Source organism: Dysgonomonas sp. (assembly GCF_035323175.1).
Taxonomy (GTDB): Bacteria; Bacteroidota; Bacteroidia; order Bacteroidales; family Dysgonomonadaceae; genus Dysgonomonas.
On record NZ_DAOKYH010000005.1, the window covers coordinates 173,014 to 226,329 of the forward strand.

Genomic DNA, 53,316 nt, shown 5'->3' on the forward strand with positions numbered 1-53,316 from the left:
GATGTAGGAGCCATTTCGGTAACTACATCGTGATCGGCAAGATAAACCGAATAATAGTACGGTTTAGCTATCTCCGCCTTGTGTGAAAACCAGCTGGCACGTCTTTCCTGGTCAAATACAGGTTTACCTGTTACCGGCATGATAGAAAATTGACCATAATCGTTGATCCATGGACTTGGCTGGTGTGTTTGTTTGAAGCCGCGAATTTTGTCGGCATCGTAGGTATATGCCCAGCCGTCGCCCATCTTACCGGTCTGAGGCATCCAGAAATTCATTCCCCAAGGCATCGCGATAGCCGGATAGGTGTTACCCGTAGATAACGAATACTTCGATTGAGTGCCGACTAAAGGACTAACATAGTCGACCGGCTCATAATTCTGAGATTGAATAGTCCCCAGAAAGCCAATTAATGCTAGGAATAGAATTCCTATTTTCTTTTTTTTCATTGTTGATTGAGGTTTTTAAGTTGCTTTTATGATTTTGTGATATTTAGATGTTTTGTTTTGAAACTTGAACTGCATTGTTTAGATAATAACATTTATACTCACTTAGAGAAGCGAGAGAAACTCATGCTAAAAAGGTTGTTGAAGTATATTAAAAATAAACTTGCAGTTAAAATTTCTATTCTCATCGGGCATTGAAAAATAATCATTTCAAAAATACATTAACAAAGGGAATTAGTACTTAGCTTTAAATTAATATTAACAAAAAAGACTATTCGTTCATGTTAATTAACAACTTCGTTTTATCTATCTTTTCTTTCATCGGTAATTCTGCGTTTATCCAATGGATATCTATTCCTCTTTTCTCCATTCCTCTAAACCATGTCATTTGTCTTTTTGCAAACTGGTGGATGGCAATTTCCAATTGCGAATACATATCTTCGTAGCTCAACTGCCCGAGGACATATAGAGTAACATATTTATATTCCAATCCGTAATAAATTAGGTCGTCAGGTTTTACTCCTTGAGAGAGAATATCTTTTATTTCTTCTATCATTCCATCCTCAAGCCGGGCTTTAAGACGTTTTGATATTTTTTTTCGACGTAATTCACGGTCGATATCTACTCCAATTACTAAACTATTGAGAGGAGGAAATTCATTCTGCTCCAACGGGTGAGTCTTTTTGTACTCTTCTATTTCTATTGCTCTTATTGCCCTTTGAACTGTATCGACATCAGTTTTGTTATGTAACGTTTTATAGCTCTCTAGTATTTGTGTGAGTGCCTGTAAACTATAGTCTGCATATTTTGACCTGAGTTCCTTGTTTTCGGGAACGTTTACCAATGAATATCCTCTAAGTACCGATTCTACATAGAGCCCCGATCCTCCACATAGGATAGGGAGTTTATCCCTATTTTTTATGTCTGTATATACATTGTGAAAATCGTGCTGATATTCGAAGATATTATATTTATCGCCGGCTTCCCGAATATCAATCAGATGATAAGGTATATTTTCTCCGTTTATTACATAATCTGACAGATCTTTTCCTGTTCCAATATCCATCGAGCGGTATACCTGCCGCGAGTCTCCGCTTATGATCTCGGTGTGGAGTGTATGTGCCAGATGGCAGGCAAATGCTGTTTTGCCTGATGCCGTCGGTCCTATAATGGTGATTAGATCATAATTCTTCATAAGTACAAAGTTAGAATGAAATTTATATTTTCACTTATAATAGGATATCTGATTCCTTCTCGTGTCTCAAAAAATGACAAAACTGACAGGCATTTATATTCTGTTTCTCATATAAAAGCTATTTCTATGTAAATAAAAGATAAAAATCCTTATTAAAGTAGGTATTAAGGTTTCTAAACCCGAAAGAAATTTAAGAACTTAGTTATCTTTACACAATTAATTATTTGTACTTCTATAAGATATGAGTGGTAAGTTAAAAAAATCACTTTATATTTGTAGGCTAAAACAAAAAAAGAGACTCTATAAATTAACGAATGAAAGAAGGAAAAAGCTTAGTAAACAATATTGTGGCTGCATGCCAAGAGAAGAAAGCTAAAAATATCGTCATTGTCGATATGACAGAATTACCGGGTACTATTTGTCAATATTTTGTGATTTGCGAAGGAAACACTCCTATACAAGTATCTGCTATATCAGAAGAAATTGTTGATTACCTCAAGAAAAAGAAAAAAGAACGCCCTTTACTGATCGACGGATTACGTGAAAGCCGTTGGGTTGGTATAGATTATGGTACGGTTATTGTTCATGTATTTGTGCCCGAATTGCGTGAGTTTTATAATATCGAACATTTGTGGGCGGATGCAAAACTAGAATCAATCCCTGATATTGATTGAGATAAAGCATATTTAAACAAATCTTATTTACGCTTGTTATAGTTTTGAAAACAAACTAAATCACACATTGTGAGGAAAAAATATGGATAATTATAATAAAGGAGAGAATAGCCCCAAAAAACCAAATCTGAAAGGACCTAAAATTCCATTCAATCTCTATTGGGTATACCTCATTGTATTTGCTGCCATTATAGGTATGTATTTCTTTTCGGATAACACCGTAACGAAAGAAGTTCCCTGGTCTGACTTTCAGGGGTATGTAAAAAATAATAGTGTCAACAAAATAATAGTAGACAGAAAGAACAGTACCTTAAAAGCTTTTGTAAGACCTGACTCTGTAAAGAGCGTGTTTAAAGGCGAAGCCGACAGGGCAGGTACTAATCCGGCTATTATTGTGCGTATTCCTTCGGCAGACAAGTTTGCAGACTTCTATGAAACAGTGAGAGCCGAATATAAATATGATATTGATGTCAGCTACGAAGATAGTACCAACCCTTTAGAAATCCTTGTCGGGTTTTTGCCTGTGATTCTTATCTTCGGTTTGTTTATCTATATGATGCGTCGTATGTCGGGCGGTGGTTCCGGCGGAGGCGGAGGCGTATTCAGTGTTGGAAAATCGAAAGCTCAATTATATGATAAAGGCTCAGACCTTCGTGTTACGTTCAAAGATGTTGCCGGATTGTCTGAAGCTAAAGAAGAAATAGAGGAAATCGTTGAATTCCTAAAAAATCCTTCCCGCTATACCGAAATTGGTGGTAAAATACCAAAAGGAGCGTTACTTGTTGGCCCTCCCGGAACAGGTAAAACATTGCTTGCAAAAGCTGTTGCCGGCGAAGCGGATGTTCCGTTCTTCTCATTGTCAGGTTCTGATTTTGTGGAAATGTTTGTCGGAGTTGGAGCTTCTCGTGTAAGAGATTTATTTAAGCAGGCAAAAGAAAAATCGCCTTGTATTATATTTATCGATGAAATAGATGCGATTGGACGAGCTCGTGGTCGTAACCTGAATATGGGTTCGAATGATGAGCGTGAGAATACATTAAATCAGTTGTTGACTGAAATGGATGGTTTTGGTACAAACAGTGGCGTTATTATTCTTGCAGCAACAAACCGTGCTGACATTCTGGATAAAGCCTTACTGCGTGCCGGACGTTTCGACCGTCAGATAACAGTTGACTTACCCGATTTGAACGATCGTAAGGAAATATTTAAAGTACATCTCCGCCCTGTTAAGATTGACGACACGGTTGATGTAGAATTCTTGTCAAGACAGACTCCGGGATTTTCCGGTGCTGATATAGCTAACGTTTGTAACGAAGCTGCATTGATCGCTGCCCGTAAAGGCAAGAAGGTTGTGCAGAAGGAAGATTTTACAAATGCTGTAGACCGTATTATTGGTGGGTTGGAGAAAAAGAATAAGGTAACAACCTTAGATGAACGTAAGACAATCGCAATCCATGAGGCCGGACATGCTACACTAAGCTGGTTCTTGCAATATGCAAATCCATTGGTAAAGGTTACTATTGTTCCTCGAGGCAAAGCCTTGGGTGCTGCTTGGTATCTGCCGGAGGAAAGACAAATCACCACTAAAGAGCAAATGTTGGACGAAATGTGTGCTTTGCTTGGAGGTCGTGCTGCCGAAGAGGTCTTTATCGGGCATATATCGTCGGGTGCTGCTAACGACTTGGAGCGTGTAACGAAGCAGGCTTATGCGATGATTTCATATCTTGGTATGAGCGAAAAGATGCCTAATTTAAGTTATTATGACTCGTCGGGTGAGGCTTACGGCTTTACAAAACCATATAGTGAAGAAACGGCTCTGTTGATAGATACAGAAGTTAGGAATATGATCAGTGAGCAATACGAGCGTGCGAAGAAACTGCTCCTTCAACATGCTGACGGACATGGAAAATTAGCAAACTTATTGATTACAGAAGAGGTTATTTTTGCTGATGATCTGAAGAAAGTATTTGGTGAACGTCAATGGGTTTCTCGTTCGGAAGAATTATACAAAGAAGCCGAAGAGTTGCCTGATAATATAGAAATAGAGATAAAGAAGAACGAAGATGTCCCCGGAATTATTTCGGAAGAGGATCAATCGGAATAATTCATTGTCTTAATTTATAAATGTTTACAAGTATATCGATTTAAAATATACTTTAGTAAAAGAAAGGATGTTGGATTTAACAACATCCTTTCTTTTATATTTAGGCCTTAAGTGCATAGCTTCACAACTACAAAAACAGACACGATGCATGCAAAATAAACAACACTTGTTATTGCGAGTGTATTTGCAATAATAAGCCGACGATTACTGATTTATTTACCTGAGAATGACGAATTAGCTGAATATCCTCAGTAATAGGGAAACATGATATTCTTATTTTTACTACTTTTGCCTCAAACTAATAAAACTTTATTATTTTGAGATTACCTAACATTGCCGTTCGTATTATTGCCGGAGCCGTATTTGTAGGGCTGTTACTAGGTGGTATCCTTATAAATGAATATACTTTTTGTATTATATTCTCTCTCATAACTGTATTGTCGTTATATGAGTTTTATGGACTGATCGAAAAAGGAGCAAAAGTTCCCCTCACTCGGGTATGGAATGTGCTTGGAGGTTTTTCCCTTTTTATCGGTAGTTTTTATTATTATACGGTCGATGCTTCTGTTGTAACTTTCGTTCCTTATTGTATCTACATCTTAGTTTTATTTATTGGTGAATTGTATCTTAAGCGTCCCGACCCTATACGCTCTATAGCATATTCTTTGTTGGGGCAATTTTATATAGCCGTGCCTTTTGCGCTCACTAATTATTTGGTTTTTGCTTACACTCCGGGAAGCTATCACTATGTATATGTTTTAGCTTTATTGGTGTTTATTTGGGTAAATGATTCATTTGCTTATCTAACAGGGATGGCTTTTGGTAAACATCGCTTATTTGAACGTATATCTCCTAAAAAATCATGGGAAGGATTTATCGGAGGAGCTGTAGTTTCTATCGGCTCTTCCTTCATTTTTGCTCATTATTATCAAAATCTGTCTACTTTGGGCTGGATAGGATTTGCAGCTATAACAATCATATTCGGAACATGGGGAGACCTTTTCGAATCGCTTATTAAACGCACCTTAGGTCTAAAAGATTCGGGAGGAATGATACCCGGACATGGCGGTATACTCGATCGATTCGATAGTACAATATTGGCTATACCGGCTGTTTTCTTATACCTGATTTTGATTAACTATTCTAAAAGTTGCTTCTAAAAAATATTGATTTCAGATTTTTTGTTGCTAACTTTACTATGCTTTAACTAGTCCTTAAATAAAATGTAATAATATGACAAAGAAAGTATTAGCCATAACTCTAGTTGCTGCGGTCTCAAGTGTTGCGGTATATGCCTATATTCAGAAAAAGAAAAAAGACAGACGTAAAAACCTATCAGTCAACTTTATTTAAAAAGCTCTGGTTTAAGACTTGCTATTATTAGCTAGACAGCTACAATTAAAAGAATTGTAACAGTAGAGGTATTACCTCATACGAGTCCATTATAAAGGCAGCATATCCATGTTTTAAATAAAACCGTGATGATTGATGAACTTTACAATTTCTATTTGGATAAAGATGAGCCTCAAAAAAGCTGCTTGCTGGCATTGCGAAGTATCATACTAACCCAAGACGAGTGTATTTCCGAAACACAGAAGTGGGGAATGCCTTGCTTCTGTTATAAGACAAAAATTCTGTGTTATCTTTGGGTTGATAAAAAGACAGATGAACCATATATCCTCTTCGTTGAAGGAAAATACCTGAACCATCCCCAACTGGAAGCGGGTAGCAGATCTCGGATGAAAATATTCAGAGTTGATCCAAATCAAGATTTACCTCTTGAGGTAATAAAAGAGCTTTTGAATGACGCTTTGGTGCTTTATACAAGTGGTAAGATAAAGTGAAGGGTCAATTCAGCTCGCTTACGTCATTTATTCCGTTGCGGTCAAATAATACCCTGTATTTTTTATAGTATTCATCCTCGTCGGATTTACATTGTATAATAAAGTACAATGAATATACCTTATTCCCTTCTATAGTTTCATATCCTTTCTCTGCATCTGATAAGTAGAGTGGGATAAATGGATTATCCATTTTATGAGTGAAATTTATCAAGTGGAAACGCGTAATATCATTAATTCCCGATAGACGGTATTCTTTGTATTTTTCTATCTCGTCCTTCGATAGGTTTACCCATTTTCGGTATAAAATTATTTTTTCATCATACACCTGGTTCTCAGCTTCTACCAGTGGCGTTCTTGCCCTGATATTTCGTACTTCATCCGGCAACTTATTTTCCTCTATAAAATCGAATGCCTCCTTTATCCAGCCAATCTCTTGCTTACGTATACTCAGCTTTAGTTTAGAATCAAAGTATTTTTTACCCAGCTTAGACGAAAAATAGTAGCGCATCATATCTTTGATCCTATCTTTGAACATATAACTAAAGACAAGGATTACGAAAAGGTCGGTAGTGAAATTTCCAAAACGCAGTGTGGCGAAGAAAGATACCATCGTAGCAAATATCATAGCGATTCCCGCTGCAACACTGTAGTATAGCTGCTGGGCAAAAAGCCCGTCTTTTTTTCTGATAATCTGTAAGAACAGGTCACTTTCAACGAATTTTTTCAGAATATTCCGTTGCGTGATTACCAAACTATTGTGTTTTTCCTGCCCTTTCTCAAGTAGCATAAACCCTCTTTTCTTTTTATGGGCTTTTTCCCTTTCAATTAAGGTGTATAGCTTTTCTTTGATTGTTTCGAATATCGGTTTGCCTTTTAGTATTTTCATAATCTGAAAGGCATATTGCTCTATGATATTACCCAGAAAGTCATCTCCGAATAGGAATAACTCCCGCTGTTGCTTTGTCATCTCGGGATTAGAAAGTTCTTCCCACTTTTCCCTGTATTGTAATGCTATTTCCTTCACGTTGGCAATATAAGCCTCGACATGAGAAACTATTTTTTCGTCTGTTGCTGTACTTCCGATAATCTGTACATGCCGTCTCAATGCACTCTTTACGATGCAGACGAACATCTTTATTTGGTAAGAAAAACTTTCTGTGAGATCTTCATTGTTTGGGTCTACAGTCAGATCATCCAATGCTTTCTGTAAGCGGGGAAGAGGGCCACGTCCTGCCTTTAGTATTTCTTCGAGAGAATAAACGGGGGTAATCAGGCGAAGGTTATTTTTTACATCTCTGTAAAAGTCCTCTTTTTTATATGTAGACCGATTGATGTCAAGGCTGTTAGGGAGGAATATCCACGTATTGATCCTGAACTCATTTATATCCTTTTGATGTTGGTCGGTTATAAAACCAATTTTGAATTCTAAGGCGAAATTATCGTGAACTTTTACTTCTGTATCTATCATATTTTCTCCTCCTGTTACTAAATATAATCCGAATTTAAGAAGAAAAGCTTATAACTACCATTTAGAATAAGGAAGTTTTGTCAGAGAAGAATTATAATAGCGGAGATCGCCTGTCACTTCTTCTCCGAGCCAGTCGGGCTTTTCAAACTGTTCGTTTTCTGAAGAGAGCTCGATCTCGGCCATAACAAGACCTTGGTTTTCACCGTTGAATTCGTCTACTTCGAAGGTATGCTTGTCGCTTTTTATATAATACCGGATTTTATCTATAATTCCTGGTTCACACAATTTTAGTAATTCCCGGGCATCGTTTATCGAAATTTCTTTTTCCCACTCAAAGCGCGTAATACCTGATTCGTTGCTTATCCCTTTGATCGTGATATATGCTTTTTTCCCTTTTATCCGCACCCTTACCGTGCGCTCCTTCACCGAAGAAAGATATCCTTGCACGATTTCTTCATGCGCATAGGCATATTCTTTGTAGTTTCCTTTAACCAGAAACTTACGTTCAATCTCCAAAGCCATATTACTGGATAATTTGTTTTACAGCTCCCAGCTCAGGATAGAAAATCACTTTGATTGGTAATTTATTGTTATCAAACATTTTCGTTGTCAGCACATCCTGAATTCCATATTGAACGATGTCGCATTCTTTTTTTACATAATCCTTGCTGTTGTATGTTATTTGCAAGCTGGCCTTGTTCGGGATATTGTATATGATTCCGGCAGAGAATTTTTTCTCCAATTCTTTTTGTTCTTTAGGTGTCAGTATTTGTTCTTCTCTCGGGTCTTTGTTTCTGAGAGACAAATATACAGGTGCTCCTGCCAAATCGTTGGCATCCACGACTCCTAGCTTAGATGAAAACCTCAAAATGATTCGATTCTCTATGTTTTTCGTATCGGGGATTATCGTAAATTCTTTTGTGCCTGTTTCTTTCGTTTCAGTTCCTGCAAACATTGCGGTGAGTGCCTTTTCTTGTTCATCAAGTTGAGTCATTACCAGTTTGTAAGCATTGCCATCAGGAGGCATATTGTCTGCTTCGCCTGTAATTATATTTGTGCGGCTTTCACGCAATCGGTAGATTTGTTTTGCGATCAGTTCGGCTTGTTTTGCTGTAGAACCTGCACGTAGAATCTCTTCGGACAGGAAGCTGCGTGGGTTTAATGTCGTTTCACTCACTTTAGCCGGAGCTTGTATTGCTTCTTCTTTGGGGAAAGTGTAGTCGTCGTTGATCGCACATATCACGCCATCCTTTGTCAGTGTGACAAAAGGTGCAGTTGTATTCGAACGAAATTCTACCAGATAAGACTTGTCTTTATCTACTATTCCTTTTGTTGTAGCATCTATATTGTCGATAGTATAGGTTACGCTATTTTCGGTTATGGGATTGGTTATGCTCAGGTACCGCTCGGCATATTGATAGAATTCACCGGCTTTTTTCGTGGTCTTTGTATAGTTTACGGTGACTATAACAGAGGTTTTCGGTAATGAGTACGCCACACCATAATCATTTCCTTTCACTGCACTCATTTTAACTGTATTCTGTGCAGGTAATGTGAGAGCTCCTATTGCAAGCAAAAGAAATAAGCTTAGAGACTTCATTCGTTCTTTATTTTATAATATTAGTCTCACAAAGCTAATTATTTTTTATGGATTTCCGACCTACAACTATCTAAACCTTAAAGCTTCTATTGGAGAGTTATGATTAAGGGTAAGCAGGTGGGGGTTACATGCAGTCTGTTTTTATATGAAATTTATTTATCATTTTTTTAATTAAGTAACTGGTGAAAAAATAGAGAGATGCTTTTTTATTGCGAAAAACTCTGTGTTTAAAAAAATAAGAGCAATGCTGCAACAATTCCTTTTTAATTATGAGAAAAAATAAAAGTACGGAGGTATTTGAATTATTATTGAATGCTTAATTCTTAAATTTATCATTTTCTTGAAAAATAATTCTTTTTTTTGTAACACTTCTATTTTCGATCCGTAGATGTTATTAGAAGGGTAACCTAAAACATTAAATGATAAGCTTCGATTCTAATATTATAGATCAGTGTAGAAAGGGTCAACATTTGGCTCAGATGCAGATTTACTCTACTTTTTATAAGAGAGTTTATAATGCATGCTATAGGGTTCTGTATGATAGTCTCGAGGCAGAGGATGCAATGCAAGAGAGCTTTCTGAAAGCATTCTCGAGTTTGGACAACTATAAAAATTCAGTCCCTTTCGAGGCATGGCTTGTAAGGATAGGCATTAATACATCTATTGACAAGCTGAGGAAAAGAAACTTGGAAACTGTCGATTTCAACGAGAATATCAAATATGATATAGTAGACTCGGATGATAGCGAAGAGTGGGAGCAGATATTGGATCGTGTAGAGCAGGTGAAAACTGCAATAACGAAGCTGCCGGAGTCGAGCCGGTTGATTGTAAATCTTTACCTTATAGAGGGGTATGACCACGAAGAGATTAGTGAGATTCTGAATATAGCACCCGGAACGGTGCGCATACAATATATGAGGGCAAAACAAAAATTATTGGAACTCGTCTAAAAAAGGAGGGAAGGTATGAATGACATAAGAAAAAAAATAGACAGAAACAGAGATTTGTTTGACGATCAGGAACCATCATTCGGACACATGGAGCGATTCGAAGCTCTATTGAAAAGTAAGAATGAAGAAAGCTTGAAGAACGAAAAACGAGTGAAACGGGTACGGTTTATAAGTGCCATATCTGTGGCGGCATCCATTGCCATACTAATAGCCGTTGTTGTTAGATTCTCTACACCTGACAATACAGGAGGGAATATTCCTGCACCGGAGGTCATTGGAGCAACAGATGAATTTAAAACAACAAATGATTATTATAATCAGAAAATGGAAGCAAAGATTGCTGATATAATGTGTAAACTCGCATATACAGATACCGAAAATCAGGCGCGACTGACCAAGGATATACAGAAAATAATAGATGGTAATAATAATTTTATCAACGAAATCTCTAAAAATGAAGATAAGGATATGGCTATTCATTTTTTGGTGAAACATTATAGAACGAATATCCATGTACTCGAGAATATAGATCAAAAATTAGGAAAATATACCAAATGCTAATATAATTAAGGGATGAAAAAGTATATATTGTTTATCGGTTTGTGCAGCCTTGCTCTAATTCAATTAGGAGCATCGGAAAAGATAAAGGGTGATCTGCCTCAAGACTCTATTAATGGTAAAGGAAGATTTAATATAGAAATTCCGAACATAGAGATTCCGGATATGGATTTGGACTTCGATGCCCTTAATTTTGATTCTAAGTTTGACTTTAACTTTGATACTACCCAGTGGCTGGCATGGAAGGAAGATTTTGAAAAATCCGGAGTCAAAAACCTCAAGGAATTGGAGAGAAACTTGAAAGTGAATAAAGAAAGATTGTCGGAATTGGGTAAAAATCTGAAGTCCAGATCCAATAATGATAACTTGAAAGTCTTTTCAAATAATCAGAAAGGCAAAACTCCCGATCGAGTTGAGACTAAAACGTACTCTAATATTTCAGAAATCGATATCTCTCATAAATATGGGAATATATTTGTAAGGGAATCCCGATCGAAGAATGTAGAGTTAGAGATTCAATATTTTAACAAACTTAATCAGAGAAATCCTGTTAGAATTTCAGAGGATAAAGGAGTGTTGGCTATAGCTAGTCTTGGTTCCAGTGTAAATCAAATCGACTTAGTGATAAGTATTCCACGCAATGTTAAACTGAATGTAGATCTAAAATATGGCAGATTAAAAATGAATGAGTTTAATGCACCTTTTTCAGCTAATCTGTCTTATAGCACCTTCGATGCAGAAAGCTTTTCGGGAGCCAGACCAACCATTAAGGATAAGTATGGAAAAGTGACGATAAGCAAATTGCAGGATGCCGTTTTGTCGACTTCTTATTCGAAAGTAAAGATAGATAAGGCGAATAGATTAGACTTGTCGGGAGCTTATAGTGACTTTGTATTGAATGATGTGCAAGCTATTTCGGCTCAGTTGTCTTCTACCTCGGGCGATTTTAAAATAGGCTCGTTGGGAGAGATGGATGGTAAGTTTAATTATGCCGACATATCGATTGATAATCTCCGCTCCAGAATGAATGTAATTTGCAACTATTCTGATGTAAAGGTTAATTCAATATCTCCAAATACAAATATCAATGTAAAAGGTAATTACTCTGATGTGGTATTAAGCGTTCCCGATAATGTAGGAGCTTCATTTAATGTTGTACTGGTGCAAGGAGATTTGGCTGTGGCGAAAAAATATACGGTGAAATACACAGAGCAAACCGAAACCTCGACTACAGTTATTAAAAAAGGGCAGATAGGAACTAAAAGACCAACAGCGACCATTACTGTATCGAGCAATTATGCAGATGTAAAAATAAAATAAAACTAAACTAGAAATGAATATTATGAAATTTATCGGTATCTCTATATTAAGTATCATCGTATTGTTTGTCTCGTGCGGATCGTCTAAAACCTCACATGTTGAAAAAATAAATTTGAGTGCTTATAGTGGTATTGAGGTCAGGTCGGGTATTGAGGTTTATTTCTCTTATGGGAAAAGCCATACTGCGCAAATAGATAGCCCCGAGCCCATAGATGTATATGTAGAAAAAGGTATTTTGAAAGTTGATAGAAAAGGTAAAAGCAATAAGAGAGTGAAAGTATATCTTACGGCAAACAATATAGAGTCTATAGCACTTTCGGGAGGATCAAAGTTTTCTACCGACGAACTCAAAAATAATAGGGGAATATCTATAGCAGCATCAGGTGGCTCTAGTTTTGATATAAAGAAACTGGAATCGAGAGAATCTAGTATTGCTGTTTCGGGTGGCTCTCGTTATAATATAGATGAAGTGAGATCAGAAACGTTAAATATTGCCTCCTCCGGTGGAAGTGCTTCCTCTTTGGATATAAAGAGTGCGAGGGCTGTAAGTGTGGCGGTAAGCGGAGGCTCTAATGTTGTCTTGACAGGATCGGTTGAAAGTCTTTCGGTTGTCAGCTCGGGAAATGCCAATGTGGATATTGTAAATCTTAAGTATAAAGATATTCAAACAAACACTTCAGGCAGAGGACGTATTCAAAAAAGATAATCGTAATTTAGTGAATATATAGCGCCGGAAATTAGATTTCCGGCTTTTTTATTTTCATCTCTGGCATTGTTTTTATTTCTTCTGCCACTATTCTTACTATATTGCAATATTTTGTATAATTTTGTAGCCTCTTTAAAAAAATAAAGTATGTCTCAAAAAGTTAGGGTGCGTTTTGCACCGAGCCCGACCGGACCACTTCACATTGGCGGGGTACGTACGGCATTATATAATTATCTCTTTGCAAAAAAAAATAATGGCGATTTTATCCTTCGTATAGAAGATACCGATTCGCAACGTTTTGTGCCGGGTGCAGAAGAATATATCATCGAAGCTCTCACATGGTTGGGCTTAAAGTTTGATGAAGGTACACATATTGGAGGTACTCATGCTCCATATAGGCAATCGGAGAGAAAAGAGATTTATAAAAAATATGTAGATATACTTATCCAAAAAGGAGCAGCTTATATTGCTTTTGATACTCCCGAAGAACTGACGGCTAAGCGTGAAGCTGTGAGTAACTTTCAGTACGATGCTTCTACACGGGGAGAGATGCGAAACTCGTTGACCCTCTCTCAAGAAGAAGTCCAGTCACTCATAGATGCCGGCAATCAGTACGTAGTCCGATTCAAGATTGAAGCAGGGCAGGAAGTATTGGTCAATGACGTTATTCGTGGCGAAGTAAAATATAACTCATCGGTACTCGATGATAAAGTTCTTTATAAATCGGCAGATCATTTGCCTACATATCATTTGGCTAATATCGTAGATGATCACCTGATGGAGATAACACACGTTATCCGTGGCGAAGAATGGTTGCCTTCAGCTCCTTTGCATGTATTATTGTATAAGGCTTTTGGCTGGGAGGATTCTATGCCGCAATTTGCACACCTTCCGCTTTTGCTGAAGCCCGAAGGAAATGGAAAATTGAGCAAGCGTGATGGCGACCGTCTAGGCTTTCCTGTTTTTCCATTAGAATGGAAAGACCCGCAGAGTGGTGAGATTTCGTCAGGCTACCGTGAAAGTGGCTACCTGCCCGAAGCTGTAATCAATTTCCTTGCTCTTCTGGGATGGAATCCGGGTAATGATCAGGAAATAATGTCGATGGAAGAACTTATTCAACTTTTTGCATTGGAGAAATGTAGTAAGAGCGGAGCCAAATTTGATTACGAAAAAGGGAAATGGTTCAACCACCAATACATCCAATTAAGACCAAATAGCGAGATAGCCACAATTTTTTACCCTATATTGCAAGATAAAGGGATCGAATGCCCGTTACAATATATAGAAACAGTTGTCGGTCTGGTAAAAGAACGAGTAAGTTTCGTAAAAGAATTGTGGGATCAGGCTTCTTTCTTCTTTGTGGCTCCAACCGCTTATGATGAGAAGGTTGTGAAAAAACGTTGGAAAGAAGAGTCGCCGTCTCAATTGAGCGAGCTGGCAGAAGTTCTGAAAGGAATTGAAGACTTCTCTTCTCACAATCAGGAAGAAATAGTGAAAGGCTGGATTGAATCGAAAGGCTATCATCTCGGCAATATAATGAATGCATTCCGTCTGGCTGTTGTAGGGGAGTCGAAAGGCCCTCATATGTTTGATATTACGGCAACTATTGGAAAAGAAGAAACAATAGCCCGACTTGAAAAGGCAATCTTAAATATTAAATAACAAGAAGATGCTGTTTTTTTACAATTTTGCTATATATCTATATGCGTTGATTGTCCGTCTTATTTCTCCTTTCCACAAGAAAGCCAGAAAGATGATTGTAGGGCACAAGCAAACTTATCGGATATTGAGGCAGAACATAGATGCAAATGCTGAATATATTTGGTTTCATGCAGCTTCTTTAGGCGAGTTTGAACAAGGTCGTCCGATTATGGAAGAGCTGAAAAGAACACATCCTGAATATAAGATATTGCTTACATTTTTTTCTCCTTCGGGCTACGAAGTAAGGAAAGATTATCCGCTGGCAGATGTAGTTTGCTATTTGCCTTTTGATAAGAAACGGAATGTAAAGCGTTTCTTGAAGATTGTTCAGCCAAAGATGGCGATATTTATAAAATATGAATTCTGGTATAATTTTGTAAATCAGCTTTATAAAAGGAATATTCCGGTGTACATGGTTTCAGCGATCTTTCGTCCCAATCAGATATTCTTCCGTTGGTATGGAAGCGATATGCGCAAGTTGCTGAAAAAATATACATGTATATGCGTGCAGGACGAAAACTCCCGGAAATTGTTATCAAATATAGGTATCACAAATGTTGAAGTTTGTGGCGATACCCGTTTTGATAGAGTATTGGATATTCAAAAACAAGCCAAGCAACTTCCTATAGCCGAGGCTTTCGAGAAGAAAGCTAAGTCTGAGAATGAGAAGATATTTGTTGCCGGAAGTACCTGGCCAAAGGATGAGGATATACTGATCCCATACTTTAATATGACTACAGACCTTAAATTGATAATAGCTCCGCACGAGATTGATGAAGCTCACTTGAAGTACATCGAAAGCAACCTGCAACGTCCTCATATTCGCTATTCGAAGGCAACGCCCGGAATGATGGCAGACTATGACTGTTTGATTATTGACAATTTCGGACTCCTTTCGTCTATATATAGCTACGGACAAGTAGCATACGTAGGAGGAGGGTTTGGTGTTGGTATACATAACATATTAGAAGCTGCGGTTTACGATTTACCTGTAATATTTGGCCCGAATTTTAAAAAGTTTCGTGAAGCTCAGCAAATGATAGAATGTGGAGGAGGTTACTCAATTTCTGATTATCAGGCATTCCGTGGTTTGATGGATGAGTTTCTTCAGTATGAGGGAACACTGAATGCTGCCGGGTTACATGCCGGTAATTATGTACGCTCCAATGCCGGGGTTGTGAAACGTGTAATGGCGGTAATCAATCTTTAGAGGCTTCGATTTTGGCCTGTATCTTTTCTTAGAATAAAAATAATCTTGTAGATTTGTAATTTAAACCATAGTTTTTATGGCAAAAATCGACTATTATATCAGCAAGATAAAGATACCTACATCTGTCTTGTTCATCGCTGCAATCATTATTATTGTATATTTTTTACCGCGCGAGGGTAAATATAAATACAGTTATGAAGATAATCGGCCATGGCAATACGGCTTGCTTACAGCACCCTTTAAGTTTCATATACATAAGTCTGATGCACAGATACAAGAAGAGAAAGATAGCATCATGCAGACTTATCAGCCCTATTATCTGGCAGATGCGACAATCGAGAAAAAAGCAATATCTCAGGTTGTTCAGGATGCCAGGGCAAGAAGTATTCCGGAGGATTATATAACCTATATAAACAGGAAGTTTACAGAAATATACAAAGCCGGAGTGATTTCTGCCGAAGATTATGAGCGTATTCAGCAACTGAATAAAAAGCAATTAATACTTCGCAGCGAAACAGCAAACAAAATTGCTGCAACCAGGCATATTGCATCGTTTTATACACCACGCCAAGCATACGAAAAAATCATTGATGACGCTCCTGCCCATATTGATATAGGACGTCTAAAAACTTTTAATCTCAACAATTATCTGATAGCTAATATTATATATGACGAGAGAATGTCGTTGGGTATCAAAAATGATATGCTGCAACAGGTTTCTTTGTATGACGGAGAAGTACAATATGGCGAAAAGATTATAGATAGGGGGGAGATCGTAGATGCGCGCCTCAAAAATATTCTCGATTCTTACATTAAAGAAGCAGAAGGAAAGGTAGGAACAAAGTCAAAACCGGGATGGCTTATCATGGGAGAGTTGGTTATGATTACCCTCTTTGTAATGGCTCTGATGATTTATCTCCGTTTCTATCGTATTGAGGAGTACAGAAATAAAAAGAATGTCATCTTTATGTTGCTTATGGTTGTTATTTTCCCGGTGATAACGGGAATAATGGGCGACTCGAAGATGTTTACTCTGATGTATGTCATTCCTTTTGCGATACCTACCATTCTCATACGTACATTTATAGACTCGCGTACAGCTATTACCACGCATACTATTACAATACTGATCTGTGCCATTATGTTTCCTCTGGCTCAGATGGCTCAGTTTATCACAGTTCAGATGTTGGTGGGGTATATGTGTATCTTTAGCTTGCGGAATCTTTCTGAACGTTCCCAGCTGGTTGTATGCGCCCTTCTGATACTCGTTACATATATTGTGTCGTTTACGGGCTGGATTTTATGTACTGAAGGAGATATTGCATTGATAAAAGAAAATTCGAGGGTGTATATTTATTTCTGTATCAACTTTGTGTTTGTCACCTTCGCTTATCTGCTGGTTTATGTTTGCGAAAGAGTCTTTGGCTTTATGTCGGAGGTGAGTATGATAGAACTCTCAAATACAAACAGACCTCTTCTACAGCAACTTTCGGAGGTTGCTCCGGGTACATTCCAACATTCTATGCAGGTATCTACATTGGTTGTTGCCGCTGCGCATCGTATCGGGGCTAATGCTACGCTGGTGCGTACAGGAGCTTTGTATCATGATATAGGTAAAATGGTAAATCCGATTTTCTTTACCGAGAATCAGGTTGAAGGGATCGATCCACATGCCGGACTGACAGAAAAAGAGAGTGCCCGCATTATAATAGATCATGTGGCTGAAGGGGTAAGAATAGCTAAAAAGAATAACTTGCCGCAACAGATAATAGATTTCATAGAAACTCACCACGGTAAAGGGAAAGCAAAATACTTCTATAATTCGTATGTAAATAATCATCCAGACGAAATCGTTGATGAGGAAGATTTTACTTATCCGGGACCAAATCCGTTTACACGCGAAACCGCTATTCTTATGATGGCTGATACGGTGGAAGCCGCATCGAGAAGTCTTAAGGAGAATACGAAAGAAGCTATTACCGAATTGGTAAACCGTCTTATAGATTCTCAGCTGAGCGATGGTTTGTTCAAGAATGCCCCGATTACCTTTAAGGATATAGAACAGGTAAAAGAAGTGTTTTGCGACAAGCTGGTCAGCATGCGTCACTTACGTGTTGCTTATCCCGAGCTGAAAAGAGGAGAGAATAAAGTACCTCGAGAAATAGAACAATAATGTGCTCAATTTTAAATAAATTTTTAATCCATTCACTTGTTATGAGAAAATTACTTATTTTGCCTTTATTCCTGCTTATCAATCTGATTGTTTTTGCTCAGGAAGAAAACACAGCGTATCAGTTCACTGTGGTGAAACAAAACCCGATAACATCGATCAAAAATCAAGGGAATAGCGGAACTTGCTGGAGTTTTTCGGGAGTAGCTTTTCTTGAATCTGAGCTTCTTAAAATGAACAAAGGAGATCACGATCTTTCTGAGATGTATATTGTTCGTCGTAATTATGCCGATAAAGCGGATAAGTATGTAAGAGTAGGAGGTAATCTAAACTTTGCACAAGGTGGTGCATTTGCCGATGTTGTAGAAACTTTAGATGAATACGGCGTAGTTCCTAATGAAGTGTATGCCGGTCTTAACTATGGTGAGACTATTCATAATCATGGTGAATTGGAAGCTGCATTGAGTGGCTATGTAAAAGGAATTGCCGACAAGAAATCAAGTCGGATTTCTCCGGTATGGGGTGTTGGTTTCAACAGTGTTTTGGATGCTTATCTGGGTGCTGTGCCAAAAGAATTCCAATACAAAGGCAAAACATATACTCCGCAGTCTTTAGCTCAATCTTTAGGGCTTACAAGCAAGAATTATGTATCTATCACTTCATTCACACATCATCCGTTCTATGCTCCGTTTGCTATAGAAATACCTGACAACTGGCGCTGGGCTCTGTCGTATAATGTACCTATGGATGAAATGATACAAGTAATAGACAATGCAATAAATAACGGTTACACTGTGGCATGGGCTTCGGATGTAAGTGAAATTGGATTTACCCGCAATGGTATCGCTGTTATCCCCGATGATGAGGCTCCTGAAAACATTGGTTCAGATCAGGCTCATTGGTTAGGATTGTCAAAAAGCGAAAAAACTACCCGTTTGAAAGCAAAAGTAGATCAAGGTCCGGTAAAAGAAAAGGTGGTTACACAAGAAATGCGTCAGGCTGCATTTGATAGCCAAGAAACGACCGACGATCATGGTATGCAAATATTCGGGATTGTAAAAGATCAGAATGGTACAAAATATTATCTTGTGAAAAACTCATGGGGTGAAGCAGGTAAATATAAAGGGATATGGTATGCTTCAGAAACATTTGTGAAGTACAAAACAACAAATATAATGGTTAACAAGGCTGCTGTTCCAGCTCCACTTGCGAAAAAATTGAATCTGAACTAATAGATTTTTATTATATAGTATATAGCCGTGGGAGGTTTTCTCCTGCGGCTATTTATTTTTAGGTGGAGTAATTCTAAATTTCTTTTAGTATTTGCTTAATAGCTACAAAGAGAATAATATAAAATTGTCTTATATTGTATTCTCTTTTTTAGTGTGTAGAAAGTGACAGGTACAAAACATATCAAAAAGTGTCACTTTTGTCACCTTTTTATTGTTTATGTGGCGTTATGTGTTTTGTTATCAGGTGTTTGTGTGCATTTTTGTGATTTGTTTTATTGTCACCTTTTGGGTAGGAAAATATAGAGATAAAGGTTAAAATAACGATTTCAGAAAAATATTACATAAAATCTGTAACCACATGAGACTATGTGTAGTCATATATTCGAAAACAGATTATTAACAACAAAAAATAGAAATATCATGGGTGAATTAGTACCAATAATTGCAATTTTATGTGCAGTAGGATTGCCGGTCGTTTTAGGTGGAATGGTTCTTTTAAAACTTTTATCATCGGATAAGAAAGTTCGTATGGAATTGGCGAAACAAGGGATTATACCTCCGCCCGAAGTAAAAACAGCTCCGAACAAATACAGATCTCTTCGCAATGGTTTTCTGTGTGTCGGAATCGCTATCGGGTTGGCTTTAGGGGTTTTCATCGCACCAAGCTTTGCTCTTTCTTTAGATTTTCAATATCTTGTAATAAGCAGTAGCGTGCTGTTGTTCCTTGGTCTTGCTTACGTTGTGTTTTACTTGGTGGTGAAAGACAAAAAAGAATTTGAAGACGCTGAATAAAGATGGATGAAAAGCAACTTATACACAAAGTCCTGAAGGGAGATACGTCTGCCTTCGGGTATTTTGTAGACACATATCAGGATATGGCTATAACTATAGCCTATCGTGTGTGTGGTAACAGGCAGGATGCAGAAGATATTGTGCAGAATGCTTTTGTTAAGGCTTTTCATAATTTGCATACATTTAGGGCTGACAGTAAGTTTTCGACTTGGTTCTACAGAATTGTTTATAATACGGCAATTACAGAAACCCGTAATACGGTTTACAATACAGAGTTTGTTGATTATAAACAGATTGATTTGGATAATTCTTTCTCGGATTGGGATACAATGTCTCAGGTAGAGGATAACGAGAGGAAGGCTATTGTAAATGAGGCTATGGATAAGATGCCTAGAGATGAAGGGCTTTTGCTCACATTATACTATCTGGAAGATAACTCGGTGAAAGAAATAGCACAAATAACCGGGCTGACGGATGTAAATGTGAAAGTGAAGATGCATAGGGCACGAAAGCGTTTCGCAGATATTCTGGAACAGATGATGCGGTACGAAACCTCTTAGAGATATTAAAATATGGAATTGATGAATAATAATAAAAAATATAAATACAACGATATGAATATGCAGGATGATAAAATAAGAGAGCTTCTTTCGGGCACCAGAATGAAAGCAAGCGACAATCTTAAATACAGGATCATGCATCAGATAGAAGCCGAAAGAGCATTAATGCATGAGAAGTCTAAAGTGCAAAGCTCAAGCCCTTTCATAGGGAATATGTTTGCCATTTTCGGTGTGATGTATGCCCTGATTGCGATAGTTGCTTTAGTCGTCTATTTTGCCGCAGGGAAAGATGCTTTGCAGTCTGCCATGTTTTTTGCTCCGATATTGCTAATCGCTTCTGCTTGCGGCATGTTCGGATTTATTTCGGTATATGACGATCGACGCAGGAGTAAGCATAAAGCTGTGAGCTGATAGTAGTGAAGGTGTGAGATATAAAAATGGGCTTAAAGCATTTGCTCTAAGCCCTATATATATTTTAAATGGAGGAAGAATTCGGCGTATACTAATCGTGATTAAAGTTCTATAATTTCTTCTTCCAATATTGTCAACTTCTCAAGGCCATCTTGCGTTACCAAGTATGTGTTTTCAATGCCTACAGCTCCTACTTCAGGGATTACGAATTTAGGTTCGAGGGCAAAAACAATGTTTGGTTCCAGCAATTCTTTCGAACGAGGGGTTAGTACGGGAGGCTCATTGATCTCCAATCCTACACCGTGACCAACAAATTTAGCTTGTTGCTTTGTTCCCATAAAGTAAGGTTCCAGATTGTTCTTAACCACTGCTTCCATCGCAATATTGTATAACTCGGCACAGCTTACGCCGGGTTTGGCGATGTCCATTACCTTATTGCTGATTTCTATAGAGACCTGATGTGCGCGGTAAGCCAAATCGAGAGTCTTACCTACAGAGAACACACGGGTCATGTCTGTCATCCATGGGGTATAGTTTCCGGCCATATCTACCATAATGGTATTCCCTTTCTTTATCTTTTGACCCGACGCACCTAAAGGTAAAATGGGGCTTGTTCCCGCTCCGCCAAGAGCAAAGTCGAAAGGGGATGGGGCTTCTGCATTTTCTCCTGTAAGAAGACTGCCCATGTAGATATCCATGTTTTCGCCGTAGCTGCGGAAAAGTCCTAATGATCCGTGCAGACGCATCAGACGTTCTATTTCTATCTGAAACTCTATGTCCGTCATGCCGTCTTTATAAACAGAAGGTATCATCTTATAAACGGCTTCATGCTTACGGGCGCAAAGTCTTACTTGCTCCAATTCGAATTCGGTTTTTACACTGCGTACTTTACGCATCAGGGTAGATGCATTCGCAGCTTCCTTCAGCCCGAATGTATTGAGTAAACGGCTGCATTCACCGAAGGAAATCACATCTGTTTCAATCAACACGGATTGAGGAATGGAGTGTCCGAGATTTTTTAGCTCATCAGTTATCTGTTCGGGTTTGCGGATATAAATAGTATTATCGAAACTGACATCTTCGGGGCGCTTTACGAAATGTACCGGTTGTCCTTCTATCGGTAAATAGTAGTAACCATTATATACCATTCCGGTCATGTAGAATACATTTACGGCAGTAGTCAATATACAGCCTTCAATATTCATCGACTGCATGGCACTTTGCAAGCGTTGTTGGCGAATCAGTAAGTCTTTCGATAAATGTTCCTTATAGCTCATTTTTATAGTGTTTATATAGTCCTTTTTCTATAATATAGTCATATACGTTTTCGGTAAGAAAAGGACGCATGTTCTTACCAGCCTCTATACCCTCACGTATGAAGGTAGATGATACTTCTATGATTGGCGAGTCTAAGGCTTCTACCTTTTGCTTTAGCCTATCAGGTATTTTTATCCGAAAGCCTAAGCGAGGATATATTTTAAGCTTATAATTTTCCAGAATCTTATCCGTTTCATGCCAGCTTTCGAAAATAGCCCAATTGTCGGCTCCAATAACGAGCGTGAAGTCATGCTCGGGATACTTTACTTTCAAAGCATCCAGCGTATTGATCGTATATGATGGTTTGGGCAGATCGAACTCGAAGTCGCTCGCCTTTATTTTGGGATATCCTTCCAAAGCCAACTTCGTCATTTCTAAGCGTACATATTTATCCGAGAGATCATTCTCCGATTTTAGAGGGTTGAGAGGACTTACCAGCAGCCAGACTTCTTCTATATCGGTATATTCTACAATGTAGTTTGCCAGAATAAGATGCCCTACGTGAATAGGGTTGAATGAGCCGGAGAATATGCCTATCTTCATGTTGCAAGAAATTCTTTTACCACTTGTAATGCTTTTGCCTTTGCCTCTTCCAGATTGTCATTCTTGATAATGACATCAAAGTGAGAAGCGAATGTCATTTCATATTCTGCTTTTGCTACCCGTGCTTCTATTATCTCGGGAGAATCGGTTCCTCTCCTTATCAGTCGGTTGCGTAATTCATTGATGGATGGCGGTTCTACAAATATAGAGAGCGCCTTATCTCCGTAGTATTTTTTTATGTTACATCCTCCTACCACATCGACATCGAAGATTACATTGCCGCCATTATCAAAGATTCTTTGTACTTCGGTTTTTAGCGTTCCATAGAATTTATCTTTGTATACTTCTTCGTATTCAAGGAATTCATTATTCTCAATTTTCTGACGAAACTCTTCGGGTGTATGAAAGTAATATTCTACTCCATGTTTTTCTTCTCCGCGAGGCAAACGGCTTGTGGCCGAGATAGAAAACCGGAGGTTTAAATTTTGCGAAAGCAAGTAGTTTACAATAGTTGATTTGCCTGCACCCGAAGGAGCCGAAAAGATGATTAATTTGCCCATTCTATCGCTTATTCCTTACAATACGTTCAACACCTGCTCTTTTATTTGTTCGAGCTCATCTTTCATTTTCACAACAACCTGCTGCATCTCGGCATGGTTCGATTTTGAGCCCATCGTGTTTACTTCACGTCCTATTTCCTGAGCTATAAAACCAAGCTTTTTACCTTGTCCTGATCCTGATGTCATTGTTTCCAGAAAATATTTAAGGTGGTTGTTCAAACGATTCTTTTCTTCGTTTATATCAAGCTTTTCGATATAATAAATCATTTCCTGTTCGAAGCGATTTTTATCATAATCGAAATCCTCTATTTTTTGTAGGGCTTCTGATATACGGCCTTTTATTTTGTCTACACGTTCTGTTTCGAAAGGTTCTATATCGGTCAGAAGGGTTTTTATGTTAGATATTTTTTCTTCGAATAGCTTCTGAAGCATTGCACCTTCCTGCTTACGGAATGCATGCAACTGATCAATTGCTTCGCTGATAACATTCGATACCATAAGCCATTCTTCCTCGTCTACTTCCTGCGCTTCATACTTCAAAACGTCAGGTAAACGTAGCAAGACCTGAAACCAATCTTGAGGAACAGCAACCCCCAATTTCTCGCAAGATTCTTTGATCTGATTATAATATCCTTCTATGATACTTTGATTGATCTGTGTAGCAGTTTCGCTGCCTATATTTTCTATATATATGAGAAAATCTACCTTTCCTCGTTCTAATTGGCGAGATAGCAGATTGCGGATTTCCATTTCGTGCTCCTTATACAGGTTTGGTAAACGTACCGATAAATCGAGTTGTTTACTATTTAAGGATTTTACTTCAACAGTAATTTTCCTTTTATGAAGTTCAGCAGTTGATTTGCCAAAACCAGTCATTGATTGTATCATGCTGTAATTTTTAATTTTAGGTACAAAAATACACAAATTATTACGTGAGAAGTCAACTTTAGCTAATTAAACTACGTTATTCATCCGTAAACTTTTATTTTTGTATATTGTTCAAATATAAAATGACATATACAATGACAACAACACTCTTTTTACAATACCCTAAATGCAGTACTTGCCAAAAAGCCGCTAAATGGCTTAAAGAAAATAATGTAGAAGTAAACAGCAGAGACATTACCAAAGAAAATCCGTCGAAGGCAGAACTGTCTGAATGGATAAAGAAAAGCGGACTTCCTATCTCTAGATTTTTCAATACTTCGGGGAGAATCTATAAAGAGAATAATCTCAAAGATAAGGTGAAATCAGCATCGCAAGAAGAATTAATAGATATACTATCTTTTGACGGAATGGTAGTAAAACGTCCGATTGTAGTAGGAAAAGATTTTGTTCTGGTAGGATTTAATGAGGAAGAATGGATTCAGAAGCTGAAATAAAATAAGTATGGAGGAAATAGATCAGAATACTCATATACACGAAGAATTACCAAAGAAGAAAAGCTTGATAAAGAAGTTTTTCAAAGTTCTGATGTATATAGTTCTATCGCTGATAGGACTTAATATTCTTCTTTATATACTTCTTTCTATTCCTTTTATTCAGCAGAAAGTTGCTAACTATGCGGTAGATATTCTAAAAAATACACTGAAAACAGAAGTTTCCATCGATGAAGTTCGCCTTAGCCTGTTCAATCATGCAACCCTAAATGGCATATATATAGAAGATCGGGCAAAAGACACCTTGCTCTATGCCAAACATTTGGATGTAAAACTAAGTCCGTGGCAATTAATTAAGAGCAATACACTAGCCATTACAAGTATAAGCCTCGATGATTTTCTTATCAACGTTAATAAAAAAGATAGTGTTAGCGATTTCAATTTTCAGTTTATTATAGATGCTTTTTCGGGAGATACGGTTAAGGCAGATACAACAAAAAGTACACTGAAGATTGTCATCACGGATGTTGATATAAAAAATGGCAGGCTGAATTATGATGTTCTTTCCGACTCGGTAACGCCCCACCTATTCAATGCTTCTCATATCTCATTATACGATCTGAATATTAATCTTGATCTGAATTCTATTGACCCTGATAGATTGGATATTGCATTAAATAATCTTTCGGCGAAAGAAATGACCGGTCTTGAAATTAAAACGCTGGAGGGACAGCTCTATTCGGATAAATCGCAACTTTGGGTAGATGATTTATCTTTAAACCTACCTAATTCGCATCTCAGAGCCGATAAAGTGAGGTATAACTTATCCACGTCCGAATTTGAAGTTCAAACGGAGAGTGCTGAGATATCTCCGATTGACTTATTGTCTTTTCTTCCTCAGTTGAAGTTTCTAAAGAATAACATTATTCTCTCTACGACTATTAAAGGAAAATTACCTGCCGTAAATGTTGAAAATATAAATATTGCTTATGGCAATGATGCATTATTAGAAGCAAAGGCTTCAATCTCAAATTATGAGAGATATGGAAGTGCCGATATTTTACTTTCGATCGATAAATTCAAGGCTTCTTCCTCGGCTGTCACTTCTTTTGCGAGAGTTGGAGATTCTACGTTTATAGCTCCCGATATATTCAGGGAGCTTGGAGATCTTTACCTGAAAGGAAATGTAAAGGGACAATTGAGCAAGTTTAAGCTGGATGCTGAGGCTTGGTGTCGTCAGGGAGCTATCACGGCGAAGGCAAGCGGAGGAGCAGATAGTATATTTTCACGCTTCAATGTTGCTGCAACATTAAATACCCAGAACTTCAATCTAGGCAAATTGCTGGGAGATACTTTGGGGTTGAAGCGTTTATCCGCTAAGATAGACGTGAGAGCAAGACAGGCAGAAAAAGGACCACTGATAGCACAACTGCAAGGTGAAATTGCATCTATACAGTATGGAAAAGATACCTATCGAAACATTCCTTTCGATGCTTATTATAATGCTTCAGAAATGGGAGCATCGGCAAATCTAAATTCTCCCGTAGGGAAAGTATATGCAAAGGCAAGTATGACCCAAGCACGAGTGCCCGACATTAATCTGAGATTGAAAGTAGACACCCTGCATATCGATCGCTTCTATAAAGATGAAAACTGGGTTAATCCACGTTTATCCCTTGTGCTGGAAGGAAGTATGAAAGGGTTGGATATAGATCAGATGCAAGGGAAGGCTGTAATTGATAGTCTTAATCTATACGATGCTAATTTTAATTTTAAGCCCGGAAAGTTTACATTGGAAATGGGTAAAAGGACAGAGAATGATAAATTTATAAAACTGACATCTTCTCTTCTTACCGCTAATATTGATGGGCAATATAAATTTACATCTCTTTCCGACGAGTTTTCTGAATTAATGAATAAGTACCTTCCGGCAGTTTTCCCAAAAGTAAAAAGGGTAAAAAAAGATCAGAATAATTTTACTTTCAATCTAACGGCGAATAACACCGAAGAGCTGGGTCGGATATTATCACTGCCTGTTGATGTTATTGAACCTGCAAGCATAAGCGGGAGGATAAATACAATAGATAATGTAATCACCGCTAAAGGAAATATTCCATATGTCAAATTTGGAGAATATGATATAAAAAGTACGACCATTGATGTAATTAATCTCGACTCTGCTTTTAATATTTCCGCCGGAAGTGACATTCTTATGCAAAAAGGTATGTATTCATTGGCCTTAAATGTCAGGGGTGCAAATAATGTAATGCGTTCTGTGGTCAATGTAATGAGTAATAAAACGAATATAGATATTGGCGGAAAAGTAGATGTATTAGCACAGTTTAGCAGAGATGAGAAGAATGAATTACTCTCTTACCTGAAGGTTAGCCCGTCTGATATAATGATAGATAAGCTGGCTCTAAATCTCCTTCCGGCAGAAGTCTGGAATAAAGGAGAGCGTACCGAAGTTCACAATTTGGGAATAGGTGTGAACAAGAAAAAATACATCGGATTGAACGGAGTTATTTCCAAAGAAGTAGGGGATAGCTTGAATATTGATTTCAACCATGCTGAGATAGGGGAATTGTTAGAAGCATTTGACATAAAAAATATCCGAGGATGTATACATGGAAATGTACTGATGACAAAAATGCTTGATCAACCTGAACTCTATACACGTAATCTGGAAATAGGAGATATTGTAATATTCGCAGATACCTTGGGAACAATGACTGTAGATAGCCATTGGAGTGATAGCTACGGAGGGGTAAGGTTAGATGCTATATTGGCAAAAGGAGATAAAACTTTTGCCGAGGTAGACGGTACGGTATATACCAATCAGGATTCTCTCGATTTGCAGGTCAGAATGCAGCAAATGCCACTCAGATGGATGCAGCCATTTGTCGCCGATATGCTAAACAAGATAGATGGAAGTATCAGCACCAATCTGATGATAGAAGGATCGACTAAAGCTCCTAAAGTTCGAGGATTTCTCGGGTTTAACGATACTCAGATAGGAGTGGATTATACGAATGTAGTTTATACGATATCCGATACTATACGTGTTAGCCCCGATAAGATAGGGTTTGATAATCTTACCTTAAAAGATAGTAGGGGAAATACGGCTAATGTAAATGCTACGTTGACTCACAAGAATTTTGGAGATATGAAGTATCAGCTTGATATGCGAATGGATAAGCTGATGGTACTAGATACAGAGCATCGTACAGACAGTTTGTTTTATGGTCGGGTTTTTGCATCCGGGCAGGTGAAAATAACTGGTGATGAAAAGAATATAAATTTGGATATGCAGATAAAGAATGATAAAAATTCGACTCTGAATATTCTATTGCCTCAGCGATCAGAAGCTTCTGATTACAAGAGTATTGTTTACATAAATGTTCCCGAAGAAAAATTGAAAAACACGATTGGTAATATCGTGAAAGATGCCCCTCTGCCTATTAAGTTGAGAGTCAGGCTTGATGTGACGCCGGATATTAATCTGGGAATAGTTATTGATCCGCTTACAGGAGATCAAATGCATGCCAAAGGAGCAGGACGAATAGATTTTACATATGATATGCAGAGTGAAAACATGTTTGCATATGGAGACTATACACTGAGTGACGGCTCTGTTCGGCTAAATCTGCAAGGAATAAAAAAGCTTGACTTTAAGATACAGGATGGTAGTAAGCTCAACTTTACAGGAGATCCTTTGAAGACGAAGTTTAATATAACGGCTTATCGGAGAGTAAGAGCCAACTTGAATACATTAGACAATAGTTTTGCTCTTAATGGAACTACAACGAAAGTAGATGTTGATTGTATTCTTAAAATAACGGGCAATATAGATAAGATGGATGTGTCTTATAATATTAGTCTTCCGGGTGCTGATGACGACACAAGACAGAGGATAAACAGCTTGATTAGTACCGATGAGCAAAGGGTGCGACAGTTTGCGTCCTTAGTTGCCACAGGGTCATTCTATTCAAGTATGGGAAATAGTGGTGTTAACTTCACAAATAGCTTGTGGTCCTCACTTGCTTCCAGTACCCTTTCGGCAGGATTGACGGCATTGGTGGGTAACATGCTGGGCGATAAGTGGCAAATAGGGGCCAATGTAGAATCTGATGACGGCTCATTATCGAATATGGACATGAGTGTGAATCTTTCTCGTAAATTCTTGGACGATAGATTGACCTTTAATACGAACTTGGGAATGCGTACAGATCATGCAACATCTGCTGACAATTCTTTTATTGGCGACTTTGATTTAGAGTATCAATTAAGCTCTTTGTGGACTCTCAAGGCGTATAGCCATATGAATAATCAGTTTTATCGTCAAGCACCTACTACGCAAGGGGTAGGGATAGAGTACAGTAAAGAGGCTGCAACGTTGAAGCGCTTGTTCCAATCTTTCAAGCCGAGAAGGCGTAGGGTACAGCAGCAACAGACAGAAAATGGAGCAGCACAAACACCATTACCCAGCGATTCGACACAGGTAAAAGTAGAACGGCAACCTATTATAAATGAACAAAAAAGAAACAGTAAATAAGCTATTTACTGTTTCTTTTTTATGGGATATATGTTTTATTATTGGTTCAATTTTTCTTTCAAGAAGCGACCTGTATAAGATTCTTTGCATTGAACGACTTGTTCGGGTGTACCTTCGCAAACAATGTTTCCACCGTCTTTTCCTCCTTCAGGACCAATATCAATGATATGATCTGCATATTTGATTACATCCATGTTGTGTTCTATAATAACTATTGTATGCCCTCTTTTAATCATAGAATCGAAGGCTTTCAGTAATGTTTTTATATCATGGAAGTGAAGACCTGTGGTTGGCTCGTCAAAAATAAAGAAAGTCGGTTCCGGCTTTTCATCGGCTAAATGGAACGCAAGCTTTACCCGCTGATTTTCTCCTCCCGACAGAGAGGAAGAAGACTGACCTAGTTTGACATAACCTAGACCCACATCTTGTAGCGGTTTCAGGCGTTTCACTATTTTCTTTTCTGTGTTGCCTTTTCCTCCTTCAAAGAATTCGATCGCCTGATCGATTGTCATTTCCAATACCTCATAGATATTTACGCCTCTGTATTGTACATCGAGTATATCCTGTTTAAATCTCCGTCCTTTACATACTTCGCATTCGAGCATCACATCTGCCATGAATTGCATCTCTACCAGAATCTTGCCTTCACCGGCACACTCTTCGCACCTTCCCCCCTCTACATTGAAAGAGAAATAAGCGGGAGTAAAATGCATCTGTTTGGCAAGCGGTTGCTCGGCAAAGAGTTTTCGTATTTCATCGTAAGCCTTGATATATGTAACCGGATTTGAACGAGACGAACGGCCAATTGGGTTTTGATCTACCATTTCGATTTCTTTTATCAAGTTGAGATCACCTTCCAGTCCATTGTATTGTACGATTTGGTCTCCTTTTCCTTTATAATGACGTTCCAAAGCTGTATAGAGCACGTCCGTAACCAGCGATGATTTTCCGGAGCCACTCACCCCTGTTATTACGGTCATTACATTCAAAGGAAACTTTACATTGATATTTTTAAGGTTGTTTTGTCGTGCCCCTTTCACTTCAATGTAATTGTTCCATTTACGGCGAATTTTCGGAACTTCTATTTTCTCTTCTCCATTCAGGTAGCGTACCGTATAGCTGTCGGTATGCTTGCGAAGTCCATCTACATCTCCTTGATATACGACTTCTCCTCCCAGGCGTCCTGCCTTAGGGCCTATGTCTATTATATAGTCTGCTGCACGTATTATTTCTTCATCATGCTCCACTACTACCACTGTATTGCCGATGGCTTTTAGTTCTTGCAGGACGTTAATCAACAGGTCTGTATCTCTGGAATGCAAGCCGATACTTGGCTCATCTAATATATATAACGAGCCCACAAGGCTGCTGCCGAGAGATGTTGCTAAATTGATACGTTGGCTCTCTCCGCCTGACAATGAATTCGAAAGACGGTTCAAGGTAAGATAGCCCAGTCCTACATTAACGAGGTACTGAACTCGTACATTTATATCAGTCAATAGGCGTTTGGCAATTGCAGCGTCTGTTTCGTCCAATTCTAAGTTCTGGAAAAACTCTTGTAATTCTGTAATAGGCATCAGAACCAAATCAGCGATTGTCTTTCCTGCCACTTTTACATACAGAGCTTGAGGTTTTAGCCGTGCTCCTTTACACGAAGGGCATGTAGTTTTTCCACGATAGCGAGCCAGCATAACACGATATTGAATCTTGTACTGGTTTTCTTCAACCATCTGAAAAAATGCGTCAATCCCATGCAGTCCTATAGCACCGTGCCACAATAGGTCTTTTTCTTTATCCGATAGTTCAAAGTAAGGTCTGTGTATGGGAAAATCATAGCGGGCTGCAGATTGGATGAACTCCTTTTTCCATTCGCTCATTTTTTCACCTTTCCAGCATACGACAGCATCTTCATAAACAGACAAGCCTTTGTTGGGGATAACCAGATCTTCGTCAATACCCATTACTTTTCCAAATCCTTCGCATACAGGACAAGCACCTACAGGACTGTTGAAGCTAAACATCAGATCACTGGGTTCTTCAAATTGAATTCCATCAGCTTCGAAATGTTTAGAAAAATTGAACATCTGAATTTTATCTCCCGTATAAAAGCGGACGATACAATCTCCTTCACCTTCGTAAAAAGCTGTTTCTATGGATTCCGAAAAACGACTGATATTCGCAGAATCTTTATCACATGTAAGGCGGTCGATCAGAAGAAGCAGATCATCCGGGTTTAGTTCTTTCTTTGACGCTATTAAATCTTCTATTCGCTCAAATTGACCTGAGATTTCAACTCTGGAGAATCCTTCTTTGAGTAATATCTCCAACTGTTCGGTCAGTGTTCTGTCATTCCGAAGGATTATCTTAGTCAATATGGCTAAACGGGTATCTTCGGGGAAGGAGAGCATCTTTTCTACAATGTCGCTTACCTGATGCTTTTTCACCACTTCGCCTGATACCGGAGATACGGTCTTTCCGATGCGAGCAAATAATAATCGCAGGTATTCGTATATTTCTGTAGATGTCCCTACCGTTGAGCGGGGATTGCGTGCGCTCACTCGTTGTTCGATGGCTATCGCAGGTGGAATCCCTTTAATATAGTCGCTTTCGGGTTTGTTCATCCTGCCAAGAAACTGACGGGCGTATGACGATAGGCTCTCTACATAACGGCGTTGTCCCTCCGCATAGAGTGTATCAAATGCCAAAGAAGATTTTCCTGAACCCGAAACACCTGTGATAACAATAAATTTATTTCGAGGGATTTCGACATCTATATTTTTTAGGTTGTTAACCCTTGCTCCTTTTATGAAAATATTTTTTTCTGCTGCCATAGTTCTAAAAAATGGATACAAAAATACGAAAAATTAAGCGCATATTTATACTCATTACAAACTTTGACATAAAAGGCAAAAGCCATCCTTTTTTAGAGAATGGCTTTTTACAATATTGACAAACAGCTTTTTATTTTGTTATCTTGCTGAATGTATCAACTCGTATGGCTTTCTTGATATCGGCTTTGTCTATTTCCAGTTTTTCCGCAACCTTTTCTTTTACATCTTCCGAAGCAATAATATCAGTGTTTTTATAAGATAATGCTTGTAAACTTTGCTCATGCTTCAGTGTTAGGATATTATCTTTCAATGTGTATTTACCTTCTATTTCTACCATTTCCTTGTTGATAGCTATCTTGGCTTTGAATGTGCTGTCGAGTTTGAATGCATATACGTTATTTGCAGCATCATTCATTTCTTTAATAGCAGCTACTACTTTTTCTTTTATCTCCGGCTTAGTAACCTCTACTTCGGCATCCGTTTTTGTATGTTTCCATGTACCGGAAATCACAGATACATCATTACCGTTGTCTTTATTGTCGTCATCGCTACACGACATAGCACCAAAACTAAAAATAGAAGCACACAAAGCTAATCCTAGAATCTTTCTAAGTTTCATAATTTATTTCTTTATAATTAATAAATAATTTTTTACTCAAAGAGTGATATCAACCTCTAAAAAGAAACCTCCGGATTTGTTTCTTTTAAAAAGATGATCGGGACACGCTTTTCGTTGCATAAGCGAATCCTTATAAAGCTTAAAAAAAGTTTAGGTTATGGAAATAATGGGTGTAGTGTATTTATTATAAGCTAATTGCGAAAATTACTTAGGATCATCTTTTTTCTTAAGTAATTCGTCTCTGAGCAAGGATGCCAGTTCGTAGTCTTCTCCGTCAATAGCATCTTTAAGTAGGCTCTCCAATTCTTCTTCGTTTAATAAGGAGTAATCCAGTGCCAAATTATCTTTTTCGTTTTCCGACGCATTATCCTCCGACGTGTTGTCATCAAATACAACCGCCTGTTCTTGCATAATAATTTCGGAGGTATATACCGGTGATTTGGTTCTTAAGGCAATGGCTATTGCGTCTGATGTTCGTGATTCTATTTCTATTATTTCTGTTCCCTGGCGCAGTATCATTTTAGAGAAAAATACACCATCTTCATATTTGTAAATATTCACCTCGAGCAGTAGAATACCAAGCTGTGCCAATAAAGTCTGAAAGAGGTCATGTGTTAATGGACGAGGTGGGATTGAACCCTGTAGTTTGAACGCAATAGATTGGGCTTCGGGTGTGCCTATAACGATCATTAAGCGGCGTAACCCATCTTCTTCAGCCAATACTAGTCCATACGTTCCGGATTGAGACTGGTTGAAAGAAAAGCCAAGCACAGATAGTTTTATTTTGTTTTCCATTTCTATTTCAAAATTATATATTTATTTCATTACTTTGATACAAAGCCCCGTTGTTTTAAAACATTTTACTTTCAGAATATCTCTAGATTCTATTTTTTTGAGATTTTCTTATGTTAATAGCAAAATTTATTTTATTTTGCATTGATTTTGGTATATAACAAAATAATAAGACAATAACACAAATTAAGAGGTGCCCTATAAACTTATAAACTACACAAGGATGAGAAGACTATTTCTGATTCTTTTCTTCTTATTAGCAGTATCTACCGTCAATGCTTTTAGCATAGACAGTATATACGTGAAACAATACAACAGAGTGCACTACTTCTGCTCTGATTCTGTTTTCTATAAATTAGCTCATCATGGATTTATTAAAAGCGTGGATGACTTGTCGGATTATTACGAGGATATATTTAATTATCTTCCTTTAGACAAACAGCTTAAGGAAATATCAAGGGTAAGGCAAGATGCAAAGAAGTATAATTCATCAGAGTTGGATATAGAAGCAAACTATATGTATGCTTTAGTTCTACCTGTGGGTGAAAATAATGATATCTCTTACAAAATAGCCAAAATGGAAGAGGTTGTTAAAAAGGCAGAGAGACAAAACAATATGGTAATGAAAATTAGGGCGATGGAAGCCATATTTAATATATACTGGAAGTCTTCTTTATATGCTAAAGCCTTTGCTCAAACTTACCTTATAGACGAACAACTAAAAAATATCACCGGTGAAGAATATCCCGGAAGAGGGTATGCTTATTATCAAATAGGGAGGGCATATTACTTTTTTCGTAACTATGATAAAGCTATTCCATATCTTCGGCAAGCTTTAAAACCTCCAAAATATTATTTCGATCGTTCCAACTTGTTGGCACGAAATGCAATTGGCTCGTATTATAATTTAATTGGGAATATAGATTCGGCAGAGTATTATTTCAGATCGGCATATTTTAGTGTAGATAATGTAAAGCTGAAGCCGGTTATCGATGCGGTATCGCTTAGTAATATAGGAAAATGTTTGATTAGTAGAGGTAAGCCGGATGATGCAATCCCATATCTTCGTGCCGGACTAAACCGGATGCTCATGGATAATGATTATGAGCTGGCTTCTGATGTTAGTTTAGAATTAGCCAAAAGCTATCTTTTGAAGAATGATTTTAAAAAAACGAAGACCTTAATAGATTCTACTCAGCTATTTATACGAAGAACCGAAAACACAGATCTTTATCAATCATTGTATCCTCTGATGTGTTGTTATTATTCCAAAGTGGGAAATAAAGAGCTGGCACTTGCTTTTTTTGATTCCACGCTGATGATTAATAAATATTTTCAGGATAAGTATAGTAGCCTGATACTTCTAAAGGCTGAACAAGACTTATATGAGACCAAGGCTCGGGTAATGAATGAGGATATGAAAGCCAAGGAGGATGCTTTTAAATACAAAATATTCTATGGAAGCATAATTATACTGATTATTTCGGTTGGGCTTATCTTTTCTATCGTATTGTATCATAGAAATAGGATGGCATATAGGGCTCTGGTATATAAAAATCAAGAGTGGGCAAGCGAGATGTTGTCTTATGCTCCTTATGAGTCTGCGGATGTATTACAGGAAGATGACAAATCAGAAGAAAAAGCGATAGAAGAGGAGCAACCTACACAAGAAGATGTTGCTTTGATGAAAGAAGTACATGAACTAGTTTCGAAAGAAAAGATTTTTAAAAATGCTGATTTGACTTTAGATTTAATGGCTAAACAAATGAGTATAAATAGAAATTATTTATCGAAAGCAATTAACCAAACTACAGGGAAGAATTTTAATACTTATATCAACGAATATAGAGTAAAAGAAGCTATAAAGATTTTATCAAATGAAAAGTCTGATGTCATTTCTATTGATGCTATAGCCTTTGATGTCGGGTTTAATAACCGCACATCTTTTTATCAATCCTTTAAGAAAATAACGGGACTTTCTCCCTCTGACTTTAGAAGTAATAAACCAACTGTATAAACTTCTAAAGGTCTGTCTAATAATCTTATATTTTATTGTAAGTTGTTGTTTGTTATGTGTTTATATATCTTGTGGTAAGGAATTATAAATATTAACCAATGTGTTGAATTTATCACTTACCTTTGATATTATTAAATTCCATAACAGAGGTCCCAACCTTAGTTAATTGAATTATTATTCTCAATTACACAACACACTTTACAAAACAAATTCAGTATGAGGGGCAAATCGAAAAAGATTTTGCCCTTTCATTTTTTTAAGAGGTAATATGATGCGTTTGTATACATGTGCTTAAGCTTTTTATGTAAATTCCCGACATACTTTGATAATTAGGATTATATGGTAAAATGTGAGGACAATCTGTAAATATTTATAAATACTTATATTTATTATGCTTATTACTAGTGTTTTATTTGATAGTAGGCTTCTGCGTGCTTTTATACAAAAAGAAAAAAGCACAGATCATTTGACCTGTGCTTTTCTGTTGTTATGGAAGAATTTTATTTTAGTTTAAATCCTACCTTCGATTTTATATCTGTTGAAGATGCACCGATGATTGCTTCAAAGTCACCATTTTCGGCAACCCAGTCATGTTTATCCGCATCAAAGAAGCTTAGGGCTGACTTGTCAATCGTGAAAGTCACCGTTTTTTCTTCACCTGCTTTCAGGTTTATTTTTTCAAAACCTTTCAACTCTTTTACAGGGCGGGGAAGAGATGATTTCAGATCGCTTATATACAACTGAACTATTTCTGCACCGTCTTTGCTTCCTGTATTTTTTACATTTACAGAGAATGTGATTTTTCCATCTGCTGTCATTTCTTTCTTATCGGCAGATACTTTTCCGTACTCAAAAGTAGTATAGCTAAGTCCGTGTCCGAAAGGGAATAAAGGTTTAATTTTTTCTTTATCGATCCAACGGTATCCCACGAAGATACTTTCTTTATAAGTAGCTTCTTTGTTCACACCCGGATAGTCGCCTAGCTTATGAGCTCCGTTGTCTTCGAGCTTCACTGGGAATGTGAAAGGCAGTTTTCCTGAAGGGTTTGCATCACCTGTAAGAATTGAAGCCAAAGCCGTACCTGATTCAGTACCGTTATACCATGTTTGAACAATAGCCGGAACTTCGTTTATCCAAGGCATTGCTACAGCATTACCCGAAATATTCACAACAACAAAGTTTTTGTTTGCCTTTGCCAGCTCTGAAATTACTTTATCCTGACCATAAGAGAGGCTCAATGATTCGCGGTCATTGCCTTCACTATCCTGTCTGTCACTTTTGTTTAATCCTCCGATAAATATAACCAGATCAACGTTCTTGGCAAGGCTTGTTGCTTCTGCTATCAGTTCGCTTGCTGAGCGTGAGTCGTGAAGGTCTCTCTTTAGCTTTACGCCGTTGTATTCGCTTGTAGGGTCACCTACATAGCCACGTGCATATATAACTTCCGCTTGTGTTCCCACACGATTGATTATTCCGTCCAGCGGAGAAATTTCATATCTAGCTTTTAATGAAGAGCTACCTCCTCCTACTGTCATTGGCTTAATTGCGTTTTCTCCAACTACGAGTATTTTTTTCGTTTTATTCAGATCGATTGGTAATACGCCGTTGTTGTTCTTCAACAATACAATTCCTTCTTCTGCTATTTTGCGTCCTGCCGCTGCATGCTCCGGTGTTCCAAAAGAGCCCCAAGGACGTTTTGTGTTCATTGTAGTACGGAATGCAAGACGAAGAATATTACGAACTTTTTTGTCTACTTCTTCTACCTTTACTTCTCCCGATTGTAATAGTTTCAAGAATGGTTTTGCCAGGTAATAATTGTCATAGGCATTGCTTGCCCCTTCGCTCAGTCCATCAGTCCACGAACCGAATTCCATATCCAGACCATGATAAATAGCTTCCTTTGTGCTGTTTACTCCACCCCAGTCGGATACAACCACTCCATCAAAGCCCCATTCTCCTCGTAAAATGTCATTCAGTAAATATTGATTGTGGCAAGCCCATTGTCCTTTATATCTGTTGTATGCACCCATTATAGCCCAAGCTTTTCCTTCTTGCACAGCCGCTTTGAAAGCCGGAAGGTATATCTCGTATAGTGCACGATCATCTACATTTACATTTACTGTATGACGATCTATCTCCTGATTGTTGAGAGCATAATGTTTTACACATGCTGCGACTCCATTGGCCTGTACTCCCTGTATATAAGGCACTACCATATGTGAAGCCAGATAAGGATCTTCTCCCATATACTCGAAGTTTCTTCCATTGAGTGGCGTACGGTAGATATTTACTCCCGGACCAAGTAGTATATTCTTGTTACGATATCGAGCTTCTTCTCCGATGCTTTTTCCATACAGCGCAGACATATCTTTACTCCATGTTGCAGCCAGACATGTAAGGGCCGGAAAAGCGATACACGAATCGTTAGTCCATCCGGCCTGATCCCACTCATCCCACAAAACTTCGGGGCGAATACCGTGAGGGCCATCTGTTGCCCAATTCTCAGGAATGCCTAAACGGGGAACTCCTGCCGAACTGAATTTAGATTGTGCATGGCACATGGCGACTTTTTCTTCCAGAGTCATTCTGGAGAGCGCATCTTCAACTCGTTGTTCAATAGGTTTTGTTTCATCTAAATAGATAGGTGTTTTGTTTTGCCCTATCATATTTAAGCTTATAGCACCCATGATTAGGATGCCTAACAGCGTTTTTCCTCTTTTCAGCATAAGTATGTAATTAATAATTTAGTATTTTCTTCTTTTTGCAAAAATTGGTCGCAAATATAATCTTTTTATTATTCAGCTTTTAATATTTGAACCGATTCATTTCCAAATGCACGAAATTACAGAACTCGCCGGTACGTTGTAGCTGAATGATTTGTTCCCAAGTTGTACTGTAACAGTGTGCTGTGCAGGGGTGTCATTTAGCAATACAATAGAATAGGTTTTGTCGGGATTTTCAAATGCCGAATAATAGATCCCTTCTACTGTTTGTCCTTCCGACTTAATGCGATGGCTACCCGGTTTTATAACCTTTGACAAATGAGCCATTGTATAGTAATGACTATTTTTGTCTGTTGTTTTATAATCGTTAGAGTCTATCGTGATGCAACCCAAACAAATATCACATCCGCCCGGACGGTCGGGGCCATGCTTATCGTCAAGCATATAGTTCCACATGATAACTGCTTTGTTATAGTTGTTGATCGTACCGATACAAACCTCACGCATGTTCCACATCAAGTCTTTTGCAAATGAATATCCTTCACCCCAAAGCCCGATTGACATTTCTGTGAAATATAAATTCTTGTCAGGACGGCCGTTGTGAATCTTCAGCAACTCCTCTTTATCACCACCATAAGCATGAAAAGCAGCACCATCGATATATTTTGCAGCATCCGTGTCTTCATATATTTTCAGTGGATATTGTTTCTGATCGAAGTTTTCGGCTTTATCTTCATCGTAGTTGTAATTATGATCATACACCAATATTTTAGTTTTTATGCCTGCCTTTTCAAATGCCGGGCCTAATGCAGATTTTACAAAATCTCGTTGTTCCTGCCAAGTCATATATAGAGACATGGAATTACCTCTGTTGAACGGCTCATTTTGTATTGTTACAGCATCTATCTTGAAGCCTTCTGCTTCCATTGCCTGAATATATTTTACAAAGTAGGCAGCATAATCCTGATAATATTTAGGATTTAACTGTCCGCTTGTCCAAGAGTCGAAAGGTTTTAGTTCTTGCAGGTTGTTTACCTTCATCCATTTAGGGCAAGACCAAGGAGAGGCCATAATTTTCACATCCGGATTAATCGCCTTTATTTCTTTCAGAATTGGAAACAGATCGCGTTTGTCATATTCATGCATAGCGAAATTTTCTATTCCCGGTTTGTCACAATATGTGTATTCGTCTAACGAAAAGTCCGAAGCCCCCAGTGATATGCGGATATAGCTGTATCCGTACCCATTCACCGGATCGAATGTTTCTTTCAGTAGTGTAGTTCTGTCCTCGGCTGTCATCTTTAAAAGATTATAACAACTTGACCCGGTTATGGCTGCACCAAAACCGTCCATTTCCTGATATTTCTCTTCAGGATATAGTGTTATTATATTGTCAGTAGCTTTTGTGTCTGATTTAGCAGAAAACGCTACCGAGTCTTTTTGCATAGTCTTTTCTTTATCTGCCGTAGTAGTGTATATTTCTACATACTCCTTTTTCTCGGTACAAGAGAATAAGATAGAACAGAAAAGCGCTGCGTAAACAATTTTTTTCATGAGCATTTAAATTATTCAAATTTCAAAAAGGAGTCTGCATAGAATGAATTCTATACAGACTCCACCAAACAATCTTATTTCAATATGTAACTTCTTTTAATGGACAGCATAAAATTGAGAGTAATTTATATTCTAATGACTGCTAAGTTAGTGTTCGCTAAGTCCTTCAGCTTACATGTAACGATTAATTCGGTACTACCTACACCTCCGGATGTCAACTTGACATCGGCTATTTGTGGTCTAAACTCTATCAAAGGATAAGGTAATGATATGAATAACCTGACTGTCGCATCTTCTGAATTAGAGACTAGATCTGGATCATTCGGTCTCAAATGAGTAGCTATAACGCGTCCACCTGTTAAAGACCAAGGTTTAGAAGATGAGTTTGCAATCTTTCCATTTACTTCAACTTTAATATGGGCGGTACCACTTCCTGACCCTTTAGAATTTGAGGTAAGAAAAGCAACCTCAAGATTATTTGGTGCTGTATCTTGAATTACTTTAATGAAGATTTTTTGATTTGTAACTCGATGATTTAGAACAATATTTGCCTCTCTCTTATATATGGTCCTATTCTCATCTACCTGATAAGTAAGCTGCACCAACCCTAAAGCTGAATAACTTTGAGGTAAAGGTTTTATACTTGATACTCTAACCCAGTTGGCGGAATTAGTTGAAACATAGAAATCGGTAGAAATGGCATTCTCATATCTAGATATAAATTGTAAATTGTAAACCCCACCCTTAACATCATAAACTTTCTCAACAAATGAGTTTGGAGATATTTTTGATTTGTATAAATAACTGTTTACAGCATTTATATCTCCAATTGACAGACTGTCTCTCTGAGCATTGAATATTTGTCCATTTTTTTTTACAATTGTGGGACTACCGTTTCTAGAAGCAGCATAAGAACCATACAACATGATAGAATTAAAATCAAATGGGCCGTAAGGACGGCTTCTGTCAAACCAATTGATAAAGTTATGTAGCTTATTGAGTTTAATATTACTCCAGTTGATCTCTATATACTTACCTCTATCGTTTCGTGTATGTTCATGGAATAATCCTATGGCATGTCCTATTTCGTGGATTGCATTGCCTGCACTTGCCCACGATGCTATTTTTATCTGCTGTCTCCCACCTTGTCTTCCAATGCGAGAGTTTGTATCGTTTGAAGTAGGTATAAATTCAATATAGTCTCCTATTTTAGAATTTATAAATCTGAGATTTGTTTTCTTCTCCCATTCTTCTATAGCATCATAGATTCTTTTAGGATTAGGAAACCCATCTTTTATTGTATAATAAACTATACCATTTGGCCATTGTCGTTTTTCACGAGTATGGACATTTGATTTTGTGAGGGTATCACCTTTTAAAGTGCTTTCGTTTATCATATCTTGTATATCTTCTTCTGTTAAGAAAATATCTCCTTGGAATAAATAACCACCAAGAACCTCTTCTACTTCCAGACCATTCCCAAAATCGATAATTCGACCTCCTTCAGATGAGTCTTCTATTTCTGTGGTAATGGAACTTGTACTTTTCGTATAGGCATCAGAGTTTGATTTAGTATTTTCCGGATTAGTGTCAATACTATCTGTGCAACTTGAAAGAAACATGATAAAACTTATAAATACATAATAACGCAATTTCATAATAATTTAGATTTAAATTAATCAAAAAGCTTTCATCTTGTATATAATATGCCTTTGCTTATTATATATAAGATAAGACCTAGCATAACATAGGTCAGAGTTTATTTTATTGAAAAATATTAACTATATATAGTTTTATAAATCTAGATAATTAAATGACTACAACTTTTCTTTGAGTCAAAAAAGTAGTGCGGGTTAACTTATATGTGTCTATTTATTAGTTTGTTATTTGTTTTTGTCTATAGTTAAAAAGTAGTCATTTTGAAGTGTTTTTGGGTTATCTGTTTTTCTGTATTATACCAATTTTCATCACTAAGTTTTCAAACTCGTCACGCGATACAGCGGCTTTATTGCGGGCTTTGGTGCGGTAGTTATAGATAGTGCTCAATGAATAGCGAAGGAAGCTTGCAATCTTTACACTATCTGTTATTCCTAAACGGATCAGGGCAAATATCCGCAATTCGGTATTGAGTAATTCTCCGGGCTTAAGAACTATCTGCTCTTCGCTTATAAGAAGGGTATTGAAGTCTTCTACAAATGTGGGATAAAGACTTAAGAATATATTATCAAAATTCTTATATAATTCTTCCAGCTCATTATCAACAAAGGCTGTTGACTTTAGTGTTTTGAACAAATCATCCAACTGGTTATTCGCAGCCTTCTTATTCAGAGACTTACGATAATCCTCCAATTTGGTGATATATGTTGAGCACAAATCGAAGAAATGTGCAATATATTCCTCTTTTATATGATTTGATTCAGATAGCTGAATATTTACCTCTTTGAGCTGCTTGTTGGTATCCGTAATTCCCTGATTCAAATCGATTAGTTTTACATTCGCTCGATACAGTTCTTTCCTTATTCGCGAAACTCTCTTCATTTGTTTGTATACGTATATCACAGCAACGATAAGGAATACGGTAAGAATACTAATAAGTATAAGGTATAATTGCAGTTTACTTTTTTGTTTTGCTTCTTTCGCCTGATAGGCTGTATTGATAATTGAGTAAAACTCTGAAATACCTATCGTCCTGAATCTTACATTGCAAAAAACAGCATCATCGATAGACGACTTGGTAAATTTATAAGCCTGATCTATGTCCCCTTCTTCATAGTAAACCAACGCCAGACTTTGCAAGGAAGCGTTATCTTTTATTGAGTTTTTAATATCCGATAGGGCTGAAAGGGCAAAATATTTTTTTTGCAGGTTTTGCTTCTTTTTATTCTCATAGACTTTACCCAATAGATATGCCACAAAAGCATAATCCGGGTCATCTTCCGGTATTTCATCCATGAGTTTTAGCAGACGGTTTTCGGCAATTTCTATTTGTCCCTGATAGAATATTTTCTCGGCATATGTTATTCGATATCTCACAGAACTAGAGTCTAAGGCTGTGAGTAATGAGTCTCTATAAGCTTCATTTATCTGAAAATAAGCGTGTCTGTCATTGCTTTGCGCATAATGTCCGTAAAACTGACTATTGGACTCAAAGTAAAGTGGAACTAATTTTTCGGATAATGATTTTCTGTCAATATGATTTAATATATCCTTTGCTTCGAGGTACATGCCTGTTGCAGAGTATAATAGCGACAAGTTTAGATTGGTTTCGTTGATAACGTCTATGCTATTTAACTTCTTCGCTATATCTTGATTCTTTTCCATATAGTAAACCGCCGAATCCATTCTGTATTTCCTGTATTCTTTCGACAGTTTGAAATTTATATCATATTCTTGAGCAAGAGAGAGATCTGATATGTGTAAGAGCTGTTTAAGGCTATTTATCTTTTGCTCTTTCTTTTCATCATAGTATTTTTTGTTATTTATTGCTTTATTCAGTTCATTAATATAACTGTTCCCTATATCGTTTGCAGATACGATAGTAGCAAGAGAATATAAAAATAGGATGATTGGGAGTTTTCTCATATCATAAAGAGCTTATGAAACAGGATCAGACTTTTTTACTTAATAGTGCGAAGTTAATCAAAAAAATGTATCAATATATTTTATTTAATTTTTTCATTTATTCAAAAAAGATAAAAATTATGAGCTATAAGTACAAATAAGAATTTGTTTGCATCTTTTTTATCCCGAATAAGTAAGCATGACAGGATATTATAGTATTATATCGACTATAGATTGACTTTGTTTGCGAATTATTATGTAATATTATAGTGACATTTCATTTAAGATTTGTCTATTGATAAAACGATATTCTGACTATGAAAACAAATAAATATCTGAACATTATGAAAAAGTATCTCTTGTTAATCACTTTTATATGGATAGGCATCTATTGTTTAGCCCAACAGGTAAATCCTGGTAGTCCTACAATACAAGTGAAGGATCTGCAAGCAACCGAATTGCCGATTCGTATATCGAACGTAAACATAGATATAAAAGTAGTAGGTCCACTTGCTGTTACTACAGTTGAAATGACTCTCTATAATCCCAATAAACGTGTATTGGAAGGCGAATTACAATTTCCCTTGGCAGAAGGACAAAATATTTCGCGGTTTGCTCTCGATATAAATGGAAAGCTCAGAGAAGGAGTCGTTGTAGAGAAAGCTAAAGGGCAGGAAGTGTTTGAATCGATAGTCAGACGAGGGGTAGACCCCGGATTGTTGGAAAAAACACAGGGAAATAATTTTAAAACAAGGGTATATCCTTTGTTTGCCCGAGGGACAAGAAAGGTTGTGATTGCTTATGAACAAGAATTGCCGAAAACAGGTGATAATTATCGTTTCTTTCTTCCCGTAGAATACGGAAATAACGAGCTTGATAAATTTAATCTTCATATTACAGTATTTGGAAAAGAAACCCAACCAAAAATAGATAAAACACCTTGGGGAGGCTTTACTTTTAGTAATGAGGGAGATGTTTATCAGGCATCTTATTCTGCTCAAAAGTATAAAGGAAAAGGACAACTCGTGTTTTCTGTTCCTGTAAAAAACGATGCTCTTACTTTTCTTGAAAAAGGTATTATTAGCGGTGAAACTATTTTTTATTCTCAGGTTTTCCCCCCGCTGAAAGAACAATCTCGAGAGGTGCCAAAGCGTATTGCCTTGTATTGGGATGCGTCATCGTCGATGGATAGACGGAACTTTGATTTGGAGGCTAATATGTTATCCGGCTATTTTAAAGAAATAGGAAATGTTACTGTAGATCTTCATACTTTTAACTGTTTTCTGGGTAAGGCTCAGACTTTCAATATTCGGAATGGAAATTGGAACGCCCTTAGAGAAACATTAGAGAAGGTTTCTTATGATGGAGCTACTCGGTTAGGAGCTTTGGATTTTGCAGATGTGAATGCGGATGAGATATTTTTATTCTCTGACGGGTTAAGCAACTTTGGAGAACAGATACAACAGATAGGTGGTACACCAATCTCTGTCGTTTGTTCTTCTTTAAGTGCAGACCATAGTCTGTTGACGTACTTGGCAACTGCCAGTGGAGGAAAATATATAAATCTTTTACAACAGGCTCCGTCTGATGCCGTAAAGTTACTGTTGAATCAAAACTTCAGACTGATATCCGCTCTCTATAATAAAAAAGAAATTAGTGACTTTACAGCGTCAACTCTTATTCTAAATTCCGAATCGGGGTTTTCGGTAACAGGAAAATTGAAAGCCGCAAAAGCTTCTATTACTCTTAATTTTGGAATAGGTGATAAAATTACATATACAAAAACTCTAACTATAGATTCCCGAGATGTGGCTAATTATGGAAATATAGTAGAGCGAGTGTGGGCTGAAAAGAAAATAACTCAGCTGGATATGTTATTTGATAGAAATAAGGAAGAAATCGAAGAACTTGGAAAGAGATATAATATTGTTACTCGTAATACATCATTGATTGTTCTCGAAAATCTTTCTGATTATATACAATACAGGATTGTGCCTCCAGCTGAATTGCTTGAAGAGTATAATAAGAGTGTAATGCAGATAGAAAACGATGAAAAAGCAGCCAGAGAAAGACAAATAAACGGAGTAATCTCCCTTTTTAACGGTAGGAAAACATGGTTCGAAAAAGATTTTACTCAACAACCTGAAAAAGTAGTATCTAAGCCGCGCTCAATAGCCTCCCCTTTTCTAAATGTTCAAAGTGGCTCGGTGAGAGGTGTTGTTGTAGATTCTTCCGGTGTGCCTATTATAGGTGCTACGGTAATAGTACAAGGAACAGATACTGGATCAATAACCGATCTAGATGGAAAATATTCTATTAATGCACGGAATGGGGATATATTGGTATTTAAATTTATTGGGTATGAGCCGAAGGCCGTAAAAATAGAGAACAATGTTGCAAATGCTATTCTTGAAGATAGCCAGATGATGCTCGAAGAGGTAGTAGTAGGTTATGGTATAGAAAGAAGAGTAGATGTGACAGGCTCTGTAAGTACTGTCTCTGCAGATGAGCTACAGTCACTCTCTAACGCTTTGCAAGGCAGGATGCAAGGTGTTCAAATAACAGAGGACACAGGAGCAGGCAATGAAATAGGGATAGAGAATACTGAAAACGGAATTTCCAACCAAGGATATCAAAGTGAAGATGTGAAAGCTGCAATAGAACTAAAAACGTGGAAATCGAATGCTCCATATATAGCCAAATTAAAATCGAAATCGGATGAAGATTTATATCCGGCCTATCTGGCTATTAAGGAGGAATATAAAACAACGCCTTCTTTCTTCTTAGAAGTAGCTTCGTTGTTTGAAGAAAGAGGGTTGAAAGAAAAAGCCTTAATAATTCTATCAAATCTGGCAGAGTTGGAAGCAGAAAATTATAGACTATTACGAGTCTTGGGTTATCGCCTGAAACAGCTTGGCTATAATGAGTATGCCATAGAACAATTTAAGACAGTATTAAGGCTACGCCCTGAGGAACCTCAATCTTATCGAGATTTAGGTTTGGCTTATGCTCAGAATAATCAATATCAAGAGGCTGTAGATATGTTGTACAAAATAGTAGAAGGAAGTTGGGATGATAGATTTCCTGAAATAGAGGTAATTGCCGTTGAAGAAATGAATCAGGTGATTGCTGAAGCAAATCGTAAAAAAGTGACGTTGAATTTATTGAATGTAGATGAAAGATTGATATATAGCATGCCTATGGATATACGCGTAGTTCTCAATTGGGATACAGATGATAGCGATATGGATTTGTGGGTAACAGACCCTTATGGTGAAAAGTGCTATTATAAATATAGGTTTACTAAAACAGGTGGTCTTATGTCATGTGATTTTACCGGAGGATATGGGCCAGAAGAGTTTATGATAAGAAAAGCCGTCAAAGGAAAATACATGATTCAGGCAAATTATTATGGTTCACAAGAGCAAACCGTTATAGGACCAACTACCATTTATTTGGATATCTACACATATTATGCAACGGGTGAGGAAAAGAAGAAGACAATTACTTTACGTTTGTCTCAGAATAAAGAGGTGATAAATGTAGGAGAAGTTGAGTTTTGAAGATACATGTTATAGTTTATAACATATATATTGTTTTGAAGGGGTGGAGATTATGATTCTAAGATGAGTCTTCCTCCCTTCATTAATGAAATAAATAATTACATATATTTTCTATTTCATCCTTCTCCAAAATACTTATATTCGCATAAATTAAAACCCTTTATTTATTATGAAAAAATGCCCATTATTAATTCTTAGCCTGTTTTTTATTTTGTCCGGCTATTCTCAAGTAAAATCATTACCCGATCTTCAGCAAGAGTTTATAAACCTGCGTTTTGGAATGTTTATCCATTTCAATATCCCTACCTTTATGAGTGATGATTGGGCCGATCCTGATACTTCACCCTCAATTTTTAATCCTCGAAAGTTAGATTGTAATCAATGGGCCAAAACAGCAAAAGAAGCCAACATGACTTATGGATGCCTTACCACCAAACATCATAGCGGCTTTTGCATTTGGGATACCAAGACTACAGACTATAACGTGATGAATAGCCCATTGAAGCGCGATGTTGTAAAGGAATACGTAGATGCTTTCAGAAAAGAAGGTCTGGGGGTAATGTTGTATTACTCCATCCTGGATACACATCATAAATTACGTCCGGGCTTTATTAGCCCTAAGCATATAGATATGATAAAAGCTCAGTTGACAGAACTCCTTACCAACTATGGCGAAATAAAAGCCCTGATAATCGACGGGTGGGATGCTCCGTGGTCACGCATTTCTTACGACGAAATACCTTTCGAAGATATATACTATCTGATCAAGTCTTTGCAACCCAATTGCCTTGTGATGGATCTGAATGCAGCAAAGTATCCTACTCAGGCATTATTTTATACAGATATAAAATCGTATGAACAAGGTGCTGGTCAGCATATTTCTAAAGACAGCAATTCTCTGCCGGCTCTGTCTTGTCTGCCAATAAATTCGGCTTGGTTTTGGAAAGAAGATTTTCCTAAAACGCCAGTAAAAGATCCGGTGAAATTGGTTAATGACAATATAATCCCATTCAATAAGGTCTATTGCAACTTTATTCTTAACGCAGCTCCGAACAGGGATGGATTGATCGACGATAATGCTGTTGCCGCTTTTCGCCGGATAGGTAAATTGTGGAAAAATGAAGGAGCATTAAATAACTTGCCTAAGAATGAAGCTCCGATTATCTCTTCGAATATAGCAAAGTTTAAGCCGGCAAATTCGAGTTGGAGCTGGGATATGCAGCTCATGGATTTTGCGAATGATGATAATTTCAAAACAGGATGGGAGTCAAATCCATTGGTAAGCAAACCATGGCTGGAAATAGAGCTAGGCAACAATGAACAGCCATTCAATATGATTACAATAACTGAGAAAAATAACAATAACGATATACAATCTTATAAATTGGAATACCTCCATAATGGAAAATGGCAGACTATTTTTTCAGGAGTAAAATCGGATGTCATTAAAATACATAGGTTTGATAAGGTATGGGGAAATAAAGTTCGCATATCAATAGAGGAATCTAAGAGCTCTCCAACTATAGCAGAATTTGGAGTTTATAACGAACGAAGATAAATTGAAAAAGAGGAGATTTTAAGAAATCTCCTCTTTTGTTTATATCTATATTTTCGATAAAGTAGATGTGTCTATTCTATCATTCCTCAGATTTGTTTTCCTCAACTGGCTATGTTTTGTATCAAAAAAAGCCTCTCTTTCCTTATATATCAGAATTTCAGTTGTTATCATTGTTATGCAATAAACGACAAACGGGATAATTATAAAGTACGGAATATATTCTACATTTCCGTTAAACCTGAAATTACTTAAAGCCAGAATTAGCAAATAAAGGAAAAACACGATGTATGAAGCTTTCTGTATTGTTCTATATTTCTTATACCTTTCCATAATCAGTGGCATTTAATATGTTACAAACTATAAGAAATTGTATTTTCTTAATGATCAAACGAGAAGTATATTCATACGCAATCCTTTCTTTAGAATCGTTTTTAATTTAGGTTAAGAGTAAATATAAGATTTAAAATGCAGATTTACAAATATTTTATAGAGTATTCACAATGTGTTATACCTCCAAACAAAAAGGCTTGTAATGAATTTTCACTACAAGCCTTTGCTATTCTGTTAATGTTTGCTTATTCCACACCTTGTATTCTGAACGAATAACCTAGGTTCTGATTAGCCGGAATCATGTATTGCGGCAGTGGCAGAGGTCCGCAACTTGCATTACCTAGACCTTGTTGAACACAATCCAGACTTAAATAAACTTCGGGTTTACGGATCTCATTCAATTTGAAATCATGCACGGCTTTCCACAACGCCTGATCGGTGAAATGCAGAGCACTAAATCCTAACCTGTCTTTCGATTGGATTTTAATCCCTTTCTTATTTTGGTCTGTGATGGTAACCCATCTTACATCTTCCCTATTACCCATGCTTTGCGCTCTCACATAGTGCTCTTGCTCCATTCCTTTTGCAGTGGTCTGATATTGCCCTATGTATGCAGAAACCTTTCTGTCCGAATAGTTTTCGTGAGGGCCACGTCCATAATAACGGACATTTTCCATTCCTTCCGGCAATACGACTTGCAAGCCCAAGCGGTGAACAAATGATCCTGCAGAAGGAGACGTGAAATTCGCATCTACATCAATTGTTCCATCTCCGTAGATCGTATACTTTACAGTATATGGGATTCTTACTTCCTTCGGGCTTTTTATTGTAGCTGTAGTGGCAGACAGAATAGTTAGAGATTTCTTGTCCGGCGACAGTTGATAACTGAACATCGGTTTGTCATTCTCTGTTGTATAATAGTTCTGATCGGTGTATTTGTCGTTATTCACACTACGATACCAGTTGAGGTTAAATCCGCTTTGGTTATGTATCATTTCCTTTCCTCCATACTGAAGAGAAGTCATTATACCTGTTTGTGAGTTGAATGCAGTCTTGAAATCACGTCCGCCTATTACAAGGTTGTCACCTTGTGTGCTCACTTGTAGGTCACTCATAGATGATGTGTCAACCGAAGATAAAGGCTGTCTGGCGTTCAGGGCAAACTGTGCTGATGCCATTTCATAACCTGCTTTTTCCCAATTCGTATCGTTCTTTAGTGTGAAGTATATATTCAATAGATACTCGCTTCCTGCATCCAGATTTTTATTATATGGGACAGTGATTGTCGTTTTTTGGTTCGGTGCTAAGTCTATCGAAGGCATTGTTCCCGATTCGGATTTAACACCATCTTTAAGAACTTCCCATTTTATATTAAACTCATTCAGATTGGTAAAGTCATACTTATTTTCAATCTCAATTTTGCCTGTATTCAACGATAGTTCACGGAATTTGATGTATTGATATATTTTCTTTATCTCCAGCAGCTTTGCTGTAACTCTACGATCGGGAGTTGTTAATCCGTTACATACAAAGTCGAAGTCATTTGGTTTGTCACCAAAGTCACCTCCTAGGTAATATTGATTGTCCGGTTTTCCGTACATGTTCAATCCCTGATCTACCCAGTCCCAAACGCATCCGCCTATCATACGTTGCGATTTGTTTTCTATATAATCCCAATATTCGGCGATATTGCCCGGTGCATTCCCCATCGAGTGAACATATTCGCACAAGAAATAAGGTTTGTCGGTATCTCTTTGGTCAAAGGCAGCCATACGTGCCAAATCGGGATACATGTGAGAGTCTATATCTGCTACTTCATTCTTGCCTTCATAGTGAACAGGGCGTGATGGATCGAGCAGCTTAGCTACTTTATACATCTCATCGAAGTTGTCGCCATTTCCACCTTCATTGCCCAAAGACCAGAAGATAACGGACGGATGGTTCTTGTCTCGTTGTATCACTCTTTCTATTCGGTCTTTGAATGCCGGAATCCAGCTCGGCATACCACTTATCGAATGATTGCCATGATTTTCGAGGTCGGCCTCATCCATTACATACAATCCGTAATAATCGTATAAGGCATACATCCTTGGGTCGTTAGGATAGTGGCTTGTGCGTATTGTATTCAGATTATGTTGCTTCATCATCACGATGTCCTGTATCATCGATTCTACAGGGACAGCTTTTCCGAATCTGGGATGAATGTCATGCCTGTTTGTTCCTTTAAAGAAAACCTGTTCGTTGTTGATATAAACACGTTTGTTCTTTATCTCTATTTTTCTGAATCCAAACTTCGAGGACATTGCTTCCAATACATTTCCATTATTGTCTTTCAGGGTAATGATTGCAGTATAAAGGTTCGGCTTTTCGGCAGACCATAGCGACGGGTTCGTAACACTAGCCTTTATATCATACTCCTGTTCTTGGTTTGCCTTCAATGCTCCAACAGGTTGTGTGATGTTTGCAACCTCCTTGCCTTTAGTATCTAAAAGTGATACACCTAGAGTCGTCGTTTGAGATGCTTTTTTATCATAATTCTTTATCGAAGCTTTCACTTTGAAAAGGGCAGAGCTGTAATCATCTCCTTTAAAATCTGACTGTAAGAAGTAGTCACGTACATGTACTTTAGGTGTTGCGTATAAGTACACTGGACGATGAATTCCACTCAGGCGGAACATATCCTGATCTTCTATATAGCTAGCATCCGTCCAGCGATAAACTTCGGCAGCAATGGTGTTTGTTCCTGCTTTAACGTAATTTGTAATGTTAAATTCGGCAACATTGTTTGCACCTTGGCTATAGCCTACTTTTTTACCGTTTATCCATACATATATTCCACTGTATACACCATCGAAGTGTAAGATGATTTCTTTGCCATCCCAATCTGCCGGAATAGAGAAATCACGGCGATACGATCCTACGGGATTTACTTCTATCTCGTTGGTGTATCCTTTTTGCGGTTGTATAAATGGAGGATTATTCTTGAATGGATAAGTTATATTCGTATAGATGGGTGTTCCGTATCCGTGCATTTCCCAGTTGGAAGGCACAGGTATTTCTTTCCAAGACGAAACATCATAGTTTGTCTTATAGAAATCTTTAGGACGTTCCGAAGGTTTTTTTACCCAATTAAATTTCCAATCACCATTCAGAGATAAGTACAAGGACGATGACGGTTCTTCCCAAGGTTTATCGAAGCTTTTATCTTTTTTAAGGCTTTCTACAGAAGGGAAGGGGATATAAGTTACGTGTCCGGGTTCTTTGTTTATTGCAAAGATTGTTTCATTCTCCCAGTCGTTTTTACTTGGTTTTAACTTTTCCTCTTTAGGCGGTTTGATATTCGTAGGAACCAGCCTCCATGTTTGAGAAGAGTTTGGAAGTTGCGACAACTGCGCGCCGATGGCATCCTCTCCGGTGAAAGCCAGTGCCATTTGGCTCGCTTTATGAATGATGGCAAAAGCACCTGTACCTGTTACATTCAATTGCCATTGCTGGTTTATGTTTGACTTGTTACTATCCCACTGAATGATTGGATTCCCATTCCCTGTTGTCGTATTGTTGTTGTCAATACTTTTGTAAATAAAGGGGTTGGAGATCATGTAAGAACCGTTTGTCAACTTTTCTATTTTCCACACTTGCCCTTGGCTGCTCTTTTCATTTTTCGATAAATAAAGAGATGCGGCATTGTCGTGCACGTCTCTGTTATCTACTACAAAACCTGAGGGGCTAACAATCTTGTATAAGATGTTTGGGTTTATTTCCTGAGAGAAGAGTTTTGGGCATATTAACATACTCAGGAAAAAACAAAAATAAATAATTCGCATTCGCTTTAATTTTTAATAAATTCTGTTTTCTGATACTTTAAGGGTGTTTTTTCGAATGTTAAAGATAATATTTATATTCATAATAATACTAACCGCTGCCTCACATTCCCGATATATTGTATATTCTCTCATCAATTCATTTTTTTGCGACTGTAGGGGTGATTCCTTGTGGTCGCCCGAATATAAACGGGCAGGGACAAGCCACTGCCCCTACTTATTCATCACTTTTCTAAATAATTATCTATTATAAACAACATTATTATAACAGATATGGCAAAGTATACCGAAAGGCTGGCAGAAAAGATTGTCTCGCTGATAGAAGAAGACACATATTCTATCACAGAGATTTGCAAACACCTGAAAATAACCCGCAAATCATTCTATGAATGGAGAGACAAGAAACCCGAGTTTAGAAAAGCAATAGAAGCCGCAATTGAAAGCAGGGATGAGGCTTTGGCAATCACTGCCCGCCGATCGTTAAAGAAAAAGCTGGAAGGCTACACCCTCACCGAGATACGGACTACCTATGTACCTGATAAAGAGAATCCAGAAAAACTAGTACTGAAAAACCGGGTAGTCAGACAAAAAGAATATGCCCCCGACACACACGCTATCAGGCTGGTATTGTTGCACAACGAAACAAAGGAAGAAG

38 protein-coding genes (1 of these 38 only partly in view) are annotated in these 53,316 nt (G+C 37.5%); 21 read left to right on the forward strand and 17 right to left on the reverse strand.

Going from position 1 to position 53,316, the window contains the following annotated elements; genetic code table 11:
• Together PKC55_RS08775 and miaA are read right to left on the reverse strand one after the other, a co-directional pair.
• Window positions 1-446, reverse strand: the 5' portion of a protein-coding gene (locus PKC55_RS08775; RefSeq protein ID WP_135105409.1) for a GH92 family glycosyl hydrolase. The gene continues 1,867 nt to the left of window position 1, outside the view; the window shows 446 of its 2,313 coding nt (coding positions 1-446); the start codon lies at window positions 444-446; the stop codon falls past the left edge of the window.
• 268 nt (window positions 447-714) lie between these two features.
• Window positions 715-1,638, reverse strand: coding sequence for a tRNA (adenosine(37)-N6)-dimethylallyltransferase MiaA (gene miaA, locus PKC55_RS08780; protein WP_291127840.1), 924 nt, complete (start codon window positions 1,636-1,638; stop codon window positions 715-717).
• 314 nt (window positions 1,639-1,952) lie between these two features.
• Between miaA and rsfS the strand changes: the two genes are divergently transcribed.
• The 4 genes from rsfS to PKC55_RS08800 all read left to right on the forward strand — a co-directional run bounded on the left by rsfS (window position 1,953) and on the right by PKC55_RS08800 (window position 6,260).
• Entirely contained in the window at window positions 1,953-2,312 is a 360-nt protein-coding gene (gene rsfS / locus PKC55_RS08785; RefSeq protein ID WP_135105411.1) for a ribosome silencing factor, read from the forward strand.
• Between the two features lie 82 nt (window positions 2,313-2,394).
• Window positions 2,395-4,416 carry an ATP-dependent zinc metalloprotease FtsH gene (gene ftsH / locus PKC55_RS08790; protein ID WP_135105412.1) on the forward strand — a complete coding sequence of 674 codons (2,022 nt, stop codon included), beginning with the start codon at window positions 2,395-2,397 and terminating at the stop codon, window positions 4,414-4,416.
• 317 nt (window positions 4,417-4,733) lie between these two features.
• The gene (locus tag PKC55_RS08795) at window positions 4,734-5,576 is read left to right on the forward strand and encodes a phosphatidate cytidylyltransferase (protein WP_324372699.1); all 843 of its coding nucleotides are present in this window, start codon (window positions 4,734-4,736) and stop codon (window positions 5,574-5,576) included.
• A 321-nt stretch (window positions 5,577-5,897) separates the two neighbouring features.
• Window positions 5,898-6,260: a DUF1801 domain-containing protein gene (locus tag PKC55_RS08800; RefSeq protein WP_291127205.1), complete on the forward strand. Its 363-nt coding sequence runs from the start codon at window positions 5,898-5,900 to the stop codon at window positions 6,258-6,260.
• 4 nt (window positions 6,261-6,264) lie between these two features.
• Here the strand turns inward: PKC55_RS08800 and PKC55_RS08805 are convergent, their stop codons facing one another.
• From PKC55_RS08805 to PKC55_RS08815, 3 genes are read right to left on the reverse strand one after another with little or no spacing between them, the layout of a single operon-like run.
• Window positions 6,265-7,728, reverse strand: a complete 1,464-nt coding sequence (locus tag PKC55_RS08805) for a hypothetical protein (protein WP_291127203.1) — start codon at window positions 7,726-7,728, stop codon at window positions 6,265-6,267.
• A 54-nt stretch (window positions 7,729-7,782) separates the two neighbouring features.
• Entirely contained in the window at window positions 7,783-8,250 is a 468-nt protein-coding gene (locus PKC55_RS08810; RefSeq protein ID WP_291127201.1) for a CYTH domain-containing protein, read from the reverse strand.
• Between the two features lies 1 nt (window position 8,251).
• The gene (locus PKC55_RS08815) at window positions 8,252-9,328 is read right to left on the reverse strand and encodes a DUF4831 family protein (protein WP_291127199.1); all 1,077 of its coding nucleotides are present in this window, start codon (window positions 9,326-9,328) and stop codon (window positions 8,252-8,254) included.
• 419 nt (window positions 9,329-9,747) lie between these two features.
• On the opposite strand from PKC55_RS08815, the gene PKC55_RS08820 reads away from it, so the two are divergent.
• From PKC55_RS08820 to PKC55_RS08870, 11 genes are all read left to right on the forward strand, one after another.
• Window positions 9,748-10,278 carry an RNA polymerase sigma factor gene (locus PKC55_RS08820; protein WP_135105418.1) on the forward strand — a complete coding sequence of 177 codons (531 nt, stop codon included), beginning with the start codon at window positions 9,748-9,750 and terminating at the stop codon, window positions 10,276-10,278.
• A 15-nt stretch (window positions 10,279-10,293) separates the two neighbouring features.
• A complete protein-coding gene (locus tag PKC55_RS08825; RefSeq protein ID WP_135105419.1) occupies window positions 10,294-10,839 on the forward strand; it encodes a hypothetical protein in 546 nt (181 codons plus the stop codon).
• A gap of 12 nt (window positions 10,840-10,851) precedes the next feature.
• Window positions 10,852-12,156: a DUF4097 family beta strand repeat-containing protein gene (locus PKC55_RS08830; protein WP_291127195.1), complete on the forward strand. Its 1,305-nt coding sequence runs from the start codon at window positions 10,852-10,854 to the stop codon at window positions 12,154-12,156.
• Window positions 12,157-12,169: 13 nt separating this feature from the next.
• Window positions 12,170-12,862 (forward strand): GIN domain-containing protein, encoded by a 693-nt coding sequence (locus PKC55_RS08835; RefSeq protein WP_291127193.1) that lies wholly within the window; start codon window positions 12,170-12,172, stop codon window positions 12,860-12,862.
• 147 nt (window positions 12,863-13,009) lie between these two features.
• The gene (gene gltX / locus PKC55_RS08840) at window positions 13,010-14,524 is read left to right on the forward strand and encodes a glutamate--tRNA ligase (protein WP_291127191.1); all 1,515 of its coding nucleotides are present in this window, start codon (window positions 13,010-13,012) and stop codon (window positions 14,522-14,524) included.
• Between the two features lie 7 nt (window positions 14,525-14,531).
• Window positions 14,532-15,773, forward strand: coding sequence for a 3-deoxy-D-manno-octulosonic acid transferase (locus PKC55_RS08845; protein ID WP_291026594.1), 1,242 nt, complete (start codon window positions 14,532-14,534; stop codon window positions 15,771-15,773).
• A 76-nt stretch (window positions 15,774-15,849) separates the two neighbouring features.
• On the forward strand, window positions 15,850-17,946 hold the full coding sequence (locus PKC55_RS08850) for an HD family phosphohydrolase (protein ID WP_283685509.1): 2,097 nt from the start codon (window positions 15,850-15,852) through the stop codon (window positions 17,944-17,946).
• A 41-nt stretch (window positions 17,947-17,987) separates the two neighbouring features.
• A complete protein-coding gene (locus PKC55_RS08855; RefSeq protein WP_283685508.1) occupies window positions 17,988-19,175 on the forward strand; it encodes a C1 family peptidase in 1,188 nt (395 codons plus the stop codon).
• Window positions 19,176-19,595: 420 nt separating this feature from the next.
• Window positions 19,596-19,967 (forward strand): DUF6249 domain-containing protein, encoded by a 372-nt coding sequence (locus tag PKC55_RS08860; protein ID WP_228093879.1) that lies wholly within the window; start codon window positions 19,596-19,598, stop codon window positions 19,965-19,967.
• A 2-nt stretch (window positions 19,968-19,969) separates the two neighbouring features.
• A complete protein-coding gene (locus PKC55_RS08865) occupies window positions 19,970-20,527 on the forward strand; it encodes an RNA polymerase sigma factor (RefSeq protein ID WP_135105427.1) in 558 nt (185 codons plus the stop codon).
• Between the two features lie 21 nt (window positions 20,528-20,548).
• On the forward strand, window positions 20,549-20,938 hold the full coding sequence (locus PKC55_RS08870) for a hypothetical protein (RefSeq protein WP_228093880.1): 390 nt from the start codon (window positions 20,549-20,551) through the stop codon (window positions 20,936-20,938).
• Between the two features lie 101 nt (window positions 20,939-21,039).
• Here the strand turns inward: PKC55_RS08870 and PKC55_RS08875 are convergent, their stop codons facing one another.
• The 4 genes from PKC55_RS08875 to PKC55_RS08890 are packed head-to-tail and all read right to left on the reverse strand — an operon-like array spanning window position 21,040 to window position 24,246.
• Window positions 21,040-22,215, reverse strand: coding sequence for a M24 family metallopeptidase (locus PKC55_RS08875; RefSeq protein WP_291127188.1), 1,176 nt, complete (start codon window positions 22,213-22,215; stop codon window positions 21,040-21,042).
• Window positions 22,205-22,798, reverse strand: coding sequence for a nicotinate (nicotinamide) nucleotide adenylyltransferase (nadD, locus tag PKC55_RS08880; RefSeq protein WP_291127186.1), 594 nt, complete (start codon window positions 22,796-22,798; stop codon window positions 22,205-22,207). The genes PKC55_RS08875 and nadD overlap by 11 nt, the downstream gene beginning before the upstream one ends.
• Window positions 22,795-23,358 (reverse strand): guanylate kinase, encoded by a 564-nt coding sequence (gene gmk, locus PKC55_RS08885; RefSeq protein WP_291127184.1) that lies wholly within the window; start codon window positions 23,356-23,358, stop codon window positions 22,795-22,797. The genes nadD and gmk overlap by 4 nt, the downstream gene beginning before the upstream one ends.
• A gap of 15 nt (window positions 23,359-23,373) precedes the next feature.
• Window positions 23,374-24,246, reverse strand: a complete 873-nt coding sequence (locus PKC55_RS08890; RefSeq protein ID WP_291127182.1) for a YicC/YloC family endoribonuclease — start codon at window positions 24,244-24,246, stop codon at window positions 23,374-23,376.
• A 134-nt stretch (window positions 24,247-24,380) separates the two neighbouring features.
• Here PKC55_RS08890 and PKC55_RS08895 point away from each other — a divergent pair, with 134 nt between their 5' ends.
• Window positions 24,381-24,740: an arsenate reductase family protein gene (locus PKC55_RS08895; protein ID WP_291127180.1), complete on the forward strand. Its 360-nt coding sequence runs from the start codon at window positions 24,381-24,383 to the stop codon at window positions 24,738-24,740.
• Window positions 24,741-24,747: 7 nt separating this feature from the next.
• Window positions 24,748-29,292 carry a translocation/assembly module TamB domain-containing protein gene (locus tag PKC55_RS08900; protein ID WP_291127178.1) on the forward strand — a complete coding sequence of 1,515 codons (4,545 nt, stop codon included), beginning with the start codon at window positions 24,748-24,750 and terminating at the stop codon, window positions 29,290-29,292.
• A 38-nt stretch (window positions 29,293-29,330) separates the two neighbouring features.
• Here PKC55_RS08900 and uvrA read toward each other — a convergent pair whose 3' ends face one another.
• The 3 genes from uvrA to PKC55_RS08915 form a co-directional block, all read right to left on the reverse strand.
• Window positions 29,331-32,123, reverse strand: a complete 2,793-nt coding sequence (uvrA, locus tag PKC55_RS08905) for an excinuclease ABC subunit UvrA (protein WP_291127176.1) — start codon at window positions 32,121-32,123, stop codon at window positions 29,331-29,333.
• 130 nt (window positions 32,124-32,253) lie between these two features.
• Window positions 32,254-32,742, reverse strand: a complete 489-nt coding sequence (locus PKC55_RS08910) for a DUF5004 domain-containing protein (protein WP_135105436.1) — start codon at window positions 32,740-32,742, stop codon at window positions 32,254-32,256.
• Between the two features lie 204 nt (window positions 32,743-32,946).
• A complete protein-coding gene (locus PKC55_RS08915; protein ID WP_006841702.1) occupies window positions 32,947-33,537 on the reverse strand; it encodes a bifunctional nuclease family protein in 591 nt (196 codons plus the stop codon).
• Window positions 33,538-33,757: 220 nt separating this feature from the next.
• Between PKC55_RS08915 and PKC55_RS08920 the strand changes: the two genes are divergently transcribed.
• A complete protein-coding gene (locus PKC55_RS08920) occupies window positions 33,758-35,551 on the forward strand; it encodes a helix-turn-helix domain-containing protein (protein ID WP_291127173.1) in 1,794 nt (597 codons plus the stop codon).
• A gap of 500 nt (window positions 35,552-36,051) precedes the next feature.
• Here PKC55_RS08920 and PKC55_RS08925 read toward each other — a convergent pair whose 3' ends face one another.
• The 4 genes from PKC55_RS08925 to susR all read right to left on the reverse strand — a co-directional run bounded on the left by PKC55_RS08925 (window position 36,052) and on the right by susR (window position 43,410).
• Window positions 36,052-38,238 (reverse strand): glycoside hydrolase family 3 C-terminal domain-containing protein, encoded by a 2,187-nt coding sequence (locus PKC55_RS08925; protein WP_291127208.1) that lies wholly within the window; start codon window positions 38,236-38,238, stop codon window positions 36,052-36,054.
• A 135-nt stretch (window positions 38,239-38,373) separates the two neighbouring features.
• Complete coding sequence (locus tag PKC55_RS08930) at window positions 38,374-39,828, reverse strand: endo-1,6-beta-glucanase (RefSeq protein ID WP_324372716.1); 1,455 nt, start codon at window positions 39,826-39,828, stop codon at window positions 38,374-38,376.
• Between the two features lie 125 nt (window positions 39,829-39,953).
• On the reverse strand, window positions 39,954-41,486 hold the full coding sequence (locus PKC55_RS08935) for a M12 family metallopeptidase (RefSeq protein WP_283685498.1): 1,533 nt from the start codon (window positions 41,484-41,486) through the stop codon (window positions 39,954-39,956).
• Between the two features lie 277 nt (window positions 41,487-41,763).
• Window positions 41,764-43,410, reverse strand: a complete 1,647-nt coding sequence (gene susR, locus PKC55_RS08940; protein WP_324372719.1) for a SusR family glycan utilization regulator — start codon at window positions 43,408-43,410, stop codon at window positions 41,764-41,766.
• Between the two features lie 323 nt (window positions 43,411-43,733).
• Here susR and PKC55_RS08945 point away from each other — a divergent pair, with 323 nt between their 5' ends.
• Together PKC55_RS08945 and PKC55_RS08950 are read left to right on the forward strand one after the other, a co-directional pair.
• Window positions 43,734-46,952, forward strand: a complete 3,219-nt coding sequence (locus PKC55_RS08945) for a DUF2135 domain-containing protein (RefSeq protein WP_291125572.1) — start codon at window positions 43,734-43,736, stop codon at window positions 46,950-46,952.
• Window positions 46,953-47,121: 169 nt separating this feature from the next.
• Complete coding sequence (locus tag PKC55_RS08950; protein ID WP_291125575.1) at window positions 47,122-48,510, forward strand: alpha-L-fucosidase; 1,389 nt, start codon at window positions 47,122-47,124, stop codon at window positions 48,508-48,510.
• 575 nt (window positions 48,511-49,085) lie between these two features.
• Here PKC55_RS08950 and PKC55_RS08955 read toward each other — a convergent pair.
• Window positions 49,086-52,664, reverse strand: a complete 3,579-nt coding sequence (locus PKC55_RS08955; protein ID WP_324372722.1) for a glycoside hydrolase family 2 TIM barrel-domain containing protein — start codon at window positions 52,662-52,664, stop codon at window positions 49,086-49,088.
• Between the two features lie 270 nt (window positions 52,665-52,934).
• Here PKC55_RS08955 and PKC55_RS08960 point away from each other — a divergent pair.
• On the forward strand, window positions 52,935-53,316 hold a 382-nt coding region (locus PKC55_RS08960; RefSeq protein ID WP_324372724.1), incomplete at its 3' end, for a terminase small subunit-like protein.

What these genes read in the sequence shown, in the direction of transcription:
- miaA (WP_291127840.1), bottom strand. Translation starts at nt 1,638, where the DNA reads ATGAAGAATTATGATCTAATCACCATTATAGGACCGACGGCATCAGGC.
- rsfS (WP_135105411.1), top strand. Translation starts at nt 1,953, where the DNA reads ATGAAAGAAGGAAAAAGCTTAGTAAACAATATTGTGGCTGCATGCCAA.
- ftsH (WP_135105412.1), top strand. Translation starts at nt 2,395, where the DNA reads ATGGATAATTATAATAAAGGAGAGAATAGCCCCAAAAAACCAAATCTG.
- PKC55_RS08800 (WP_291127205.1), top strand. Translation starts at nt 5,898, where the DNA reads ATGATTGATGAACTTTACAATTTCTATTTGGATAAAGATGAGCCTCAA.
- PKC55_RS08805 (WP_291127203.1), bottom strand. Translation starts at nt 7,728, where the DNA reads ATGATAGATACAGAAGTAAAAGTTCACGATAATTTCGCCTTAGAATTC.
- PKC55_RS08810 (WP_291127201.1), bottom strand. Translation starts at nt 8,250, where the DNA reads ATGGCTTTGGAGATTGAACGTAAGTTTCTGGTTAAAGGAAACTACAAA.
- PKC55_RS08815 (WP_291127199.1), bottom strand. Translation starts at nt 9,328, where the DNA reads ATGAAGTCTCTAAGCTTATTTCTTTTGCTTGCAATAGGAGCTCTCACA.
- PKC55_RS08820 (WP_135105418.1), top strand. Translation starts at nt 9,748, where the DNA reads ATGATAAGCTTCGATTCTAATATTATAGATCAGTGTAGAAAGGGTCAA.
- PKC55_RS08825 (WP_135105419.1), top strand. Translation starts at nt 10,294, where the DNA reads ATGAATGACATAAGAAAAAAAATAGACAGAAACAGAGATTTGTTTGAC.
- PKC55_RS08830 (WP_291127195.1), top strand. Translation starts at nt 10,852, where the DNA reads ATGAAAAAGTATATATTGTTTATCGGTTTGTGCAGCCTTGCTCTAATT.
- PKC55_RS08835 (WP_291127193.1), top strand. Translation starts at nt 12,170, where the DNA reads ATGAATATTATGAAATTTATCGGTATCTCTATATTAAGTATCATCGTA.
- gltX (WP_291127191.1), top strand. Translation starts at nt 13,010, where the DNA reads ATGTCTCAAAAAGTTAGGGTGCGTTTTGCACCGAGCCCGACCGGACCA.
- PKC55_RS08845 (WP_291026594.1), top strand. Translation starts at nt 14,532, where the DNA reads ATGCTGTTTTTTTACAATTTTGCTATATATCTATATGCGTTGATTGTC.
- PKC55_RS08850 (WP_283685509.1), top strand. Translation starts at nt 15,850, where the DNA reads ATGGCAAAAATCGACTATTATATCAGCAAGATAAAGATACCTACATCT.
- PKC55_RS08855 (WP_283685508.1), top strand. Translation starts at nt 17,988, where the DNA reads ATGAGAAAATTACTTATTTTGCCTTTATTCCTGCTTATCAATCTGATT.
- PKC55_RS08860 (WP_228093879.1), top strand. Translation starts at nt 19,596, where the DNA reads ATGGGTGAATTAGTACCAATAATTGCAATTTTATGTGCAGTAGGATTG.
- PKC55_RS08865 (WP_135105427.1), top strand. Translation starts at nt 19,970, where the DNA reads ATGGATGAAAAGCAACTTATACACAAAGTCCTGAAGGGAGATACGTCT.
- PKC55_RS08870 (WP_228093880.1), top strand. Translation starts at nt 20,549, where the DNA reads ATGAATAATAATAAAAAATATAAATACAACGATATGAATATGCAGGAT.
- PKC55_RS08875 (WP_291127188.1), bottom strand. Translation starts at nt 22,215, where the DNA reads ATGAGCTATAAGGAACATTTATCGAAAGACTTACTGATTCGCCAACAA.
- nadD (WP_291127186.1), bottom strand. Translation starts at nt 22,798, where the DNA reads ATGAAGATAGGCATATTCTCCGGCTCATTCAACCCTATTCACGTAGGG.
- gmk (WP_291127184.1), bottom strand. Translation starts at nt 23,358, where the DNA reads ATGGGCAAATTAATCATCTTTTCGGCTCCTTCGGGTGCAGGCAAATCA.
- PKC55_RS08890 (WP_291127182.1), bottom strand. Translation starts at nt 24,246, where the DNA reads ATGATACAATCAATGACTGGTTTTGGCAAATCAACTGCTGAACTTCAT.
- PKC55_RS08895 (WP_291127180.1), top strand. Translation starts at nt 24,381, where the DNA reads ATGACAACAACACTCTTTTTACAATACCCTAAATGCAGTACTTGCCAA.
- PKC55_RS08900 (WP_291127178.1), top strand. Translation starts at nt 24,748, where the DNA reads ATGGAGGAAATAGATCAGAATACTCATATACACGAAGAATTACCAAAG.
- uvrA (WP_291127176.1), bottom strand. Translation starts at nt 32,123, where the DNA reads ATGGCAGCAGAAAAAAATATTTTCATAAAAGGAGCAAGGGTTAACAAC.
- PKC55_RS08910 (WP_135105436.1), bottom strand. Translation starts at nt 32,742, where the DNA reads ATGAAACTTAGAAAGATTCTAGGATTAGCTTTGTGTGCTTCTATTTTT.
- PKC55_RS08915 (WP_006841702.1), bottom strand. Translation starts at nt 33,537, where the DNA reads ATGGAAAACAAAATAAAACTATCTGTGCTTGGCTTTTCTTTCAACCAG.
- PKC55_RS08920 (WP_291127173.1), top strand. Translation starts at nt 33,758, where the DNA reads ATGAGAAGACTATTTCTGATTCTTTTCTTCTTATTAGCAGTATCTACC.
- PKC55_RS08925 (WP_291127208.1), bottom strand. Translation starts at nt 38,238, where the DNA reads ATGGGTGCTATAAGCTTAAATATGATAGGGCAAAACAAAACACCTATC.
- PKC55_RS08930 (WP_324372716.1), bottom strand. Translation starts at nt 39,828, where the DNA reads ATGAAAAAAATTGTTTACGCAGCGCTTTTCTGTTCTATCTTATTCTCT.
- PKC55_RS08935 (WP_283685498.1), bottom strand. Translation starts at nt 41,486, where the DNA reads ATGAAATTGCGTTATTATGTATTTATAAGTTTTATCATGTTTCTTTCA.
- susR (WP_324372719.1), bottom strand. Translation starts at nt 43,410, where the DNA reads ATGAGAAAACTCCCAATCATCCTATTTTTATATTCTCTTGCTACTATC.
- PKC55_RS08945 (WP_291125572.1), top strand. Translation starts at nt 43,734, where the DNA reads ATGAAAAAGTATCTCTTGTTAATCACTTTTATATGGATAGGCATCTAT.
- PKC55_RS08950 (WP_291125575.1), top strand. Translation starts at nt 47,122, where the DNA reads ATGAAAAAATGCCCATTATTAATTCTTAGCCTGTTTTTTATTTTGTCC.
- PKC55_RS08955 (WP_324372722.1), bottom strand. Translation starts at nt 52,664, where the DNA reads ATGCGAATTATTTATTTTTGTTTTTTCCTGAGTATGTTAATATGCCCA.